Annotated in this window: 51 protein-coding genes, 2 tRNA genes and 1 other RNA gene (1 of these 54 running past the window's edge); 21 read left to right on the top strand and 33 right to left on the bottom strand. The window is 62.8% G+C overall.

Annotated features, from left to right (window positions below; translation table 11 throughout):
- The 5 genes in view from KY459_07100 to KY459_07080 are tightly spaced (each overlapping or abutting the next) and all read left to right on the top strand, a layout consistent with a single transcriptional unit that may run on beyond the window.
- A protein-coding gene (locus KY459_07100) for a methyltransferase domain-containing protein (GenBank protein MBW3564474.1) crosses the window boundary here: on the top strand, positions 1 to 2,204 show its 3' portion. 280 nt of this gene lie to the left of the window's left edge; 2,204 of the gene's 2,484 nt are visible here — the last part of the coding sequence; the start codon falls outside the window, past its left edge; it ends in the stop codon at positions 2,202 to 2,204.
- Positions 2,205 to 3,128 carry a substrate-binding domain-containing protein gene (locus KY459_07095; GenBank protein ID MBW3564473.1) on the top strand — a complete coding sequence of 308 codons (924 nt, stop codon included), beginning with the start codon at positions 2,205 to 2,207 and terminating at the stop codon, positions 3,126 to 3,128.
- On the top strand, positions 3,125 to 4,030 hold the full coding sequence (pstC, locus tag KY459_07090) for a phosphate ABC transporter permease subunit PstC (protein MBW3564472.1): 906 nt from the start codon (positions 3,125 to 3,127) through the stop codon (positions 4,028 to 4,030). Before KY459_07095 ends, pstC begins: the two co-directional genes overlap by 4 nt.
- Positions 4,027 to 4,878 carry an ABC transporter permease subunit gene (locus tag KY459_07085; protein MBW3564471.1) on the top strand — a complete coding sequence of 284 codons (852 nt, stop codon included), beginning with the start codon at positions 4,027 to 4,029 and terminating at the stop codon, positions 4,876 to 4,878. The genes pstC and KY459_07085 overlap by 4 nt, the downstream gene beginning before the upstream one ends.
- Complete coding sequence (locus KY459_07080) at positions 4,871 to 5,551, top strand: ATP-binding cassette domain-containing protein (protein MBW3564470.1); 681 nt, start codon at positions 4,871 to 4,873, stop codon at positions 5,549 to 5,551. Before KY459_07085 ends, KY459_07080 begins: the two co-directional genes overlap by 8 nt.
- A 17-nt stretch (positions 5,552 to 5,568) precedes the next feature.
- Here the strand turns inward: KY459_07080 and KY459_07075 are convergent, their stop codons facing one another.
- The 7 genes from KY459_07075 to KY459_07045 all read right to left on the bottom strand — a co-directional run bounded on the left by KY459_07075 (position 5,569) and on the right by KY459_07045 (position 10,707).
- Positions 5,569 to 6,018: a nucleotidyltransferase gene (locus KY459_07075; GenBank protein ID MBW3564469.1), complete on the bottom strand. Its 450-nt coding sequence runs from the start codon at positions 6,016 to 6,018 to the stop codon at positions 5,569 to 5,571.
- Between the two features lie 251 nt (positions 6,019 to 6,269).
- Positions 6,270 to 7,475: an MFS transporter gene (locus KY459_07070; GenBank protein ID MBW3564468.1), complete on the bottom strand. Its 1,206-nt coding sequence runs from the start codon at positions 7,473 to 7,475 to the stop codon at positions 6,270 to 6,272.
- A gap of 24 nt (positions 7,476 to 7,499) precedes the next feature.
- Positions 7,500 to 7,886 carry a YciI family protein gene (locus tag KY459_07065; GenBank protein MBW3564467.1) on the bottom strand — a complete coding sequence of 129 codons (387 nt, stop codon included), beginning with the start codon at positions 7,884 to 7,886 and terminating at the stop codon, positions 7,500 to 7,502.
- Between the two features lie 43 nt (positions 7,887 to 7,929).
- Positions 7,930 to 8,433: a VOC family protein gene (locus KY459_07060; protein MBW3564466.1), complete on the bottom strand. Its 504-nt coding sequence runs from the start codon at positions 8,431 to 8,433 to the stop codon at positions 7,930 to 7,932.
- 51 nt (positions 8,434 to 8,484) lie between these two features.
- Positions 8,485 to 8,904 carry a YciI family protein gene (locus KY459_07055; GenBank protein ID MBW3564465.1) on the bottom strand — a complete coding sequence of 140 codons (420 nt, stop codon included), beginning with the start codon at positions 8,902 to 8,904 and terminating at the stop codon, positions 8,485 to 8,487.
- A gap of 55 nt (positions 8,905 to 8,959) precedes the next feature.
- Positions 8,960 to 9,373 carry a YciI family protein gene (locus tag KY459_07050; protein ID MBW3564464.1) on the bottom strand — a complete coding sequence of 138 codons (414 nt, stop codon included), beginning with the start codon at positions 9,371 to 9,373 and terminating at the stop codon, positions 8,960 to 8,962.
- A gap of 86 nt (positions 9,374 to 9,459) precedes the next feature.
- Positions 9,460 to 10,707 carry an RNA polymerase sigma factor gene (locus KY459_07045; GenBank protein MBW3564463.1) on the bottom strand — a complete coding sequence of 416 codons (1,248 nt, stop codon included), beginning with the start codon at positions 10,705 to 10,707 and terminating at the stop codon, positions 9,460 to 9,462.
- Between the two features lie 615 nt (positions 10,708 to 11,322).
- Here KY459_07045 and KY459_07040 point away from each other — a divergent pair.
- Together KY459_07040 and KY459_07035 are read left to right on the top strand one after the other, a co-directional pair.
- Complete coding sequence (locus tag KY459_07040; protein ID MBW3564462.1) at positions 11,323 to 11,550, top strand: hypothetical protein; 228 nt, start codon at positions 11,323 to 11,325, stop codon at positions 11,548 to 11,550.
- Positions 11,547 to 11,726 carry a hypothetical protein gene (locus tag KY459_07035; GenBank protein ID MBW3564461.1) on the top strand — a complete coding sequence of 60 codons (180 nt, stop codon included), beginning with the start codon at positions 11,547 to 11,549 and terminating at the stop codon, positions 11,724 to 11,726. The genes KY459_07040 and KY459_07035 overlap by 4 nt, the downstream gene beginning before the upstream one ends.
- A gap of 95 nt (positions 11,727 to 11,821) precedes the next feature.
- Here the strand turns inward: KY459_07035 and KY459_07030 are convergent, their stop codons facing one another.
- Together KY459_07030 and KY459_07025 are read right to left on the bottom strand one after the other, a co-directional pair.
- Positions 11,822 to 12,310: a hypothetical protein gene (locus KY459_07030; GenBank protein ID MBW3564460.1), complete on the bottom strand. Its 489-nt coding sequence runs from the start codon at positions 12,308 to 12,310 to the stop codon at positions 11,822 to 11,824.
- Between the two features lie 40 nt (positions 12,311 to 12,350).
- Positions 12,351 to 13,325, bottom strand: a complete 975-nt coding sequence (locus KY459_07025) for a branched-chain amino acid transaminase (protein ID MBW3564459.1) — start codon at positions 13,323 to 13,325, stop codon at positions 12,351 to 12,353.
- Positions 13,326 to 13,430: 105 nt separating this feature from the next.
- Between KY459_07025 and KY459_07020 the strand changes: the two genes are divergently transcribed.
- The 3 genes from KY459_07020 to clpA all read left to right on the top strand — a co-directional run bounded on the left by KY459_07020 (position 13,431) and on the right by clpA (position 17,487).
- A complete protein-coding gene (locus tag KY459_07020; protein ID MBW3564458.1) occupies positions 13,431 to 14,738 on the top strand; it encodes an SUMF1/EgtB/PvdO family nonheme iron enzyme in 1,308 nt (435 codons plus the stop codon).
- 183 nt (positions 14,739 to 14,921) lie between these two features.
- The gene (gene clpS, locus KY459_07015; protein MBW3564457.1) at positions 14,922 to 15,236 is read left to right on the top strand and encodes an ATP-dependent Clp protease adapter ClpS; all 315 of its coding nucleotides are present in this window, start codon (positions 14,922 to 14,924) and stop codon (positions 15,234 to 15,236) included.
- Position 15,237: 1 nt separating this feature from the next.
- Positions 15,238 to 17,487, top strand: coding sequence for an ATP-dependent Clp protease ATP-binding subunit ClpA (clpA, locus tag KY459_07010; GenBank protein ID MBW3564456.1), 2,250 nt, complete (start codon positions 15,238 to 15,240; stop codon positions 17,485 to 17,487).
- Here clpA and KY459_07005 read toward each other — a convergent pair.
- Together KY459_07005 and KY459_07000 are read right to left on the bottom strand one after the other, a co-directional pair.
- Entirely contained in the window at positions 17,473 to 18,540 is a 1,068-nt protein-coding gene (locus KY459_07005; protein ID MBW3564455.1) for a glycosyltransferase family 2 protein, read from the bottom strand. The two genes, clpA and KY459_07005, sit on opposite strands and share 15 nt — an antisense overlap.
- A 102-nt stretch (positions 18,541 to 18,642) precedes the next feature.
- Positions 18,643 to 19,353 (bottom strand): tetratricopeptide repeat protein, encoded by a 711-nt coding sequence (locus KY459_07000; GenBank protein ID MBW3564454.1) that lies wholly within the window; start codon positions 19,351 to 19,353, stop codon positions 18,643 to 18,645.
- 145 nt (positions 19,354 to 19,498) lie between these two features.
- On the opposite strand from KY459_07000, the gene KY459_06995 reads away from it, so the two are divergent.
- The 4 genes from KY459_06995 to KY459_06980 all read left to right on the top strand — a co-directional run bounded on the left by KY459_06995 (position 19,499) and on the right by KY459_06980 (position 23,886).
- The gene (locus KY459_06995; protein ID MBW3564453.1) at positions 19,499 to 20,629 is read left to right on the top strand and encodes a polysaccharide deacetylase family protein; all 1,131 of its coding nucleotides are present in this window, start codon (positions 19,499 to 19,501) and stop codon (positions 20,627 to 20,629) included.
- Positions 20,630 to 20,655: 26 nt separating this feature from the next.
- Positions 20,656 to 20,928: a ribosome assembly RNA-binding protein YhbY gene (yhbY, locus tag KY459_06990; protein MBW3564452.1), complete on the top strand. Its 273-nt coding sequence runs from the start codon at positions 20,656 to 20,658 to the stop codon at positions 20,926 to 20,928.
- A gap of 352 nt (positions 20,929 to 21,280) precedes the next feature.
- Positions 21,281 to 22,567, top strand: coding sequence for a diaminopimelate decarboxylase (gene lysA / locus KY459_06985; protein ID MBW3564451.1), 1,287 nt, complete (start codon positions 21,281 to 21,283; stop codon positions 22,565 to 22,567).
- Positions 22,564 to 23,886, top strand: a complete 1,323-nt coding sequence (locus tag KY459_06980) for an APC family permease (protein MBW3564450.1) — start codon at positions 22,564 to 22,566, stop codon at positions 23,884 to 23,886. Before lysA ends, KY459_06980 begins: the two co-directional genes overlap by 4 nt.
- Here KY459_06980 and KY459_06975 read toward each other — a convergent pair.
- From KY459_06975 to KY459_06920, 12 genes are all read right to left on the bottom strand, one after another.
- A complete protein-coding gene (locus KY459_06975; GenBank protein ID MBW3564449.1) occupies positions 23,808 to 24,629 on the bottom strand; it encodes a TerC family protein in 822 nt (273 codons plus the stop codon). The two genes, KY459_06980 and KY459_06975, sit on opposite strands and share 79 nt — an antisense overlap.
- A gap of 12 nt (positions 24,630 to 24,641) precedes the next feature.
- Entirely contained in the window at positions 24,642 to 25,778 is a 1,137-nt protein-coding gene (locus KY459_06970) for a saccharopine dehydrogenase NADP-binding domain-containing protein (protein MBW3564448.1), read from the bottom strand.
- Positions 25,779 to 26,114: 336 nt separating this feature from the next.
- Positions 26,115 to 28,193 (bottom strand): ATP-dependent DNA helicase RecG, encoded by a 2,079-nt coding sequence (gene recG / locus KY459_06965; protein MBW3564447.1) that lies wholly within the window; start codon positions 28,191 to 28,193, stop codon positions 26,115 to 26,117.
- Entirely contained in the window at positions 28,190 to 28,978 is a 789-nt protein-coding gene (locus KY459_06960) for a cyclic nucleotide-binding domain-containing protein (protein MBW3564446.1), read from the bottom strand. Before KY459_06960 ends, recG begins: the two co-directional genes overlap by 4 nt.
- Positions 28,978 to 29,913 (bottom strand): LD-carboxypeptidase, encoded by a 936-nt coding sequence (locus KY459_06955; protein ID MBW3564445.1) that lies wholly within the window; start codon positions 29,911 to 29,913, stop codon positions 28,978 to 28,980. The genes KY459_06960 and KY459_06955 overlap by 1 nt, the downstream gene beginning before the upstream one ends.
- A 451-nt stretch (positions 29,914 to 30,364) precedes the next feature.
- An RNA gene (gene rnpB / locus KY459_06950) (RNase P RNA component class A) lies at positions 30,365 to 30,713 on the bottom strand.
- Between the two features lie 238 nt (positions 30,714 to 30,951).
- Entirely contained in the window at positions 30,952 to 32,568 is a 1,617-nt protein-coding gene (locus KY459_06945) for a hypothetical protein (GenBank protein MBW3564444.1), read from the bottom strand.
- A 21-nt stretch (positions 32,569 to 32,589) separates the two neighbouring features.
- The gene (uvrC, locus tag KY459_06940; protein ID MBW3564443.1) at positions 32,590 to 34,377 is read right to left on the bottom strand and encodes an excinuclease ABC subunit UvrC; all 1,788 of its coding nucleotides are present in this window, start codon (positions 34,375 to 34,377) and stop codon (positions 32,590 to 32,592) included.
- Complete coding sequence (locus KY459_06935; GenBank protein ID MBW3564442.1) at positions 34,370 to 34,594, bottom strand: hypothetical protein; 225 nt, start codon at positions 34,592 to 34,594, stop codon at positions 34,370 to 34,372. The genes uvrC and KY459_06935 overlap by 8 nt, the downstream gene beginning before the upstream one ends.
- Positions 34,595 to 34,974: 380 nt before the next feature.
- Positions 34,975 to 36,333 (bottom strand): alpha/beta hydrolase, encoded by a 1,359-nt coding sequence (locus tag KY459_06930; protein MBW3564441.1) that lies wholly within the window; start codon positions 36,331 to 36,333, stop codon positions 34,975 to 34,977.
- 183 nt (positions 36,334 to 36,516) lie between these two features.
- Complete coding sequence (locus KY459_06925) at positions 36,517 to 37,203, bottom strand: hypothetical protein (protein ID MBW3564440.1); 687 nt, start codon at positions 37,201 to 37,203, stop codon at positions 36,517 to 36,519.
- An 18-nt stretch (positions 37,204 to 37,221) separates the two neighbouring features.
- Positions 37,222 to 37,297, bottom strand: a tRNA-Glu gene (locus tag KY459_06920).
- A 191-nt stretch (positions 37,298 to 37,488) separates the two neighbouring features.
- Here KY459_06920 and KY459_06915 point away from each other — a divergent pair.
- A tRNA-Lys gene (locus KY459_06915) sits at positions 37,489 to 37,563 on the top strand.
- A 22-nt stretch (positions 37,564 to 37,585) separates the two neighbouring features.
- On the opposite strand, the gene KY459_06910 is transcribed toward KY459_06915, so the two are convergent.
- The 3 genes from KY459_06910 to KY459_06900 form a co-directional block, all read right to left on the bottom strand.
- A complete protein-coding gene (locus tag KY459_06910; protein MBW3564439.1) occupies positions 37,586 to 39,727 on the bottom strand; it encodes a serine/threonine protein kinase in 2,142 nt (713 codons plus the stop codon).
- Positions 39,728 to 39,796: 69 nt separating this feature from the next.
- Positions 39,797 to 41,221 (bottom strand): hypothetical protein, encoded by a 1,425-nt coding sequence (locus KY459_06905; GenBank protein ID MBW3564438.1) that lies wholly within the window; start codon positions 41,219 to 41,221, stop codon positions 39,797 to 39,799.
- On the bottom strand, positions 41,218 to 41,787 hold the full coding sequence (locus tag KY459_06900) for an RNA polymerase sigma factor (protein ID MBW3564437.1): 570 nt from the start codon (positions 41,785 to 41,787) through the stop codon (positions 41,218 to 41,220). Before KY459_06900 ends, KY459_06905 begins: the two co-directional genes overlap by 4 nt.
- 676 nt (positions 41,788 to 42,463) lie before the next feature.
- Here KY459_06900 and KY459_06895 point away from each other — a divergent pair.
- Entirely contained in the window at positions 42,464 to 42,976 is a 513-nt protein-coding gene (locus tag KY459_06895) for a hypothetical protein (protein MBW3564436.1), read from the top strand.
- A 297-nt stretch (positions 42,977 to 43,273) separates the two neighbouring features.
- On the opposite strand, the gene KY459_06890 is transcribed toward KY459_06895, so the two are convergent.
- Entirely contained in the window at positions 43,274 to 44,191 is a 918-nt protein-coding gene (locus tag KY459_06890) for a polyprenyl synthetase family protein (GenBank protein ID MBW3564435.1), read from the bottom strand.
- An 85-nt stretch (positions 44,192 to 44,276) separates the two neighbouring features.
- On the opposite strand from KY459_06890, the gene KY459_06885 reads away from it, so the two are divergent.
- Genes KY459_06885 through KY459_06870 form a run of 4 tightly spaced genes read left to right on the top strand, consistent with a single transcriptional unit; the run spans position 44,277 to position 49,155 of the window.
- Positions 44,277 to 47,555: a hypothetical protein gene (locus KY459_06885; protein ID MBW3564434.1), complete on the top strand. Its 3,279-nt coding sequence runs from the start codon at positions 44,277 to 44,279 to the stop codon at positions 47,553 to 47,555.
- 45 nt (positions 47,556 to 47,600) lie between these two features.
- Complete coding sequence (locus KY459_06880) at positions 47,601 to 48,200, top strand: sigma-70 family RNA polymerase sigma factor (protein MBW3564433.1); 600 nt, start codon at positions 47,601 to 47,603, stop codon at positions 48,198 to 48,200.
- Positions 48,197 to 48,706 carry a hypothetical protein gene (locus KY459_06875; protein MBW3564432.1) on the top strand — a complete coding sequence of 170 codons (510 nt, stop codon included), beginning with the start codon at positions 48,197 to 48,199 and terminating at the stop codon, positions 48,704 to 48,706. Before KY459_06880 ends, KY459_06875 begins: the two co-directional genes overlap by 4 nt.
- Positions 48,703 to 49,155, top strand: a complete 453-nt coding sequence (locus tag KY459_06870; GenBank protein MBW3564431.1) for a periplasmic heavy metal sensor — start codon at positions 48,703 to 48,705, stop codon at positions 49,153 to 49,155. The genes KY459_06875 and KY459_06870 overlap by 4 nt, the downstream gene beginning before the upstream one ends.
- Before the next feature lie 703 nt (positions 49,156 to 49,858).
- Here KY459_06870 and KY459_06865 read toward each other — a convergent pair.
- The 6 genes from KY459_06865 to KY459_06840 form a co-directional block, all read right to left on the bottom strand.
- The gene (locus tag KY459_06865) at positions 49,859 to 50,707 is read right to left on the bottom strand and encodes a 50S ribosomal protein L11 methyltransferase (protein ID MBW3564430.1); all 849 of its coding nucleotides are present in this window, start codon (positions 50,705 to 50,707) and stop codon (positions 49,859 to 49,861) included.
- A gap of 11 nt (positions 50,708 to 50,718) precedes the next feature.
- Positions 50,719 to 51,837 (bottom strand): molecular chaperone DnaJ, encoded by a 1,119-nt coding sequence (gene dnaJ, locus KY459_06860; GenBank protein ID MBW3564429.1) that lies wholly within the window; start codon positions 51,835 to 51,837, stop codon positions 50,719 to 50,721.
- A gap of 4 nt (positions 51,838 to 51,841) precedes the next feature.
- Entirely contained in the window at positions 51,842 to 53,689 is a 1,848-nt protein-coding gene (dnaK, locus tag KY459_06855; protein MBW3564428.1) for a molecular chaperone DnaK, read from the bottom strand.
- Between the two features lie 9 nt (positions 53,690 to 53,698).
- The gene (grpE, locus tag KY459_06850) at positions 53,699 to 54,370 is read right to left on the bottom strand and encodes a nucleotide exchange factor GrpE (GenBank protein ID MBW3564427.1); all 672 of its coding nucleotides are present in this window, start codon (positions 54,368 to 54,370) and stop codon (positions 53,699 to 53,701) included.
- On the bottom strand, positions 54,367 to 55,434 hold the full coding sequence (hrcA, locus tag KY459_06845) for a heat-inducible transcriptional repressor HrcA (protein MBW3564426.1): 1,068 nt from the start codon (positions 55,432 to 55,434) through the stop codon (positions 54,367 to 54,369). The genes grpE and hrcA overlap by 4 nt, the downstream gene beginning before the upstream one ends.
- A 66-nt stretch (positions 55,435 to 55,500) precedes the next feature.
- Positions 55,501 to 56,139 carry a SurA N-terminal domain-containing protein gene (locus KY459_06840; protein ID MBW3564425.1) on the bottom strand — a complete coding sequence of 213 codons (639 nt, stop codon included), beginning with the start codon at positions 56,137 to 56,139 and terminating at the stop codon, positions 55,501 to 55,503.
- Between the two features lie 774 nt (positions 56,140 to 56,913).
- On the opposite strand from KY459_06840, the gene tnpA reads away from it, so the two are divergent.
- Positions 56,914 to 57,378 carry an IS200/IS605 family transposase gene (gene tnpA, locus KY459_06835; GenBank protein MBW3564424.1) on the top strand — a complete coding sequence of 155 codons (465 nt, stop codon included), beginning with the start codon at positions 56,914 to 56,916 and terminating at the stop codon, positions 57,376 to 57,378.
- The last annotated feature ends 293 nt before the right edge of the window (positions 57,379 to 57,671 follow it).

Raw genomic sequence — 57,671 nt, 5'->3', positions numbered from 1 at the left:
TCTCGGACGCGCCCTTTGCACGCCCTCCCTATCCGGGACGTGACCAGCTCATCCAGCCTGATGGTCTTCGCGAGCTCTGGCTTCAGGTCAACAACAACTGCAACCTCACCTGTGCCCACTGTCTCGTCGATTCGGGGCCGCGAGGAATCGGCGGACTGCCGCAGGAAAAGCTGATCTCAATCATCGATGACGCGTGCTCGATGGGACTCGAACGGCTCTTCATCACGGGCGGCGAGCCATTCATGAGACGCGACCTCCCCACGATCGTCCGGCACGCGACGGAAACCCGAGATCTCGAAGTCGTGATCCTCACCAACGCAACGCTCTTTGCAGGCGCGATCCGGGAGGGTCTCGAGACTCTCGACCGCGAAAAAGTGAAGTTCCAGGTATCGATCGACGGAGCCTGCGCCGAGACCAACGACCCGATTCGCGGCAGAGGAACCTTCGAGAAAGCGCTACGAGGCGCCCGCATCCTCACCGAGCTCGGCTTCGAGACCTCGCTGACGACCGTGACCACCGAGGAGAATCTCGACGAGCTTCCGAGAATCCCGTCGATCGTGCGCGATACCGGGGCGGCCAGCCAGCACCTGATGTGGAGCCATCGACGAGGACGCGCCATCGAATCCGGCAACGGCTTTTTCCCTGAAAACGAAGCGCTCCTCTCCGCGGTGATGAAAGTCGTCGATGCGTCCCGGGCCGAGAACACCGTGCTCGACAACCTCGAAGCCGTCAAGCGACGCGTCAATGGAGTGCCCGGAGTGAAATACGACCTCGGAAATGCCGGATGGGACTCGCTCTGCGTTTACGCCGACGGCAAGGTCTACCCATCCGCTGCGCTGGCAAACGAATCGGCTCTCGCCTGCGGAGACATCCTCACCCAGTCGCTTGCCGAAGTGATCGAGACCTCCCCGATCGTCACCGCGCTGCGAGCCGCGACTCTTCAACGGAACTCCAGCGTCACGAGCGACCCGTTCCGCTTTTTCACCGGCGGCGGGGACCTCGAACATGCGTGGTGCTTCACCGGCAACTTCATGGGGCAGGATCCCTACTATCCGGTCACGCTCGGCCTGATCGAACGCGTCATGACCGATCTCGGGGAAGAGAAGCTCGCCCGGCGCAATCTGAAGTCGGGAAACTCCGCACCTCTCGTTCTCCATGCGATGGGCGCCGGCGCAATCTCCTGCGAGACTGCCGATGGCGCCCTCGCGGAGGAGCCGGTTCTGACGCTCCACTCGAATTGCGTTCTCTCGTTCGACGTCGACAAACCGCGAGCGAAGGTTCGCGAGTTCTACGGCGAAGCGGCCGAGACACCTCAGGCTGATCTCTGCTGCCCGACCAAATACGATACGTCCTCGACCGATCACATTCCGCAGGATGTCCTCGACCGCTTCTACGGCTGCGGCTCGCCGATGGCCTCTGCCGGCATTCAGGAGGGCGAGACCGTCGTCGACCTTGGGTCGGGTGCGGGAATCGACGTCTTCATCGCAGCGAAGTACGTCGGCGCCACGGGGAAGGCGATCGGCGTCGACATGACCGACCAGATGCTCTCGGTGGCGATCGAGAACAAGCCGAGAGTCGCCGAAGCGCTGGGGTTCGACTCAGTCGAGTTCCGGAAGGGCTTCCTGGAAGACATCCCCGTCGATGACAGGAGCGTCGATCTCGTCACATCCAACTGCGTTGTCAATCTCTCCCCCGACAAACCACGCGTCTTCGAGGGCATCTGGAGGATTCTGAAGGACCACGGCCGGATTCTGATCTCCGACATCGTCTCCGAGAAAAAGGTTCCGCCACATCTGATGACCAACCCGCAGCTGTGGGGAGAGTGTCTCGTGGGTGCGCTCACCGAAGAGGAGTTCCTCGCCGAGCTCGAGCGCGCCGGCTTCTACGGACTCGAGGTGCTGAAGAAGGTCTACTGGAAGGATGTCGAGGGTTATCCCTTCTACTCGATCACCGTACGCGGCTGGAAGTTCGAAAAGACCGAAGGCTGCGTTTTCAAGGGACATCACGCCGTTTATCTCGGCCCCGGCAAGGCGTTCATCGACGAGGAAGGACATCAGTTTCCCCGCAATGAGCCCTACGAGATCTGCACCGACACCGTCGCGAAGCTGTCGCGTCCTCCCTATCGGAACTTTTTCGCGATTCTGGAGCCGGGGGAAGACCGGGTCGGATATGCCTGCTGCACAGACGAAGCGGGGTGCTGCTGAATGTCGGAAGCGCGCAAAAAGCGAGCGCGCAAAGTCGCCCGGATCGCCGGAGCATTCATCCCGGCGATCATCGTCGCGGCATGCGGTGGCGACTCGAGCCCGGAAGGCTCGGCCCACAACCCTCGTAACGTTCTCCGCGTCAACGGTTCGACCACGGTCAACCCGGTCGTCACCGAGATCGCGAACATCCTCACGCGCGAGAACCAAATGATGATCACCGTCGACACACAGGGGGGTTCTTCGGGTGGAATCTCCGGGGTCGCCGACGGTTCGGCCGGGATCGGCATGTCGAGCAAGCCGCTTTCGAGATCCGACCGTGAGCGATATCCGGATGCCGATTTTCACGCATTCGTCATCGGCATCGATGCCGTGGCGCTCGCGGTCAACGAGAACGTCTGGAACGGTAGGGTCCGCCACGTCACACGCGAGCAGGTTCGCGAAATCTACGAAAAGGAAATCACCAACTGGAAGGAGATCGGCGGACCGGACTCACCGATCGTGTTTCTGGACAAGGAACCGGGGCGTGGCACCTGGGAAGTCTTCGCCGACTGGCTCTATCCCGACGGGGATGCACCGACGATCTCGCACTCCCAGGTCGGAGGCAACGAGGAGGGACGGACCAAAGCCGCGACGACGGGTGGCGCGATCACGCAACTGTCGGCATCCTGGGTCGCGGACTCTCCCGGCATCGACGCGCTCGGCATCGTTGCAGAGAACGGCGAGATCGTCGAACCGACTCACGAAGCCATCCAAAGGGACGCTTACCCCATTCGAAGGCCACTGCTGCTGATCACGAACGGACCGCCCGATCCCGAGGAACAGAAGCTGATCGATTTCGCCCTCTCCGAACGAGGGCGTGAGATCGTCGCGAAACACGGGTATCTGGCACCGTCAGAACCGGCCGGGACGGATGGCCCTCGATGAAACGCCCCCTCGATTGGATCCGGCTCTGGTCGATCGCCATGGGGCTGGTCACCCTGGCGGCGGTGCTGACTGTTGGGGGTTATCTCCTGGTGACCGGATGGCCGGTCCTCGCACGGGAAAGCTTCGCGTTTCTTACCGAAGCCGACTGGGCCTATCGCCAGGAGAGTTGGGGTGCGGCCGCGATGATCTTCGGCACTGCAGCCGTCTCGCTCATCGCCATCATCATCGCGGTTCCACTCGGGCTGACCAGCGCGCTTTTCATCTCCGAGATTGCGCACGGCCGGGTCCGTCTCCATCTGAAGGTTCTGGTCGAGCTTCTCGCGGGCGTACCGTCGGTGGTCTATGGCCTCCTCGGAATCGCATTTCTCCGGCCTCTCGTCGCCGACTCCGGGGCGAGCCTCGGTTTGAACATCGCGCAGGGCGACACGATCCTGACCGGCGGCATTCTTCTGTCGATCATGATTCTGCCGACGGTGACGACGTTCTCCGAGGATGCGCTGGCGGCGGTTCCCCGCAGGGCGAGGGAAGCTGCCAGGGGACTCGGACTGACGCGCGCTGAGACGATCGGCGCGGCGATTCTTCCGAGAGCCTTCCCGGGAATCATCGCGGCGGTTCTTCTCGCGCTGGGTCGGGCGGCGGGCGAGACGATCGCGGTTTTTCTCGTGGTCGGTCGTGCCGACAATCGCCTCCCCTCTTCCCTGTTCGATCTCAGCGTGCTGCTGCAGCCCGGCCAGACGATCACCTCGAAGCTCGGAGGCTCGGAAGTCAACATTGCGAGCGGAGATCCGGTGCACACCTCGGCGCTGATGGCGCTTGCGCTGATCCTGTTCGCAGGGGTGATCGCGCTGACGTTCCTCGCGGGCGGTGTTCGTCGCTGGCTCTTCCAGAAGGTGGCGGCGTGAGAAAGTTCCGCGACCGGATGCTGTCCGTGGTCTGCACGATCGGAATTCTTCTGACCGTCTCGACTCTCGCGTCGATCCTCATCATCGTCGCGGTGCGCGGCTGGAGCGCGCTCGGGATCGACTTCTTCACGACCGTCCTCACCGGCAGCGGCAGTTCGGGCGGGGTCGCGGGACACATCCTCGGAACGGCGATTCTCGTGGGAACGGCGATCGCGCTTGCCGTGCCAGTCGCAGCGGGAACGGGCATCCTCTCGGTCTTCTACATCCGGTCGGAGAGGGCGAAGAATCTGCTCGACGTCGCTCTTCAGTCCCTCAATGGGATTCCCTCGATCATCTTCGGGCTCGTCGGGCTGGCCCTGCTCGTTCGCGCGGGAGGGCTCGGAAAATCGTGGCTCGCCGGCGGGATCGTACTGGCCGTCATGATTCTCCCGACCCTGACCGTTGCGTTCATCGAGAAGCTGAAGACGATCTCCGTGACCACGATCGAAGCCGCACACGGGCTCGGACTGAGAAAGAGCGAAGTCGTCCGGGATGTCCTGATCCCGCGTGCGGCGGGGGGTCTCGTCTCAGGCACACTTCTCGGACTCGCGCGAGCAGCCGGGGAGACCGCGCCGATCATGTTCACCGCCGCGATCTTTTCGGGTCCCGCGATTCCCCACGGCATCAGGGAGAGTCCGGTCCTCGCACTCCCGTACCACATTTTCGTCCTCGCGCAGGACAGCTTCGACCAGGCCGCTTCGGTCAGCATGTGGGGTGCGGCGAGCGTGCTGCTTCTGATGGTCATGACCGCATCACTGATGTCGCTTCCACTTCGCGTACGGATTCACGAGGAGGCCCGCCGTGGCTGACGAGCGGCTGAACGCATCGGTGGAGATTCTCGGGCTGTCGGTCAGCGACCGCACCGGCCGACCGATCCTGACCGACCTCGATGCGACGTTCGAGAAGCATCGGATCACATGCGTTCTCGGTCCCTCCGGAGTCGGTAAGACGACGCTTCTCCGCTGCATCAATCGCCTGATCGACCTGACCCCGGATCTTCGCGTCTCGGGCGAGGTCCGGGTCTGTGGCGAGAACGTGCGGGGCCGGGGCGTCGACGTCGACGATCTGCGCCGCCGAGTCGGCATCGTCTTCCAGCAGCCGGTCACTTTTCCGGGATCGATCGCGAAGAACGTCGTCTTCGCCGCGAAGCGCCTCGGAATCGTTCCCCGTCACGACGGCGCCGGAACGGTCGAGGACTGTCTCCGAGCCGCGCATCTGTGGAACGAGGTGCACGATCGCCTGAAAGCCGATGCCTCCGAGCTCTCGGTTGGCCAGCAGCAACGGCTCGCGGTGGCCCGGACGCTCGCCGGACAGCCCGAGATTCTGCTGATGGACGAACCGACCTCCGCGCTCGATGCCGTCTCGACCGAACGCATCGAGAACACGATTCTCTCGTGTCGTGGCAAACGAACGGTCATTCTGGTGACACACGACGAAGCGCAGGCATCCCGCCTCGCCGATGCCGTTCTTCGGCTGTCCTGATCAGAAACCGTCCAGGTTCACTGGCGGCTCTCGAGCTTCTCCACATCGGCGAGATCCTGAAGCCGGCCCGATGCTTTCTTGTTTCGAATCAGATCAGTCCTGGAGATGATCGGCACCTCGAGACCGAAGAGGCTCACGGTGGTCCTGGCCGGCCAGGCCGCCTCGAACTCGACACCGTCAATGGAGGTGATGATATCGATTCGAATCGGATCGACACCGATTTGAAAGACGATGCCTGGTGTCACGAGATCGTCGTCGGAAAGATCCTGAAGCGGGGCACCGAAGTCTCTCAGCGAATCGATGATTCTCGCTGCATTGGAAGACTCGGCACGGATCCAGATATCGAGATCCTTCGTGGCCCTGACGTGCCCGTAGGCGGCGAGAGCGTGAGCACCGACGACCAGATACTCAACTTTCCGGTCGTTGAATGCTGACAACAGATCTCTGAAGTCTCGGCTCATCGCCATCCTCCACCCAGCCGTAGCAGATGCGCGTCAGCAGCCATACGGCATTGACGCGTTCCGACATGCTCTTGTCCGCCCAATCGTCCGCCGGAGGATCGTCGCCGGGGCGAATCACACGTGTCCAGACCGAATCGGATTGCATACTTGGATTTTACCGCAACACCTCTTCATGAACGATCTCGCACTTCGACCAGTTCCTCGCGGCGAGCGGCGGCGAGTAGCTTCACCACTCATCGAGCTAACCGAGATGAGCGTCAGCCCCGCCCACCTGCGAGTTGCCGGGCCTCCGGCAGGCGTCGCAGCCGCAGCATCGAGATCGTGCCGAGGAGCGGACCCGGCATCAGGAACGCGAACGCCCATCGCCACCCGACGAGATCGACCAGCACCGGGACCAGCGCAATCGAGATCGTCGTCAGGAGAAACCCGATGCACGTCTGCAGCGTCAGCGCGGTTCCGATGTAACGCGGGTCTCCGAGCTCGGTCACGCACGCCGAGAACTGCGCCGAATCCGCGACGATGGTCGCTCCCCAGATCGTCGCAAGGATGAGCAGAAGCACCGGCGAGCCACCGAAGAGGAACCCGACGATCAGACAGCACGCACCGCTGATCACCATCGCAACCGACGTCACGACGGTCCGTCCCACCCGGTCGGCGATCAGGCCCGCGACAACGCATCCGGCCGCACCGCTGCCGATCACGAGAAACGATCCGATCTCGGCCAGCGACCTCGGCGATCCGCTCCGCTCGAAGCTCTCCCGCAGCATCACCGGCAGCCACGTCCACATCGCGTAGAGCTCCCACATGTGACCGAAGTAACCGAAGTTCGCGAGCCGCACTCCCCTGTTCCGGAGAATCGTGACGAACTGTTTCGGATCGAACGGTGCCGTACCGACCGAGAGCGGCCCTTCACGAACGAGTCCCAGAATCACGAGCGCCCCCACGACCGACGAAACCGACGCCGCGATGACCGTGGTGCGCCACTCGGCACCGATCGCATTCACCAGATAGGGCGAAGCCTTTCCCAGCGTCAGCGCGCCGACGAGGACACCGAGCGCGAGACCTCGTCCGCTCCGGAACCAAGTCGCCATCAGCTTCATCCCCGGCGGATAGATTCCGGCAAGGAACATCCCGGTCAGAAACCGAAGCGTCAGCGCGATCGACGGTTCCGCCGGCCCGAGCGCGAACAAGGCATTCGTGACCGCCCCGAGGATGGCCGAAGACCAGAGAAGGCGTCGGGTCGAGATGACGTCGGAAAGGCTGAGAATCGCGCTGAGGAGCGTTCCCGCGACGAATCCGAGCTGAACGGCGATCGTCAGCCACGACACCACGGCGTCGCTGAAGCCGAGCTCCGCGCGAAGTGCGGGAGTCACCGAGGAGACGCCGAACCAGAGCGACATGCACGCCAGCTCGACGAAAGCGATCAGCGCAAGCGCGCGCCAGCGTCCGGAGTGCTCCGTCACGCCGCAGATTTTAAGCCATCGACCTCATTCGTCAGGCGGGCGATCGCGCGACCGTTGCATCCCCGGAAGCCCGGACAGTTCCACGGGCGGACGAATCTCGACCGTTCCGACCGAGGCGCCCGGGATCCGTTCCGCGATGGCGATCGCCTCGTCGAGGTCTGCCGCTTCGACCAGATAGAAGCCACCGAGCTGCTCGGTCGTCTCGGCGAACGGTCCGTCGGTGACGAGACGCCTTCCCTCCCGGATTCGCACGCTCGTGGCCGTACTCACAGACTGGAGCGGAGACGCGGCGAGAAATCGGCCCGCGGCGTCGAGCTCATGGCACAGATCTCTCGACTCGGACATGCATTGTTCGCGCTCCTCTTCCGTCCACGCGTCTTCGGCTCCGTACACCATCAGCATGTACTTCACGATCGGTTCACCTCCGGGGCCGCCAGATCACGGCTTCTTCGCTTCAGGATACGCTTTCACCGGCTCGCTTCAGACCCTCGAGGTCCATCTTCTTCATTCGAAGCATCACATCGGTGACGCGAGCCGCCTTTTCACGATCGGGATCATCGAGCATTTCGGTGAGAAGCCGGGGAAAGACCTGCCAGGAGAGGCCGTATCGGTCCTTGAGCCACCCGCACTGTTGCGCATTCTCATCGCCTCCAGCCGACAGCTTCTCCCAGTAATAGTCGATCTCTGCCTGCGTTTCACATTCGATCTGAAACGAGATCGCCTCGTTGAACGTGAAGACAGGACCACCGTTGATCGCGCTGAAAGGCTGGCCATTCAGCTCGAACCCGACCGCCATCACGCTCCCCTCCGGCCGGCCGTGAATCTCGGTCCCCGCCGCGGTATATCTGCTGACGTTGACGATTCTCGAATTCTCGAAAATACCCGTGTAAAAATTTGCGGCTTCCTCCGCCTGGTCATCGAACCAGAGACACGGAGTGATTGATCGGATTTCTCCCATTGGTTTTCTCTCCTCGATCTCTCTTTTTCCTGGGTCGGGTATCCGCCTCCGTTACTTGTCGATCCGCATCCGCAGCTTTTCTTCCTGTTCGCGGAGCTCCGGGGTGAATTCCTCGCCGAAGTCTTCCATCTCGAAGAGGGGTCGAATCTCGATGTCGGAGTCTTCCATCATCGGATTCGGGCATCGCTTCACCCACTCGATCGCTTCCTCCATCGAGCTCACCTTCCAGAGCCAGAATCCCGCAACGAGCTCCTTCGTCTCCGGAAACGGACCGTCGGTCACCGTCCGGTTCTTTCCCGAGAATCGAACCCGAACGCCTTTGCTGCTGGGCTGCAGCCCCTCACCGGCAAGTAGAATCCCGGCGTTGGAGAGCTCTTCGTTGTAGTTTCCCATCTCCGTCAGGAGCTGCTCGCTCGGCATCTCGCCGGCTTCCGAGCTCCTCGTTGCCTTGACCATGACCATCACTCTCATTTCAGTTCTCCTTCCTTTGTTCGATACTTCTCCGGATGTTCTCTCTTTCACTGCGTCACCCTCGAGGTTGCTGCCCGTGTGAGGCACGGATCGCCTCATCGCGGACCGCGATGAGCGCATTGATCGTCTCGTCGGCCGGACGGATCTCGAACGGGCCGAACCGCACGCCCGGATGATTCGACATCAGCGCGATCGCGTGGTTGAGGTCCCGCGCCTCGAGCAGGAGGATGCCACCGAGCTGCTCCTTCGTCTCGGCGTACGGGCCATCCGTCACGTCGACCTTCCGATTGCGGAAGCGCAGTGTGACCCCCTTGCCGACCGGCTGAAGGGCCTCTCCTCCGAGGAAATGCCCCGACTTTCTCAGCTCATCGTCGTATGCGAAACACTCCTCCATCAACGCGTTCGCTTCCTCTTCAGGCATCTCGTTCCATTTCGACTCGTCCGCGTATCCCAGGCAGATGAACTTCATTTGCTTTCCTCCTCAGTTGATTTCCTCTGCTTCTACCCTGTAATCGAACGGTGCAGGACGAAATCGACATCGATTGAAAATTTTTTTCAGCGAACCTCCCGAATCCGCTTTGCCAGAAAACGGCGCTCCGGTTCCTGGACGGCCAGCGCGAGCGCACGCTCGTAGGCAACCCTCGCCTTCTCCGTCCGCCCGAGCCGCCGAAAGAGGTCTGCGCGTGCGGCGTGCGCGAGATGGTAGTCGTCGAGGTCTCCCCGGGCGAGAATGGCGTCGATCAGCTCGAGGCCGGCTTCGGGTGAGTCCCGCATCGCCACGGCCACGGCACGATTGAGCTCTCCGATCGGAGTCGGCTCGATCTCCAGCAGGAGGTCATAGAGCCCGACGATCTGTTTCCAGTCGGTCTCGCTGGCAGTTGCGGCGGCTGCGTGGACCGACGAAATTGCCGCCTGAATCGTGTAGACGCCGAAATTTCGCGAATCGAGCGCTCGACGAAGCAGCTCGTTCCCCGCGAGAATCTTCCGGCGGTCCCATCGAGAGCGGTCCTGATCCTCGAGGAGAATCAGATCCCCTGCCGCATCGACCCGGGTTTCCCGTCGAGCATCATGGAGAAGCATCAGGGCAAGGAGCCCCATCACCTCCGGATCCGGAAGCAACTCGACCAGCACCCGTCCGAGTCGAATCGCCTCAGCGGAGAGATCCTGGCGAATCGCGGAGCTTCCGGAAGACGCAGAGTACCCCTCGTTGAACACGAGATAGATCACCGACAGCACCGAGTCGAGGCGGTCCGGAAGGTCGGTCCGCGACGGAACCTGGTAGGGGATCCCCGCATCGCGGATCTTCGCCTTGCCGCGTACGATCCGCTGGGCAATCGTAGCCGGAGATGTCAGAAATGCGCTCGCCACTTCCTCGGTGGTCAACCCGCACATCTCCCGGAGCGTCATCGCCACCTGGGTCGCGGGTGGCAGCGCGGGATGACAACAGGTGAAGATGAGCCGGAGCTGGTCATCCCGGAGCTCCTTCTCGTCGAGATCTTCGGGCTCGGCTTCGAGAGCGATTGCGGCCTCGAGCTTTTCCGGAGACGACTCGAAGCGGGACATCCGCCGAAGCATGTCGATTCCCTTGAAACGACCCGTCGAAACGAGCCAGCCGAACGGGTTATCCGGAACCCCCTCCTTCGACCACTTGTCCACCGCCGCTGCGAAGGCTTCGTGAAGTGCCTCCTCGGCGAGATCGAAGTCGCCGATCAGGCGGATCAGCGTGGCGAAAATCCGGCGCGATTCCTCACGATAGATCCGATCGACGATCTCCCGGATCGCTTGGGAGTGGCTGGCAGTCACGGCGTGATTATGTCCGGAACGGTACTCCTTCGCCCGCCGCCCGGATCCGTTGCCGTCCTTCGGCGGCTGGTAATGAAACGACGACGATTTGCGTGGACTTCGACCTTTTGCAGCGCTTCGCTTGGTCTGATGTCCCAACCTGCGAGGTCCTTCGCCTGCCCGCCCGACCGCCCGCTCAGGATGACGTTGGTTTGAGTACGCGAGTTCGGTTGTTTTCTGCACTCACGGGTGTCATTTCCAAATCACCGTCGCAAGGCGTCGGTCGCTTGCTCAGACTGACGAAGGAGTGGGTTCTCGAGAGCAAACATTCGTCCATGACCATCGCGTCGCGCAACACAACACTCGTCAATCTGAGCCCGGCGCAGCGCGGGCGAAGAATCTGGAGGCGGGTCGTGAGTCACCGTTGCCGGTCACTGTCAACTTCTTTGATGAGCCCCCGCCCAGATCCTTCGCCGTCCTTCGGCGGCTCAGGATGACGATGGGGTGGAAGCGAGGGAATGTCCCATTCGTATCTCCACCGCAGACCCGGCGCTTCGCTTTGTCCGCTTCTCTCCTCCAACCTCAAACCTCCAACCTCCAACCTGACGAGGCACGACGGTTGCTCCGAGCCGTGCCATGGATACGAAGGAATTCGAGAAGTTCATGAGGGACGTTTTCGGTGAGTCGGTCGACAAGGTGAAGCATTTCCGCGATGACCAGGTGAAGAGGGTCGAGGGGAAGCTTCACGAGCTTGCGCGCGATGCTGTGGCCGATGAGATCTCGACGTTGCGAACGAAAATCGAGGCGCTCGAGCACAAGATCGCCACTCTCGAGACGAAGCTCGAGCGGATCGGCAACTCTTGAACCTGCTGATTCTCGGAGCCGTGCTCGTATTCATCACGATCGGGATCGGTCTTCTCTGCTGGGTCTGGATGAAGCGCTCACGTGCCGCGCAGGAGAGGCTCGTCGCTCAGAATGAACGGATCATCTCGCTTCTCGAAGAGCAGAACGCGATGCTTGGAAAGAAGAGTGAAGAGTGAAGAGCGAAGAGTGAAAAGCTCCGACCGGGTACGATCTACCGCCTACTCAAGCCCTGTAGGGCGACAGATTCCGCAATACTGGTACTCCTTGAAGCTCAGTTGGCGTTTTGCGCGGCGTTGGCGCGATTGGCCGCCCGGATCATCCGCCAGCGCCAACGTCGTTCGCCCCAGGAAAGATCCTGCGGCGACCACTCGTCCCCGGCGGCTCCCGCCGGCGGATAGTCCATTCCAAGGAGCGTCATCGCGTCCGGCCACTGATTCAGTGTCGGTCCCCCGCTGCCGTCGTTGAGCTCGAGCGGCATCATCAGCGGGATCCACCGGATCGCCCAGTCCTGCCAGCGCATGGTGAACGGCTCTTCGGGCGGACCGTCTTCGTCCTCCTCGGATTCGAGGAAGATCAGGGAGAGCGCTTCGCGAGAGTAGTCACCGGTCGTCCCTTCTTCGTCCTCGCCTTCGGCTTCCTCGCCGGCGACGCTTTCGTCCGCCGCGACCTCACCCGTCTCAGGATCCTCGGAACCGGACTCCTGGGCCGCAGCCGGCACGGCGAGCGTCAGGCACAGCACAAGGGCGGCGGAAGCTCTCATTGTTGGATTTACGTGCGAGATCTTCGCCTGGTTTCGGGAGTCAGGCGGTGGCCGAACCCGCGCCGACGACATCCTTCGCGGCGTCTTTCCGGCCATACACGGAGGTCATCCAGCCGTACCGGTCCTCGACGCGCCCGTTGAGGTAGTCGAAAAACGCCGTCTGAAGCTCTTCGGTGATCGGGCCTCTCGCTCCGTTACCGACCGGGATTCGATCGACACTGCGGATCGGAGTGACCTCGGCAGCCGTCCCGGTGAAAAACATCTCGTCCGCGATGTAGAGCATTTCTCGTGGGACGCGCGACTCGGTGACCTGGTAGCCACGCTCCTTCGCGAGCGTCATCAGCGAATCCCGGGTGATTCCCGGCAGCACTGATGCTCCGAGCGGCGGCGTGATGATCCGGCCGTCCCGTATGATGAAGATGTTCTCGCCCGAGCCTTCCGACACGTAGCCGTCGGTAGCCAGCGCGATTCCTTCCTCGTAACCATCGACTCCCGCCTCCATCCGGATGAGCTGGGAGTTCATGTAGTTGGCGGTCGACTTCGCCATCGCCGGGAAGGTGTTGGGCGCCATTCGGTTCCAGGACGAGACGCAGACATCCACGCCCTTCTCGATCCCATCCTCGCCGAGGTATTTGCCCCACTTCCAGACGGCAATCATCATTTCAATCGGGCATTTGCGCGGATCGACGCCGAGGGTGTTGAACCCGCGGTAGACCAGTGGCCGGATGTAGCAATCCTTCAGGTCGTTCTCGACGATCGAGTCGATGCAGGCCTGCTCGAAATCCTCGATGGAACGTTCCGGCCGCATCCGGTAAATGCGGCAACTGTCGTAGAGCCGGCGAATGTGATCGTGGAGGCGGAAGATCTCGGGTCCGCGCTCGGTGTTGTAGCACCGAATCCCCTCGAAGACACCGGAGCCATAGTGGACGACGTGGCTGAGTACGTGAACCTTCGCGTCCTCGAAGTCGACGAAGGATCCGTTCATCCAGATTTTCGAGAGTCCTTCGAATGGCATTCGCGGTCCGACCTCCTGAGAACTGGTGCAAAGAGAGTAAGAGTATATAGGATAGCTCCGAGAAGCCGCTCAAATAACGGCACGAATCCGGCTTCACTGCCGCGCATGGAACATCGCGAACGCCATCGGATTCTCGAACGGTTCGACGAGGGTCGTCAATTCTCGGAAAAGCTTTTCGAATCTGTCATTTCCGATGCATGGTACGACCGTCCCATCGCACTCAGGCAGCCCATCGTCTTCTATGAAGGTCACCTCCCCGCCTTCAACTACAACACTCTGATGAAGAAGGCGCTCGGGCGCGGTCCGCTCGACGAGGACCTCGACGATCTCTTCGAGCGGGGGATCGACCCTGAGACCGAAGAGGAAGCGCTCGAGGCGGATGCGAACTGGCCCCGTCTGGAGAGCGTGAAGGATTACTCCAACCGCGCGGATGCCGCGGTTCGCCACGCGCTCGCCGAGGAGGCGTTCTGCGAGCCGGACAACCCGCTGCTCGCCCGATGCGAGGCGATCTACACGATCCTCGAGCACGAGTTGATGCACCACGAGACGCTCAAGTACATGCTTCACCAGCTCCCGTGGGACCGGAAGAAGCCCTCGGAGGGGAAAGTCGTCCTCGAAGGTCCCGAGATCCACCATGAAATGGTCACGATTCCCGCCGGACACGCAACGCTCGGGAGGGATCGGGAGGGCGGATTCGGCTGGGACAACGAGTTCGAGCTCCACCGGGTCGACGTTCCGGCATTTCGAATCGACCGATACAACGTGACCAATCGCGACTTCCTCGAGTTCATGGAAGCAGGCGGGTACGAGAACCGGGATCTCTGGAGCGACGAAGGGTGGGACTGGGTGAGCCGCGAGAATATCGCGCACCCCCACTTCTGGATTCCTTCCGACGGAGGCTGGAGCTGGCGCGGGATGCACGAGGCGTATCCGCTGCCGGAAAGCTGGCCGGTATTCGTCACCCATGCGGAAGCCGAGGCCTATGCGAAGTGGAAGGAGTGCCGGCTTCCGACCGAGGCGGAGTTCCATCGGGCAGCCTACGGGACACCTGACGGAGAGGAGCGGGAGCACCCCTGGGGCAATCAGGAACCGGAACACCGTCATGGCAACTTCGACCACCAGTCGACCGAGCCGATGCCGGCAGGATCCTTCCCCGAGGGTGCGAGCGCCTGGGGAATCCATGATCTCGTGGGCAACGGCTGGGAGTGGACCTCGTCGAAGTTCGAGCCGTTCCCCGGATTCCGCGAAATGCCCTCGTACCCCCCTTATTCGAGCGATTTCTTCGACGACAAGCACTACGTGATCAAGGGCGCATCCCAGGCTACGTCGAAGCGCCTGATCCGGCGGAGTTTTCGGAACTGGTTCCGCGCGACCTACCCCTACATGTACGCGAGCTTCCGCGTCGCGAAATGAGAGGAAGAAGGTTGGAAGTTTGAGGTTTGGGGTTGGAGGTTTGAGGCTGCATAGTTCACGCTCCCGGTCAGCCGCATCGTTCCTCGAACCCCAAACCCCCAACCAACCTCGAACTTCGAACCTCCAACCTCCAACGCATTCCCTCCCCGGAACAGAGGCAGCCTTCCGATCGTTGAATTCGTCGTGCTGCCGCCAGTTCACGATCGAGAGAGCGAAACGCTCGAAAAAACCGAGGAAAAACTCGAGGAACCGGACATGTTCCGGGTGGTGCTCCACAACGACGACTTTACGACCATGGAGTTCGTGGTTCACGTTCTCATGAAGATCTTTCGTCACCCGGAGCAGGTCGCCATCCGGGTGATGCTCCAGGTTCACAACCAGGGCAGCGGCGTCGCCGGGACATACACGCGGGAGATCGCGACGACGAAGGTGGCCGAGACGTCCGAGCTTGCCCGCCAGTGGGAGTACCCTTTACTTTGCACGATGGAGAGACTCTGAGTTGAACCTCGAGAAGCTCGAAGCCGTCCTTCAGACCGCGCGACGCGAAGCCGAGTCGCGACGCCACGAGTACGTGACGCTCGAGCACGTTCTGCTCGCCATCACGAGCTCGAAACGCGGCTCCGAGATCATCCTCAACTCCGGCGGTGACCCCGCAAAGCTCTCGGAGCGGATCAGGGTGTTTCTCGACACGCGAATCGAGCCGGCATCCGGTTCGGATCTCACCGTGACCGAAACGATCACACTTCGCCGGCTTCTGGAGTACGTCATCGCACAGGCTCACGGATCGAGTCAGACGCGGGTCGACGAGGGAAATCTTCTCGCGGCGATCTACGAGGTGCCCGACTCCCATGCGACCTGGTTCCTGCGCCAGGAGGGAGTGGAAAAGATCGATGTCCTGAACTACGTCTCGCACGGAATCTCGAATGCCCCGGACGAGCCCCTCCCGGACGAGTTGTTCAGCGGAAGCGAGGACGAGGACGAGACCGAATCGAACAGGGATCCCCTCCAGCTCTATGCGACCGATCTCAACGCCCGTGCCGTCGCCGGCGACATCGACCCCCTGATCGGCCGCGAGCCGGAGGTCGAGCGCGTGGTCCAGATCCTGACACGCCGGCGCAAGAACAATCCGATCCTCGTCGGCGAGCCTGGTGTCGGAAAGACCGCGATCGCCGAGGGGCTGGCGCGCGCTATCGTCGAGGAGAGAGTTCCTGTGCCGATGCGGGATGCGCGCGTATTCAGCCTGGACCTCGGTTCGCTTCTCGCCGGAACCAAATACCGGGGCCAGTTCGAGCAGAGACTCAAGGGCGTCATTGCAGCGCTCCAGAATATCGAGCACGCGATCCTCTTCATCGACGAGATTCATACGATCGTCGGAGCCGGCGCGACCAGCAGCGGCACCATGGACGCCTCGAACATCCTCAAGCCGGCGCTCGCAAGCGGCAGGCTGCGCTGTATCGGCTCGACGACTTTCGCCGAGTACAAAGCCGCGTTCGACCGTGACCGCGCGCTCGCCCGCCGGTTTCAGAAGGTCGAGATTCTTCCGCCGACGCTGGAGGACACGCTGAAGATCCTCGAGGGATTGCGCTCCTCCTACGAGGAACATCACCACGTCCGGTTCGACGACGACGCGATTCAGCTGTCAGCCGAGCTCGCTGCGAAGTTCCTCCGCGACCGGCATCTTCCGGACAGCGCGATCGACGTTCTCGACGAGGCGGGGGCGCGCGTCCATCTGCTCCACCACGAAACCGACCCGGCTCCGGTCACTGCCGCGGTCATCGAGGACGTCGTCGCGCGGATGGCGAAGGTTCCTCCCGCCTCGGTCAGCGGCTCCGAGAAAGACAGGCTTCGCAGCCTCGATGTCGACCTGAAGACCAGAATCTTCGGCCAGAGCGAAGCAATCGACCGGCTCGTCGCCATGATCCGCCTCTCCCGCGCCGGCCTCGGTCTGCCGGACAAGCCCGTCGGCTCATTCCTCTTCTCCGGTCCCACGGGAGTCGGCAAGACCGAGCTCGCAAAACAGCTCGCCGAGCTCCTCGGGGTCGAGCTGATCCGGTTCGACATGTCGGAGTACGCCGAGCCTCACACCGTGTCGCGACTGATCGGCGCACCCCCCGGCTACGTCGGTTTCGACCAGGGCGGTCTTCTGACCGACGCGGTCATCAGAACACCCCACTCGGTTGTCGTGCTCGACGAGATCGAGAAGGCGCACCCGAATCTGTTCGACCTGCTGCTCCAGGTCATGGATCATGCGACCCTGACCGACAACAACGGCAAGAAAGCGGACTTCCGCAACGTGGTCCTCATCATGACGACCAACGCAGGCGCCGCCGAGATCAGCGGGCGATCACTTGGGTTCGGCAACGAGCGCGGCCGCGGCGCGGCGCACGGCGCAATCGAGCGGACGTTCAGTCCGGAGTTTCGCAATCGCCTCGACGCCTGGATCGCCTTCGCCCCGCTCGCAAAAGATGCCGTCCTGAAGATCGTCGACAAGTTCACCGACGAGATCCGATCGCAGCTCGCACCGAAAGGCATCACGCTCGCGCTCACCCCCGAAGCCCGCGAATGGCTCGCCGTACGTGGGTTCGATTCGCTGCTGGGAGCGCGGCCCATGCGGCGGCTGATGCAGAAGCAGATCAAGGAGAGGCTCGTCGGCGAGATTCTGTTCGGGCCGTTCGAGGACACCGGAGGACATGTGATCGTCGACATCAACGGCGACGAGCTGGCCATCCGGACTTCAGCCGAGGCCTGAGCGGGCGGCTCCGGCGTCGAAGCTCCGCCCACGCCACTCGAGCTTCCGGCGCACGCCGTTCATCCATGCTGACCGGAGCGCGATCCAGGCGAAGACCACGGTCATCAAAGGATGGCCGAACAGAGCGTTGTCCATCCGGTAGCCGAGCGATCGAAACGCCACGACTCGCACGGCCGTCAGGAGAACGAGTGCTGCGCATCCCGCACTCACCCAGCTCGGAACCGCCAATCCGTTCGACACCGCGTACACCATCGCCACCGCCGCGACATACGGAAGCACGTGAAAGACCATGCTCGCGGAAGCGAGCGCGAACACCGACCATCGCCCGCCGAACGCGTACCAGGCGTTTTTCGTGAATCCGCGAACGATCTCTCCGAGGCCGTGGTACATCCGGATCGAGGCGAGGTGGCTCGCCCGGAAAATCTGCACGCGCCCGCCGCTGAGCCGCACCCGGCGCATCAGGCCGACGTCATCGACGACCGCGTTCTTCAACGCCTCGTGTGTCCCGGCACGCATCCATGCTTCCCGGGTCACGACGTTCCCCACGCCGCTGCCGACGGTCATCGTGGTGAATTGATTCCGGTTGAAGAGCCACAGCGGCAGATAGGCGACCAGAGCGAGCGGCAGATTCCCCATCAGGACGTGCTCCCAGAACCCCTTCATGACGAGTCTCGGGAAAATCGTCAGTCCGTCGAGGTTCTCCGATAGCAGTGTCGTGACCGCCGCCGCGACAGCCTGAGGCTCCCATCGGACGTCGGCGTCACAAAAGATCAGGACGTCGCCGCGCGCCCGGCTCGCTCCCTGCTGAAGCGCCCACGGCTTTCCCAGCCAGCCTTCGGGGGTCGCCGTCCCCTCGACGACGATCAGTCGGGACGACGAGATGCCGGCCAGAATCCGCGGCGTTGCGTCGCTGGAGCGGTCGTCGACCACGACGATCTCGAGATCCTGCCACGTCTGATTCAGAAAGCCCTGAACGGTCGCCTCGATCGCCCGCTCTTCGTTGCGGGCGGGGATGATGACCGAGACCGGAGGTACGGAATCGATGGCACGCACTTCAATCCGTCGAAAGGCCCGGAGATTCGCGGCCAGGTTGCCGCAGGCAGCGAGCCAGAAAGCCGCCGTCAGGACCGCCAGAGTGAGCGTGGCCCCCTCCGATCAGCTCGAGACGAGCTTGCGGTTCGCCTCGAGGCTGTACGGCGAATCGTTGTACTCCTCGGCGATTCGCTTCCAGTAGGCTTTCGCGGCATCGTCGTCGCCATGCATCTCATGAGCTCGCGCGAGAAGCGCGAGCAGAGCGGGCGTCGGAAGCGCGTCGGGCTCCGAATCATCGAGCTGCGACTGAAGCTCCGCGATGACCTCTTCCGCATCGCCGCTGGCGAGACGGTTGTTGTAAAGCGACCATGCCGCCGCTCCCGCAAGATACTCTCCCCGATGTTCGTCGACGAACTGCTGAAGCTCGGCACGAGCCTGCTCTTCCCGTCCCTCGCGCAGGTCCATCCCGGCGAGGTAGAGGCGGGCGACATCGGCGGCGTCGCTGTAGCCGTATTGCTCAACGACTTCTTCGAAGATCGGTCGCGCGGCCGCCTGCTGCTCCTCGATGGTCTCGTATGCGGGATCATCCGGGCTCGCGGGCGCCGTCCCCGGCGATGCCGACATGATCCGGATTCCGTCGGCCAGCCTGGTCTGTGCCTCATCCTCCTGGGCGCTCCGGTACATGACGAATCCCGCAGCCGCCGCGGCGATCACGGCGATCACAACCGTCGCGAGAATCAGTTTCGACCGGTTCTCCGCCGCAAACGTGTAGGCGTTGCTGATCTCATCGAGGAACTTGTCGTGCTTGATGTCGTGTCTCGTCTGGCGATCCATAGGAAATCGTCTCCCGTTGAACTTTGTCTTACTGAGTGTGACCTTTTATACTCGAGCCGTCGGTGGAGTGCGCCGGTCAGCGGCACTGAGATTGCAAAAGTGCCGCATGATTAGTCGATCGTTCCATACGAGGAGGCTTTCGAACATGAACCGACGCGGCTTTTTCGCCGCCCTGCTGCTCGTCGTCCCCCTGCTGACCGTACCGGTGCAAGCCGAGGCTGAGAACCGGGAGCCCGCGGCGACTATTCTCTGCTATCACGTGGTGGAATCTCCGTCCGACACGCGCTTCGGAATCACCCGTGAGACGTTCAACCAGCATCTCGACTATCTCGACGACGCCGGCTATAACGTCGTCTATCTCGCAGATCTCTACGACTACCTTTCCGGCAAGCGCGAATCTCTTCCGGAAAACCCCGTCGTCATCACGTTCGACGACGGCTGGGCCTGCACCTACGACATCGTCTACCAGGAGATGCAGCGGCGGGGCATGCCGTTCACCGCCTTCATCTACCCGAAGTTCATCAACGGGAGCCGTTTCGCGCTGACCTGGGAAGAGATCCGGGAGATGTCGGACAACGGAGTCGATATTCAGAGCCACACGCTCTCGCACGGTTTCCTGACCCGAAGGATGCAAACGGAACGGGACGATTACGGGCGCTGGCTTCAGGACGAGCTGCTTCGGAGTAAGAAGATTCTGGAAGAGAAAACCGGCAAGCCGGTCCGCTTCCTCGCCTACCCCTACGGAGAGTACGACACCCCCGTGACGCGGGCGACCGAGAGGGCTGGTTACGATGCCGCTCTTACCTGCAACTTCGGCCGGAACGAACGCGGAATTGACCCATTCCGGCTGCGGCGGGTCGTGATCGACCAGACGACGACCTTCGACCAGTTCCGCCAGTATCTCGGCGCCGGTAAGCTCGCGGTGGAAAACGTGACGCCGCGGCAGGGGCGTGGGGCCAATCCCTCGTATCCGGTCGTTGGTGCGCGAATCGTCGAGCCGGAGCAGATCGAGAGCGACAGCGTCCGGCTGGCAGTCATGGGCCACGCCGACCTCCCGTTCTTTTACGACGAGCGCGACGGTTCGGTCTCGCTCGTCCTGAACAACCCGATCGGAGAGGGGAAGCCGCTCGACGTCGTCCTCTGGGCGACCTCGAAGGAAACCGGCGAGCGGCTCGAAGCGTCGTGGCAGGTCCGCTTCCCCACACGTCCGGCCGTCGCCGAGGGGAAAGGATCCGTCAACCCGGCTGCCGGGCGTCAGGGCTCGAAACGCCGGTGACCGGCGAACCGGTCGACCAGCCTCCGCTGCTCACGGCGAAGGACCGGAAGCGCCTCAAGAGCGAAGCCCATCATCTCGAGCCCGTCGTTCGCATCGGGAAGAACGTCCTCACGGAGGGCCTGGTCGACGAAACGAATCGCACTCTGGAAGCACACGAGTTGATCAAGATTCGAATCGACTCGGATGACCGGGAGACCCGTAGGTCGCTCGCCGCGGAACTGGCGGAACGATGCGGAGCCGCGCTGGTCGATAGCATCGGCAAGATCTCGATTCTCTACCGGCCCAACGAAGAGGAGTAGGCCGGCGCTGACGGGCGCGCTTTTGCCATCAGGGCCTCACCCGGTGGCGATACCCGCGGCTCGTTCATTCGAAGATCACGTCGGAATCGAGCCGGTCCCATTCCCTTTTCCCCACCGGTCGTCCCGAGCGGGCGGCGCGCTTGCGGTGTCCTTTCGTTTCAGCGTAATCAGCGGGCGGGATGACCGGGGCGGTCGGGAGACTGGCGAAAAGGTTTGATCACGGCGTCTGGAATCAGGCGATGCGTTCTTCGACCATCATGTCGACGCCTGAATTGAGCCGGTCCGACCCGTCCGACCTGTCCGCCAGGGTTCGATCCCTCTCGAGCGCCTTGTTCTGTATGATTCCGCGGCAATGGAATACCACGGTTCTGTACTTTCGATCGGCGGAGTATCCATCGAAGAGCTCACGGCGAGCCACGGGACGCCGCTGTACGTCTACGACGCGAGCGTCATCCGCGCGCAGATCCGCCGGGTCGAACGCGCATTCGCCGGTCGCTCCATCCGTCCCTTCTATGCGATGAAGGCCAACTCCAACGTCAGCATCCTCTCGATGTTCGCCGAAGCCGGCTTCGGTTGTGACGCCGTCTCCCCGGGGGAGATTCTCCTCGCCCGGGCGGCCGGTTTCGAAGGATCCGACATCTGGTTCACCTGCTCGAACGTCTCCGACGAGGACCTCCGCTTCGTCGCCGTCGAGCCGAGAGTCATCATCAATCTCAACTCGTTCTCCGAGCTCGAGAGAGTCGTGAGTCTCGGCATCCGGAACAAGATCTCGCTTCGCGTCAACACGGAAGTCGGAGCCGGTCATCACAAGGACGTCGTGACCGGCGGGTTCGGTGTGAAGTTCGGATTCGAGATCGAGGACCTGCCCGTCGCACGACGGGAGGCCGCGGATGCCGGCTTGAAGATCACCGGGCTCCACGCTCATATCGGTTCCGGCATCGAGTCGATCGATCCGCTCCTCGAGTCAGCCAGACGCCTGATCGAGCTCTCGGGGGACTTTCCCCATCTGGAAGTGCTGAACTTCGGTGGCGGTCTGTCGGTGCCCTATCGCCCCGGCGAACAGGAGTTCCCTATCGACGAGTACGGGGCGGCACTCACCGGTCTGATGCGCGAGGTTCTCCGGGACCGCGGAATCTCGGGAATCATCGAGCCGGGACGATACCTCGTGGCCGCCAGCGGTTCGCTGATCACGCGGGTCACGGCGCGCCGCCTCAGCCATGAATACACCTGGATCGGATGCGACACCGGATTCAACCACCTCGTCAGGCCATCGCGCTACGGCGCGTACCACCACATCCTCAACGGTTCACGCGGATCGGACGACTGGCTCCGGACGAAAGTCTCCGAGGAATGGGACCCGCGGCACGGGGTCCTCGTGGCCGGCAATCTTTGCGAGTCAGGCGATCTCTTCACGCGCGAAGGCGACGAGCTCCGCCCGCGACCGATGCCCGAGACCGCGGTCGGCGATCTGCTGGTCTTCTGCGATACCGGCGCCTACGGGTTTTCGATGGGATCGCATTACAACTCGCGACCGATGCCGGCCGAGATCCTGATCGACGACGGCAAGGCCGAGGTGATCCGTTCGAGGCAACCGCTCGAAGCACTTCTCGAAGACCAGCCGCACGAGGAGAAGCGGTGAAGGAGCGCGTCGGGCTCATCCGTGCGGTCGGGGTCTGGGGTCTGGTCGCGTTCTGCATCAACGCCGTCGTCGGAAGCGGTGTCTATCTGCTGCCGGGGGAGACGTTCCGGCTGCTCGGCCCCTTCTCTCTCTGGGCTCCTCTCCTCTTCGCGATTCCGGTGTTCATCCTCGCCCTCTGTTTCGCGGAGGCGGCGAGCCACTTCGACGAGCCGGGCGGTGCCTATCTCTACACGCGTGAGGCGTTCGGCGACTTCATCGGTTTCGAGACCGGCTGGATGAACACGATCGCCAGGGTCACATCACTCGCATCGCTCGCCAACGGATTCGTGCTGTCGCTCGCCCGCCTCTTCCCTGCGACGGGCGAAGGCGTACCGAGAACGCTGCTCATCGCGTTCTCGCTGATCCTGTTCGGCGTTCTGCACGCGATCGGCATCCGGCTCGGCGCTCGGACAATCTATCTCTTTACCTGGGGAAAGCTGATTCCCCTGATCATCTTTGTGATCGTGGCGATTGCCGCCTTCCGCATCAATCCGATTCCGATCTCGTTCTCGCTGCCCCAGGGCGACGTCAACTGGGGGAACGCGGCGCTGTTTCTCCTCTTCGCCTACGCCGGATTCGAGAACGTCGGCATCCCCGCGGGTGAGTACCGCAACCCGAAAAAAGATCTGCCGATCGCGCTCCTGATGGGAATGCTGGCAATCGCCGCCGTCTACTCGCTCGTCCAGCTGGCGGCGATGAGTGCCATGGGAGATCTGTCGACCTCACCGACCCCGATCGCGGATGCCGCTGCGGTCGTGATGGGGCCGGTCGGGGTGACGTTGATCACGATCGGGGCAATCATCTCGATTCTCGGAACGAACATGGGAACGACGCTCGAGGCCTCCCGGATGATTTTCGCGCTGACCCGCGACCGGAAGCCGTTTCGCTTTCTCGGATACGTTCATCCGTCGACGCACACGCCGGTCTGGTCGATTTTCCTTCTGGTCGCCCTCGCCGTCCCGGTCGCAGTCGCGGGAACGTTCGCAACGCTCGCTCTGCTGAGCGCGGGCGCCCGGCTGACGACGTATCTCTTTACGGCGGCAGCGGTGCCTCGCCTCAGGCGGCTCGGAACAGGCTTCGTCACGCCGGGAGGACTCCTCGTCCCGATCCTCGGGGTGCTCGTCTCGCTCTATCTGATGACGCGGCTCGAGACGAAGCAGCTGATCGCCCTCGGAATTGCGCTTCTGGTGGGCGCGGCGGTCTACGGAGTTTCGGTACTCGCCGGAGGTCGTGTCGGCGCTCCACCCGCAGCGCCACCCCCCGCCGATCCGGCTCCCTGAGTTTCCTCAGCGTACCTCTCGTGGAGATTGACCGGATCGTGAACCTTCCGGACCCTCATGTTCAGCATCTCCACCAATACCGAGAAGCCCATGGCGAAGTAAATGTAACCCTTCGGAATGTGTTGATCGAGTGACTCCGCGACCAGCGCCATTCCGATGAGCAGGAGAAAGCTCAGCGCGAGAATCTTGACTGTCGGATGCCGTTCGACGAAATTCGAAATTGCCGTAGCCGAAACCATCATGACTCCCACGGCAATCATGACTGCGGCGACCATGACCGAAATGTGATCCGCCATCCCCACAGCGGTGATGACTGAATCGAGCGAGAAGACGACGTCGAGAAGCATGATCTGAAAGATGACCGATCCGAACGTCGCGGCGGTTTTCTTGCTCGCCTCCCCTTCTTTTCCCTCGAGCTTGTCGTGAATCTCGAAGGTCGCCTTCGCCAGCAGAAAGAGTCCGCCACCCATCAGAATGAGGTCTCGTCCCGAGAGCTCCTGCCCGAGGACGCTGAAGAGCGGATTCTCGAGCTTGATGACCCACGCGATCGAAAAGAGGAGGAGAATTCGAGCGATCATCGCCGCGGCGAGGCCGAGCTGCCGCGCTTTGGCCTGCTGCTCCAGCGGGAGTTTCCCCGCCAGGATCGAGATGAAGATGATGTTGTCGATTCCGAGAACGATCTCGAGCGCCGTCAGCGTCACGAGCGCAAGCCAGATCTGGGGATCAGTCAGCATTTCGACCATCGGTTCCTCCGCTCAGCAGACGAGCGTCTGCTCTTCGAATAGCACTCCCCGGGCATGAAGCCCGCTGATGATTCGCTCCCACAACTCCGGGTCGGAACCGAGCATTTCCAGGGGCAAAACTCCCTCGAGTTCGATCTCTTTCCGGCCCAGCATCCCGGCGATGATCGCGCAGGGAAACCCGGTCGTCCTCGCCATCGACGAGTCGCCCGTCGCATCGTCGGTCTCATCGTAGAGCTCATACCTCAGCTCTTTTCGATGGCCATCCCTGGTTCCAGCCACATCCACACGGAGATAGGTCATCTCCCGCTCTCCGTCAGGACGCTCCCACGCGTCGAACAACAGCCGTTCGCTCAGCGACCTGGGTCGAACACGAACGCCTTCGATCTCGACGGCTTCGTCGGAGAAAAAACCGGCCTCCCGCAGCATTCGCATCCTTTCGGCGTGTCCCGGATACCGAAGCGTCTTTTCCTTCATGTTCGTCGCCTCGATCGTGTGCATGATCGTCCGGAGCCCGTCTGTGTTGAATGCCTCGAGCGTTCCGACCTGCGGAAAATCGATCAGCTCGACTTCCGACAGCGCCGGCTTCGTGACCACGATCCCATTCTCGACCAGCCGGGCCGGACGGAGATACTCCTCGATCACGTCCGTCGGCGAAAAAACGCTCCGGTACTCCCATGGCCAGAACCGGGTCAGCGGCAGGCCGCCCACGTAAATCGTGACCTCTTCGACCTCGTCCATCCCCGCCGCCGCACGTCCCACCGCGAGATTCGAAAGCCCAGGCGATACGCCCGCGTCGATCACGGCCGCCACACCGCGCCGCTTCGCCTGCCCGTCGAGATCGAGCGCATTCTCGGGCGCGAATGAAATGTCGGAGATCGGTTTGCCCGCTTCGACGACCGTCCGAAGCATCTCGTAGCCGAAGTGCCCCGGCACCGCACCGACAACCGCGTCGCTGTCGCGGATCACCCGCACGATCTCCGACGAGTCGCTCAGATCCACACGCTCCGTCGTGATTCGCGGGATGTCATTCAGCGAATCGAGCCGCTCCTCCGAGACATCCACCGCGAGCACTTCCACCCCCTGGCCGGCCGCCAGATCCTTTGCGATCAACCCCCCGACGAGCCCGCAACCAAGAACGGTGATTTTCATGGCCGCGGAATCATACACGGAGAGAGACAGGGATTAGGGACGAGAAGCGAGCGACGAGCGACGAGGGGCGAGGGCAAGGAGGCTCACTTCGCTCGCCATGATTGGAAGAGAAACCCCTATGAACTTCGGTGACGGATCTCAACAAGAGCTTCCTTCGCAATCGCGAGCAGCGCGAGCGCAGCATCGCTCGTCCCGCGCCCCTCGCCCCGCCTCCGGTCTCTCTAAGCCGATCGCGAGCGACGCGAGCGCACCACCCCTCGCCGCTCGTCGCTCGCCTCTCGTCGCTCAGAGCACCACTTTCAAGATATGAAGCGATCATTACATCTAACGAACCGTTCAATCTTTGCCATGAATTGTCGTCACCTGCTGCCGCAATACCTCACACAGCATCTTAGCTTTGGCGAGTCCCTCCGTTTCGAGCGCCTTCCGCGCGACCGCGCGCGCTCGCTCCATCAGCTCCGGCTGCGCCAGCGGATCGCCGTACCGGAAAAGATTCGCGCCCGATTGCCGCACCCCGAAGAGATGTCCGAAGCCGCGCTGCTCGAGATCGATCCGGGCGAGCTCGAAGCCATCCGGGGTCGAGGCGAACAGACGGAGTCGCCGCTTCCCCTCCTCCGATGCGCGCTCGTCACGGACGGCGACGCACCACGACTGGCGGGAGCCGCGTCCGACGCGCCCGCGCAGCTGATGCAGCTGGGACAGCCCGAACCGGTCGGCGTCGTGGATCACCATGACGGTCGCATCGGCAACGTCGATCCCGACCTCGACGATCGTCGTCGCCACGAGGATCTTCGTTTCCCCTCTCGCGAATCGTCGCATCACGGCGTCCTTCTCCTCTGAGCTCATCTGGCCGTGCAGCGGCTCCATCCGCACGCCCGGAAATCTCCGCCGAAGATTTTCGATCTCTTTCCGGATCGCCGCATGAGCGGACTCTTCGCTTTCGTCGATGAGGGGGAAAACGAAGTAGGCCTGGGCCCCGGATTCGATTTCTTCCCGTACGAACCGATAGATCTTTTCGAACTGAGCGCTCCCCCGCGTCACGGTTCTGATCCCGGGCCGTCCCGGCGGGAGCTCGTCGATGACCGAAAGATCGAGGTCGGCGAATGCCGCGATCGCCATCGAACGGGGAATCGGCGTCGCGCTCATGACGAGAACATCCGGCACGACTCCCTTGCGGATCAGGTCACGCCTCTGCTTCACACCGAAGCGGTGCATCTCGTCGACGATCGCGAGCCCGAGGTTACCAAACTCGACTCCCTCCTGGATCAGCGCATGAGTTCCGACGACGAGATCCGTTTCTGCGGAAGCGATTCTCCTGAGGACGGCCCTCCGTTGCTCCCCCTTCACCGACGCCGTGAGGATGTCGGTCCGGACTCCCTCTGCGTCGAGCATTCCCCGGATTCGTTCGAAGTGCTGCTCCGCGAGGATCTCGGTCGGCACCATGAAGGCGACCTGGCGGCGATTGCGGATCACGATGACCGCGGCGATGAGCCCGACGATCGTTTTCCCGCTGGCGACGTCTCCCTGGAGCAGGCGGTACATCGGCCGGTCGGACTCGAGATCCGCGACGATTTCCCGCACCGCACGCTTCTGTGCCCCGGTGAGTCTGAACGGAAGCATCCTCCCGATCCGACCCTTCAGCTCTTCCCCGACCTCGAGCGGCGGGCGGGATCGCCCTGCTTCCTCCTCCATCCGCGACACCGCGAGCATGAGCTGAAAGGCGAAAAACTCCTCGACGGCGAGTCTCGTGCGGGCATTGCGCACGCATTGCGTGAGAGCCTCGTCGATCTCCGCCGGGAAGTGGACCGGCACGAGCGTTTCCGCGAGCGAGCCCACACCGAGCGCTTCGGCGAGCTCCCGCGTCAGAGGATCCTCAGGGGCTCCGAGAACCTCGAAGGCGCCGTGCACCAGCTTCCGGGTGGCGGCCGGCGTCATCCCCGCCAGCACCGGGTAGACCGGGATCACGGAATCCTCCGCGGCGTCTTCCGCGGAAGCGAGGGACCAGTCCGGATTTTCGATCTGGAGCCGCTTTTTCGAGTTGACGCGAGGCTGTCCCCAGATGGTGATGATCATGTCGCGGGCGATCTTCTCCTTCAGCCACGCCTGATTGAACCAGACCACCGAGACCCTCCCCGTCCCATCGTCGAGGACCGCCTCGAAGATCCCGAGCCTCCGGACGGGGCTCCGCTTCGCATGGGCCGAGACGATTTTTCCGGTGAGCTTGACCGGCGTGCCGATGAAGGATGCGAGATCGGCGACATCGGAGCGGAGGCGGCGGTCCTCGTATCTCGAGGGGAGGTGGCGCACGAGGTCGCCGAGCGTCCGGACTCCTGCAGCGTTGAGAAGCGAAGCGCGCTTCTCAGCGACGCCGGGGATCACCGTGACCGGGCTGTCGAGAGCCGGAGCGGTCGTCACTCGTCGTAGACGACCTTCATCTGGACGAGTCCGATGCGGACGCGGTCGCCCCCCTTGATCGGATGGGGAACTCCCGTCTGAATTTTCTCGTCATTGACGAAGGTCCCATTGAGGGTACCGACCTCTTCCAGCATCGCCCAACCGTCGTCGTGCCGGATGATCTTGGCATGCCGCCGGGATACCGAGCGGTCGTCATCGACCTCGGTGAGGTCGATGTCGGGCCGGATTCCCGTGACGGGATCTGCCCGTCCGATCAGGGTCTCCGCCCCCTGGGCGAACGCATAGGCCGTCCCGGACCCGAGCTCGACGAGCCTCCGGGTCACGCTTCCCGCCGGCGCTGGTGTGTGGGTCGTGTCGAGGTCGACGTTTTCCGGATGCACATGCGTTCGCGACATCATCTCGAGAAGCCGGTTTGCCTCCCTCAGCCGTCGCGAATACTTCCTGATGATGCGGATTGCGATCTCGGGGTTCTTCCGCAGCATCTCGTTGAAGCGGGTGCCGTTGATGACGAGCAGGGTCACGTCGGTGGCGGCGACGGCGTCGGCACTCCGAGGCTGGCTCTCGATGACCGACATTTCGCCGAAGAAGTCGCCTTTCTCGAGAACCGAAAGCGTCCGCATCTCATCCCCGAGCCGCTTCCGGATGTGGACCTCCCCCTCCTGGACGATGAACATCTCGGTCCCGAGCTCCCCTTCGATGAAAATCGAGTCCCCTTTGCCGAAACTGACGGTGTACTCTTTGCGGGGATCCTTCTGCCCGGCGCCGGTGCTCTTGAAGACGGCCATCACCGGGCCTCCGGGATGGCGGTCGCGGGGTCGGGAAAAACGATCGAGCAGCTTTCGGTATCCACGGTCACCCTCGCTCCGAACGGGATGAGGACGTTGTTCCCGTGATGTCCGAAGGGGAGGTCACAGACGACCGGAATGCCCAGGGGTATGAAGAAATCACGAAGGAGACTGTGCGCGGCCCGCTCATCACTTCCACAATTTTTCAGACGCCCGATCAGCACGGCACGGAGTGAGCGCAATCTACCAGACAGACGGAGGTGGGTCAACATACGATCGATGCGATAGAGATCTTCGCCGACGTCCTCGAAGAAGAGAATTCCGTCGTCGATCCAGAAGTCCCACGGTGTCCCTGCCATCGCGACGATCAGCGAGAGGCATCCGCCGAACAGCGTCCCCTCCGCCTCCCCCTCGGCGAGCACCGCCTCCCGCTCGAAGTCGAGCTTCATCGGGGAGGCGCCGGCAAGCATCTTCCACAACCACTTCTCCACCGGCTCGCTGAGCCCTTCGAAGAGATCGAAATCGAGCATCGGCCCATGAAAGGAACCGAAGCCGGTCTCGCGTGCGAGCGCCATGTGCAACGCCGTCACGTCGCTGTAGCCGACCACCGCTCTGGGGTCGTTGCGAAACGCCTCGTAGTCGATCTGATCGAGGATTCGCATCGCCCCGTAGCCTCCCCGCGTAAAGAAGATCGCATCGATCGATGCGTCCCGGAGAAGAGCGTTGAACTGGTCGACCCTCTCCGAATCGGGGCCCGCGAGGTAGGTTCGGTCCCGCTCCCGCTCGAACGCATTTGACGCGAGTGTCACACGGAATCCTCGGGTTTCCAGCGCCCGCACTGCAGCTCCCGTGGACTCCCGTCCCGCCGTCGATGAGAGGGCGGCGACACCGATGTGGCCTCCTGGGAGGAGCGGTCTGGGTGGTCGGAGTGTCAAGCCGCGAAAGTATAGAGGATGTAAGGATCTGAGGATTTGAGAAAAGGATATGAGGATCTGAGGATTTGAGGATTTGAGATGAGGATATGAGGATTTGAGGAAATCCCCATGTCCTTACATCCTCATATCCTTCTGAAAAATGTCTGCATGCCGACATTGACGATAAATCGCACGAAAATCAGAGGTTATCCGCATGAATTGTTGACAAATCGGCCGCCAGGCCTGGCGGCTTTGTTTGCTTCATCCGTTCAATCGAACATGGCGATTTGGTCGCATTCGATTCTGTTGCGGGCTCGACCTCGAGAGTCGCCTCATTTCTTTCCCCCGGCTGAAGCCGGGGCTAATCTCTGACGCCGCCTTTGGCGCCTTTGTCGGTCAACCTCACAGCCTCATTCCTGAACTCTGGATCCTGAATCCTGAATCCTGGATCCTAATATCCTCATATCCTAAAAAAAGGAGTGGGCCTGTAAGCCGAATTCTGTCCCCGAAGGGGAGGATCATTCATCTGGCCTCGATGTTACCACCGAGACTCGAGCGACCTACCCGGAAGCTCGAATGGAGACGGGCGGCTCCGTCGCTTCCCTATTTGGTCTTGCTCCGCAGGGGGTTTGCCTTGCCGCCGACACTCGCGTGCGGCGCGGTGCGCTCTTACCGCACCGTTTCACCCTTACCTCCGAAGAGGCGGTCTGTTCTCTGTTGCACTTTCCGTCGCGTTACCACGCCTGGACGTTATCCAGCCTGCTGCCCGTGGGAGTTCGGACTTTCCTCGATCCTGCGATCGCGATCCTCCGGCCCACTCCGGATACAGGAACCGATTCGGCACTCGATGCATTCTCGGAAGAGAGGAGACTGGATCCAGGAATCAGGAGCACCGTCCGGCGGCCGAGGATTCGAGAGTAGCGTGGCTGCCACCACGAGCCGAACGGACGGAAGAATCGTGCGGAACGCCAGCGATGGTTTTATCCCACTGAGACGGGCAGGCAGGGCCTCGAGGTCTCGGATTCCGGCTCCTGTCTCCTGATTCCTGTCTCCTGATCCCTATTCTCCGAACACCCGCGCCACGTCGATCACCACCGGCGTTCCCCCATCCCGAAGACGCTCCGGAATTTCCCCGCTCCCCTCCTCCGCCTCCGCCCTCGTCTCATACCGCCCCCAGAAAACCCTGTAACAGGGCTCCCCACGAAACGAGATCGGCACCCACCACACCATTGCCCCCCCCACCTCCTCGGCGAGATTCACCGACGCTGTCTGACACACGATCTCGAACTGGACCGTGTACGGAACCGTCGCGAGCTCCCGCCGGTACTCCGCTGCCATCCGGTCGTGCCGCGCACGATCCGCCGAGACCTCCTCCGAAACCGCAGCCGCCGGCGGCGCCACCGGAGTCGGATCGCCAGCCTCAGAAACCTCAGGTATTACTTGAGGTTCTGGAGGGGCGGCTTCTTGTTGGTCAGCAGCGCCCCCGCCAGCTTCCCCCGGATCCGTTGGACTCCCGATCCCTCCGGTTCCGGTCGCCGGAACGGCCAACTCGTCCCTGTCGATCGGGGCCGCTGGCGACCTCGCCTCGACGACTCGCTCATCCCCCACCATCCGAGGCCTCAGCAGGAACCACCAGCCGGCCGCGAGCACGACCAGCAGAAACAGCAGCGCGATCAGCGGCCACTTCGCGCTTCGACGCGTCCCTTTCACCGGCGGTTCCACGGGCTCCAGATAATCCGGCGCTGGTGCATCGTCATAGCCGGGAATCGGAACGTACTCCGGCTCCTCCCCCTCTCCATAGTGCCATCCGGGCGGCGCTTCCCCCTCGGGGTCACCGAGCGGCGCCGGATCCGGGGAGTCGACCAGCGACTGCGTGCCGAAGTCATCCGGCGAGGTCGAATCCGGCACATCGTCGTCAATCGAGGGAAAGAGCGGAGCCTGGCTGATCGCGCTGCCGGAGAGGTCCTTCGCCACCGGGACGACCAGACCGAGGGTGGCGAGGCCATGAAGAAGTTTGAGCGCGAGAAACGAGTCAGAGCCTGACTCCGCGGCGATCTCGTCCCCCGAGCGCTTCCCGTCGATCAGCGAGACGATCCTGTCGGCAGCGTCGTTCAAACCGAGGAGTTTGTAGCGGTCGTCGAAATCGGAGGGAAGGCGGAAGACGCGGGATCCGACCCCGGTCTCGCTCTCGAACCGGGCGCGGTCGCGCACTCCGAGAATTGCCTCGAGGATGATCTGCCGGACGGTGAATACGCTCCCCTCGCTTCGCGTCGAGACGTAGTCGGGTATCAGCGTATAGGATCCGTCGTTCCACTCCTCGAGCTCGTTGATCACGCGGACCAGTTGTGCACGGCGCGCCTGCCGAAGCTCCTTCTGCGCTACGAAGCCGAGCCGGAGAAGCGCCTCGCCGATCGATTCGGTTCCCTGCCGCTTCGCGAACGCCTGATCGACGTGATCCCGTGAGATCCGGCCGGCCTCGATCAGGACAGTCTCGATCGACTGATCGTCGCGGCTGGTTCCGGCGGAGAGGAGGTTTCCGTCCTGAAAATAGAGGATCCGTAGCTCGCCATCGCGCTCGAACCGGACAGCGCCCGTGAACTCGTCATCGGCGAGCGACATCAGGGCCGGCTGCAGCGTGATCTCTTCGATCGCCCCTTCCGTCTTGAACCGTGTCATCTCTCCCCTCTCGTGAAACTCTCAGCCGTGAAGCTGATCGTACACTGCCCCGCCGACCTTCGGCCCGAGCACCTTGGTCAGATCACGTCTCGAAGCCTGCTTCACAGCAGAGAGGCTGCCAAAGTGCTCGAGCAGCAATCGCTGGCGCTTCACTCCGACGCCGGAAAGCTCCGCGAGCTCGCTTCTCAGCGTTCGTTTCGATCGCCGCCTCCGGTGCGAAGTAACGGAGAATCGGTGCGTCTCGTCGCGGATCAGCTGGAGGAGCTGAAGCGCCGGATCATGCCGCTCGAGCCGGATCGATTCCGCGGCGCCCGGGAGGAAGAGCTCCTCTTCTCTCTTTGCGAGGCCGATCACGAAGACGTCCTCGATCTCGAGGCTTGAGAGCGCCGCCACCGCCGCGGCGAGCTGGCCCTTTCCACCGTCGATCAGGATGAGATCCGGCAGGTCCCGCTGCTCGGCGAGCACCCGCTTGTACCGTCGGGCCACTGCTTCACCGATCGAGCGGAAGTCGTCCGCACCTTCGACGCTCCGGATATTGAACAGCCGGTACTCCTTCCTCCTGAGCGCCCCGTCGTCGAAAACCACCATCCCCGCGACCGAGTCACTCCCCTGTATGTTGGAGATGTCGAACGATTCGATCCGCTCGATCGGCTTTTCGGTCTCGAGGATGGCGGCGAGCCGCGACGCGGCTTCGCGCCTCCGGTCGCTCGTGCTCTTCCTGAATCGCGAGTGATGTGCGAGCACGGCATTCTTCTGCGCCATCGCGAGCCGCTCGACGCCGCCGCCACGCTTCGGCACACGGATCGAGACTTTCGCTCCGCGACGATCCGCCATCCATTCCTCGATGAGCTTCCGGTCGTCCGGATCCACCGGCACCAGAACCTCCGGCGGAATGAACAGGTTGTCGTTGTAATACCGCTGCACCGCCTCGGAGAGAAAGTGCGCAGCATCGACCTCTCCCTCCTTCTCCCAGAAGAGCTCTCTCCGGTCGACGAGGTTGCCATCGCGAAGAATGAAGATCTGGACGGCGACGTCGCCCCCCTCTTCGTGGAATCCCCAGACATCGACCGATCCGCCCGCCGCCGAGGCGACGTTCTGTTGCGACTGGATCTTCTCGACGGTCCGGATCAGATCGCGGTAGTGCGTGGCGACCTCGAAATTCTGGCTTTCGGACGCCGTGTACATCCGGTTCCTCAGCCGTTCGAGGAGCTCGCGGCTCCGTCCTCCGAGGAAGAGAGCGACGTCGTCTGCGAGAGCGAGGTAGTCGTCGCGGCTGACGAGCCCGGTGACGCACGGGCCGGGGCAACGCTTCATGTCGTAATAGAGGCAGGGGCGCGGCAGAGCGCTCTCCCCTTCGGTGATGTCGAGATCGCAGCTTCGCAACTGGAACTGATCCTGGATGAGCTTGAGAATCTTCCGCGCGGTGCCGGCGAAGAACGGTCCGAAGTAGAGGTCACCCTTGGTCCGGCCGACTTTCCGTGTGAAGACGGCGCGCGGAAAGTCTTCCGACATCGTCAGCTTGACGTAAGGGTATGTCTTGTCGTCGCGGAGAAGGACGTTGTAGCGGGGCTGGTGGTTCTTGATGAGGTTGTTCTCGAGGAGGATCGCCTCGAGCTCGTTGCTCGTCGTGACCGTGTCGATCGAATCGATCTCGTTGACGAGCGCCATCGTGCGTGAGTCGCGGGCGCCCTTGCCGACCAGGTACGAATTCACCCGGTTCCTCAGGTTGCGCGCTTTCCCGACGTAGATCACTTCGCCGGAGCGGCTCTTGTGCATGTAGACGCCCGGCCGTTCGGGGAGCTCACGCACTATGCGGCGGAGCGATTCGAATCTTTCGGCGTCGGTGGACATGCCGTTTCACGGAACGTCTGGTGGAAGGACACCATTTCTGAGGAAGAGTGAAGAGTGAAGAGTGAAGAGTGAAATGGCCTGCCGCCACGATCTCGCGCGATGCCTCCCATCCCGGGAGGGCGAGGCGCCTGCCGAGCCGCACCGTAACGACCTCGCGCAATTGATCACTCGTCATTCTGAGCCATTTGAACGGCACAATGCGCCGGTGAACCGGAAATGACACCTGTGAGTGCAGAAACAACCGCACTCGCATACTCAAACCGACGTCATCCTGAGCGGGCGGTCGGGCGGGCAGGCGAAGGACCTCGCAGGTTGGGACATCAGACCAAGCGAAGCGCTGCAAAGGATCGAAGTCCAACAGTTTCGTCGTCGTTTCATTCTGAGCCCGCCGAAGGACGGGCGAAGAATCGGGGCGTGGGCTCGTGCCAGAATGTCAGCGCCAACCCGCGCTTCTTTCGATCGGGCCTATCACGCCAGATCGTCAGGGTGCGGCTCGACAGGCGCCTCGCCCCTGGAGAGCAACGCCAACCTCAAACCTCCAACCTCCAACCCGCTTCACCCGAACCAGAGAATGTCGTACCGCTTCCGGCGTACGTTGTAGACCGGATCGCGGTCGATACGGATGTCGACGAGCGTCGTCGTGAACGGATGAAACAGCGTGAAGTCGGGACGCGGTTTGCCCGGCCTTCGCAGATACGGCGTCAGGTCGATCGTGCCGATCCACGGATCCTTCCGCACGGCGAGACCTTCGTCGCGCCACGCCTCGTACTGCACGAGCGCCGTTCCGGTCGACGCGGCGATCGACATCCAGAGCGTCTCGAGGCGTTCCGGCTGCAGATCGCTGAGATTGACGTGGAACGACCGGTAACTCGCGTCGCGCGAGTAGACGTGCACATCGGTGTCGAATTCTTCGAGCTGGTGCTCGGCGCTTCCCGTCTTTCGCCGATAGAGCTGCATGTTCCAGTCGGTCACCGGGTCTCCGCGATCGTCGAGGAGGCGGACGACGAACTGCTGGAACTGCTCCATCCCCTCCCGGAGCCCCATCGCATGGCCGACGTCGGGTCGCTTCCACCACGCCTCGAACTGCGCCTTCGTGTCGACCTCGAGCGCGGCAACGACCATCTCGACGAGCTCGGAGGGTGGATCGGAGAGGATCGTCCCGTGGTTCACGCCCCCAACCGGAACCATCTCCATTCGTGCGTTCACCCACTCGCTGACATCGATCCGTTTCGCGCTGGTCGTCACGCGATCGCGCCGCGTGAGATCGATCGTGATCTTCCGCGCGTCGAGCGAGCATCCCGCCCACAGCACCGTGCCGTCGGTGCCCGGCTCGTTCACCAGCTGGCGGATCCCCTTGTAGGTCTCGTTGCCGCAGAAGGTGAAGACCCAGGGCGTCCGCGCGTTCGGGCCGAAGACGGGCGGGTTTGCGAGCGCATCCTCGTGCGCGAGATCCCAGAGAAACGTGCTCGCCAGCTCGAGATCGTAGAGGACGCCGTCTCCCGCTTCGAGAAAGTCGGCGCCGAGCTCCTTTCTCCCCTTGAAGAGTGCGCCGAGAAAACTGCGCCCCTTGTGTGCGAGCGGCGAGCCGAACGAAGCGGGCGCGAGACCGATCAGATGCTGCAGCCGCTTCGGCGCCGAGGCGAACTGCGCGAGCCACGCACGAACGACGAGCATGCCGGTGGAGTGAACGATCGCGTCGAACTCCTCGTCGTCGTCGAGTCCGGCTTCCTTCTTCAGGGCGCGCTCGAACGCCTCGCCGAGGTCGCGGATCCAGATCTCGTTGGTGAGCGTCTCGTAGTGGACGAGACGGATGACTTCCGGCTTGTGACCGGCCTCGGTGAGCGCGGCCTTCCACTTCCGCAGCGACCGCGCCTTGTCGGAGTAACCGTGAAGGATGACGACGGGACGGGACATCGTGTGATCACCGTGAATTGTACGACGGCTTTCGGGTCGTCAGCTCAGTCGCCGGAGCGAGAAACCCGGGGTCGGGTCCGAACTTGGAACTTAACTCCCAGATCGCGGCACGTCCCGGACAAACTCGGAGTTAAGTTCCAGGTTCGGACCCGACCCCGCAACAACGGCTCGTCTTCGCACGAGTTACTGGCGCCGCTCCAGCTCGGGCGAGGTCCAAAGCCAGATGGCGAGAAGCCCAAACGCGGTGAGGTTGACGACGACGAAGGACCAGCGGCCCAACGGCAGTGAAATCCCAATGATCGAGGCAATAAGCAGCGCCGCCACCCGGACCCCATTGAACATGAAGATCGCGCCGACCCAGCGTGCCAGCCCCCTGCCGCGCCAGGCCGCAAGGCCGATGATGAGAAGGCCCGCAGCCCACACTACCTGCCGCATACTCCGCCAGCCGCGCTCCCAGGCGAAGAAGCGCCGAAACTCTCCTTCAATGAAAGCCGCATCTTCCGCGCCGGCGACATAGCTTCGCGCGTAGTCCAATGAGAACGTGAAATAGTCGATCGAACGCGGAACGATCTCTAACACCTGCCACATCACCAGCCAAGCACCGGCGAGTATCGTCAGGCCTGGCGCTACCGGAAAAACCTTTACGGCAAGGACCACCAGTGCAATGAACATCGCCAGCACCTGAAGGAGGATCGTAAGGGACTGCGCCTGGAATGTCGGATCAGCGTAGGCCCGGATGATGCCGCCGATCCCGGGCTCCGGAGCGCCGGGAGCAAGGATTACCTGCGCCACAACGATACCGACGACAGCGGCCAGCGAGGCAGCGGCACCGAATCGGAAGAAGCTGGCATCAGGCGATGCAGTCATCATGGCGATCTTCTAAGGAGGTGGCGTCCCCAACGGGATTCGAACCCGTGTTGCCGCCGTGAAAGGGCGGTGTCCTAGGCCTCTAGACGATGGGGACTTCAGCTCAACGGGGGGGAATCGATGATCCGCCGCTTCCCGCGATCCGTGACTGCCAAACTGCGAACCGGCCGTCCGCATTCCTCAGCCACGGAATGACTTCACCGAACAAGGCGTTGCCTCGAAAGTTCGCGTTGACACTCGCGTTTGCACACGACTAATCTGCGCGAGCGCTCCGCATCACCGAAACCCGGGCCGGTAGCTCAGTGGTAGAGCAGTTGGCTTTTAACCAATTGGTCGTAGGTTCGATCCCTACCCGGCTCACCATCCTCACCATCCGAACGGCGTCTCAGCGCGAGAACGAAACGAGATGCCACCCGTCGGACGCACGCCGGAGCTCGTAGGTCAGCGTCTGCACCGCCGGCGGGATGTTCCGGTCCGAAAACGTATCGGTTCTCCGCACGCTCGCCGTCGCCCGGTCCGCCCCCTTAAGGTCGATCGAAAGCACCTCTATCCTCACATTCGTCGACGGGGCGTTCCGGATCGCTCTCCCGATCGTCTCGTTGTATCCATCGTAGCGTCGCTCGAAAAACGATCCGTCCCGACTGCTGTACGCGCCGGCGATGTCGCCGATGAATGACCGCGCCTCGGCCTCGAGCTGCGCGGGAGTCGGTCCCGCCGGCGCGACCGGAGGCGGGGCCGGCCTTACGACCTCACGCACGGGCTCCGGGTCGGGCTGCCGCCCGACCGGCTCGGTCCGCGTCGGCGTCGTCTCGCGCGGAGGCGTGGGGCGGGCGCGCGCTTCCCTCGCCGCCGCAGCACGCTCCTCCTCCCGCGCCTTCCGTTCGCCATATGCCTGAGACACACTCTCGAAACCCGATGCGGCCTCCGCCATGTAAGTGACCCCCGCTCTGGCGTTCCCCTGATCGAACTCCTCGAGCGCCAGCCGCGACAGCCGTTCCGCTTCGTTGAACCGAGCGCGCTCCGAGGTGTTGAGCGAGCCCTCGGAAATCTCGCTGCGGAAGGTCTCCGCGAGATTTCTTTGTGTCTCCCACGCGATCAGCTCGCTCAGATCCTCCTGCTGCGGCTCGGCGCGGTCGAGTTCGTCGACTTCCATCCCCGGTGGAGCGGCGTCGGGACCCGTAGTGTCGACTACCGCAGGCACGGGCTCACCGGTCTCTTCGCCCGAAAAGACCGACATTCCGATTCCGAGGGCCGCCGCGGCCAGCACGGCAACCACGAGCGTGATCACGATCGCACGAGCTCGCGAAGAGGAGGAGCCGCTCGCAATCGTCGGATCGACTCCCGGCAGCCTCGATTCGACTACGGTCGGGGCGACGTCACGGTTGGCGCGTGTCGGCTCCGTGTCGCGGTTGACGACGGTCGCTTCGGCGGCCGGATTCACCACGGTGCCATCGGAGGTGTTGGTGGCACTGATCCTCGTCGGGTCGTCCGGACCGATGACCGTCTCGCCATCGTGAACCGCTCCGAGGGCGGTCTTAGCATCGGTGTCGAAGGTAAGGCCCGACGTGGAGCCAGGACGACGCGTCCGGCCGCTGGTTCGCCGGACCCGCGAATCCGAGCTACGGCCGCTGTGGGACATCGCTTCTTCCCAGTCCTCCAGCGACTGACGGAACTGCGTACTGCGATCGTCCGATTGCAGAAATGCCTGGAAGGATGGACTGCGCACCAGTGCCTCGAGGTCGAGCGCGAAGTCGCCGGCCGTCTGGTACCGGTCCGTCTTCTCCCGCGCCATGCAGCGCATGATGATTGCGTCGAGCTCGTCGGGCGCCTCGATGATCGTCGAGGGGAGCGGCGGGCTCGTCGAGAGAATCTTGAACATCACTTCGGGTGGTGCCGAACCGCTGAACGCGCGCTCGTAGGTGAGAAGCTCCCACGAGAGTGTCCCGAGCGCGAAGATGTCATCGCTCTCCCCCGACTCCCCGTTGATGCGCTCGGGCGACATGTAGGCAATCGTTCCGCTCATGAAGCCGGTCTTGGTGAGCCGCGTCGTGTCGAACCGCGCGAGACCGAAGTCGATGATCTTCGCGGTTCCGTCCTTCGTCAGGCGGACGTTGGCCGGCTTCATGTCGCGATGAACGACTCCCATCCGATGCGCGTAATCGAGACCGCTGGCAATCTGGACGATGACGTCGATTTTCTGCGGGAGCGACAGCGGAAGCTTCTTGTCGATGACCTGTGAGAGGTCGCCCCCTTCCGCGTACTCGAGAACGATGAAACTGAGGTTGTCCTGCTTTCCGAAATCGAAGATCGTGCAGATATTCGGATGATGGAGCTTGCCCGCGGATTTCGCCTCCATCGCGAGCCGCGCGCCGAGATCTTCTTCCTCCATCTCCTCGGTCAGCCGGATGGTCTTGATCGCGACGATCCGGTCGATGAACGGGTCCCGCGCCTTGTAAACGACGCCCATCCCGCCCTTGCCGAGAACCGAGACGATCTCGTATTTGCCTATTTTCTCGGGATCCGCCATCAGTGCCTTCGCCTGATTCTAGCAAGCTCCGGGATCGTATGCTTGCGAATCACCCGCGCGGCTCCTGCCTCACCGGACCTGCTCGACGGCGAGGCGGACGAGCTCGAGGAGATCGTCGGCCGAAGGATCATCGGCTTCCGCCGCCACGTCGCTCGCCCGGGCAAGGAGAATCTCGAGCGATGCCTCATCGCGCGACCCCCCGCCAGCCAGGAGCGCAACGACCTCGCGCACGACCGCACCGATCCGTGCCGGACGCTCCGCTTCGCTCCAGGAGGGCGCCGGATCGAGCGCGATCCGTTCCCCCTCCGATTTCGCCGCCAGTTGCGCCGTCCGCCGGTCGGCAACCGCCGATCGCATCGCCTGCGGGCGAGATTCGAAACGGACGTCGACGATCTTCGCCTTCGTTTCGGGGCCGAAGCGAACCTCGAATGAATCTCCTCTCTTCGAGTGCGTTTCTCCGAGCTCGGTGAACTCCGATTCGCGGCCGCTCTCGTTTTCCAACACGACGCTGCTCACCCCAGCCGCGACCGCGACCGAGATCGCCTCCTCGAGCTCGTTCGCAGGCGCGTCAGTGGTGTCGGAATCCTTGTTCGAGAGTTCGGTCGCTTTCACGACGAGAACAGCGAGCTGCCGATCCTTCCGAACTGCGAGTTCCGGCAGAGTGAATGCCTGGAACTCCGAACGCGGCTCCGGCAGTACGTTTCGAAGAAGCTCGTCGGCCAGCGCCTGCGAGTCGAGCTCGTGCGGCATCGCGCCCCGGCGCAGCGATTGGATGGCCCGCTCGACTGCGGATCGGGATTCGACTCCTCCCTCAGCTCGGGAGCGACCGGCCGGCGCAACCTCGGGCCTCTCCAGAGCGACGGGTCGCTGTCCCGGCGCCGCGATCCGGCCGCTCTCCTCGCGCGCGGGCGGAATCACCGGGGCGGGTTGAGGAGGCGGAGGCGCCGCCGCCGTCGCGGCGCTGCGCATCTCATCTGCAGTCCGCGATCGGACCTTCGACTCTCCGCCCGCTTCCTCCTCGAAGGCCGATTGCGGTTCGGGAGCCGCGAGCTCGCGAGCCGTGCGGGCCTGCGAACGGCGGTCGGTCACCGCGTCGAGCGTCGTCTGCTGCGAATCCGCAGCTCCGCCGACCGCACCCACTTCCTGCGTCCGGTCCGGCTCTGATTCGATGGCGACGACCTCGGCGGAATCCTCGCGTTCGGTGGCCGCAGGCGAAACAGCTTCGTTCGATCGTGCAGCGGCATCGACGGCCACCGGCGCTTCCATCGGAACGGGAGGATTCTCTTCGATGACCCGCCACGAGACGATGCCGGCCCCGATCAATGTGACGACGAGCGCGGCCACGGGAAGCAGCCGGAAGCGGGAGCGCTCGCCTGCGGAGCCGCGCAATTCCGTGGGAATCTCGTCCCTGAGGCGATCGAGGAGTCCCGGCGGCATCTCTGGTCTCCCCTCCCCCTTCAGTGCCCGTTCGATCTCGTCTCGAGACGGTTTCATGTCGACTCCTCGATTACGTCCTGGATCATCCGGAGCGCCTTGGCGAGCCTTTTCCGGACGGCAACAGTCGTGATCCCTTCCTCGTGGGCGATGTCTGCGATCGGCACCTCTCCCCAGTAATGGGCCGTCACGAGGTACTGTAGTTTTTCGGGAAGCGCGAGGACGGCGAGCCTCAGCTTTTCTCCCTCGATGTTTGCGAACGCCCTCCCGTCGGTACCCGGACCGGGATCGGAGATTGCGCTCGCCCGCTCCTCATCGAGGCTCTCGACGATTCTCGGGCGACGCACATGGTTCAGGAAGGTCGTGTATGCGATGCGATACAGCCAGGTGCCAACCTTCGACTCACCTCGAAAGCCGTGGAGTGACTGCCAGGCCCTCTGGTAGGTGTCCTGGGTCAGATCGGCCGCGAGATCAGCGTCGCCGCCGCACAACCGGAAAAGCGATGCGTAAACGAGCTCCGAGGTAATCTCGACGAGGCGCTCTGCAGCGTCGCGATCCCCCTGCTGCGCGAGGCGGACGAGCTCGGCATCATCCGGCTCGACGAATCCTTCGTCGCGCTTCAGCACGCGGCTCCAGCGTTGGTGAAGAACATTCACATCCATTGGACACGAGATGCGGCGAAAAGAAAACCGGTTGCCGGTGGCCGGGGGCCGGTTGCCAGTTGCCGGTTGCCAGTTGTCGGTAGCCGGATTGACGAGGTCGCATTGCGAGTGCGTGGAGCGGTGATTCACGAGCCGCCGCCCAGATCCTTCGCCGTCCTTCGGCGGCTCAGGATGACGAGTGCTGTGTTTGTCGCGAAGCGACGATCATGGACGAATGTTTGTTCTCGCGAAACTCACCTCCTCGTCATCCTGAGCAAGTGACCGGCGCCTTGCGCCCGGTGAAACGGAAATGACACCCGTGAGTGCAGAAACAACCGCACTCGCGTACTCAAACCGACGTCATCCTGAGCGGGCGGTCGGGCGGGCAGGCGAAGGACCTCGCAGGTTGGGACATCAGACCAAGCAAAGCGCTGCAAAGGGTCGAAGTCCAACAATTTCATGGTCGTTTCATTTTAGGAGCCGCCGAAGGACGGCGAAGGATCTGGTGGCCGGCTCGTGAGCGAATGGGCCGAGCAGGTAAGACGTTGATTCGCCATTCCCTCCGGCAACCGGAGACCGGCAACCTCCAACTTCAAACCTCCAACCTCCAACCGGCACCAGGCGTATCCTTCGCAGGAGGACTGATGTTCGGAGGGATCTGATGAGACTACGATCGATGATCATCGCCGTGGCAATCGCGGCAACCCCGGCTTTCACCGTGGCAGCGCAGGACGACGAGCTGACGCGCGTTCTGATCCAGGAGATCCGGCTGCTTCGGGAGGAGCTGCAGAGCATCGCCGCCTCGAACCTCCGAAGCGAGCTGCTTCTGGAGCGAGTCCGGATGCAGTCGACCATCGTCCAGAATCTTTCGCGCGAGCTCGAGGATCGACGAAACCAGCGCCGCTATCAGGCGATGGAGGAGGAGTCGTTCAACTATCAGGAACAGTTCGAGGAAGAGATGCAGGCGCGGCTCCGGACCGTGACCGATCCCAACGAGCGGAGACAGATCGAGCGGGAGATCGAGATGTTCCAGACGCGAATCGAGATTCAGGCGCGGCAACGTCTCGAGGAAGAGGCGCGGACGATCGAGCTCCAGCAGCGACTCGACCAGGCGCAGGCGAATCTCGATGAGTACTTCGAAGCGATCGATCAGCTCATCCGCGAGCTCGAATAGGGTCAGGCCGGGACCCGATCGACCCTGTCGCCCGCTGAAGCGGGCTCGATACAATTTTGAGGATCAGTCTCTCTCCCCCGGCTGAAGCCGGGGGCTGAGATCTGTGCCCGCTGAAGCGGACTGATCGGAAGATGACCCCTTTCGCGCCCGCGACCGCCTTTTGCTTTCCACAGCTCCTGCCGCCGCCTCAGGGTGGTAACAATCAACCTAGACAAGAGTGGTAACCATCAACCTAGTTGCACACCGGCAACCGGCAACCGGCAACTGGCAACCGACAACCGGCAACCGCCTCTACGCTCAGCTCGACCGATCCCGCACCATCGAGGCGAGCTGAATCAGACGCTTGCCCGCTGCGCCGAACGGAGTGACCGCCTCGATCGCCGTCTCGATCAGCTCGCCGGCCAGCTGCCTCGCGCCGTCGATTCCAGCGAGCCTGACGAACGTCAGCCGCTCGGCATCCTGGCCGACGTCCTTTCCGAGCTCGTCCACGGTGCTGGTGACGTCGAGGATGTCGTCGGTGATCTGGAAGGCGAGCCCGAGGTTCCTTGCATAGCTCTCGACTGCGGCGAGCGATGGGCGGGAGCCGTTCGCCAGCATGCACCCGATCGCGGCGGATGCGACGAAGAGCGCGCCGGTCTTTCGAGAGTGGATGTACTCGAGGGTCTCGAAGTCGAGAGGACGGCTGCTGCTGTGGAGGTCGACCGCTTCTCCACCGATCGAGCCGTCCCACCCGACCGCGCTCGAGATCCGCTCGATCAACTCCGTCGCCGGATACCGGCGAGGCGAAGCCGCGGCATGCGCCTCGGCGACCAGCGCATAGGCATGATTGAGAAGCGCCACCGCCGTCAGAATCGCCCGGTCCTCGCCGAAGCTGCGATGGAATGCGGGGTTGCCCCGGCGAAGCTCCGCATCGTCCATCGCGGGAAGATCGTCGAGTATCAGTGAGCAGGTGTGGATCATCTCGACGGCTGCCGCCGCCGTGACGATCGGATCGGTTCGTGCGGCTCGGGACGCCTCCGCAGCCGCGATCGTCAGCAGTCCACGAATTCGCTTTCCGGGGGAGCGAAGCGCCGTCTCGATCGGTTCCTTCATCACGGAGGGAATCGTCGCACCCTCCAGAATGGCTTCGAGTCGCCCGTCGATCAGCGACTTACGGCTGATCAGATAGTCCTCCAGCCCCACCTCGCCTGCGTCGCTTTTCGAAACTCGGACCACGAGTTCGTTATGGTAGCATCGCACCGCCGGGCGGACGGGTTTGAAGGAACCCGATGCTCATACTGCGTCAGGGGGAACGGGTACGATGGAATGGGAACGGACAAACCGGCTGGCCTGGATTCTCGCAGCCTGCTCGGTGATCTTTTTCGCCCTCTTCTCCCTTTTCATCCCCCTCCCTCGTGACGTCCGACTCCTGCTGATTGGCTGTGCGGCGCTCGCCTCGTTCGGCTCCGCCATCGTCATCTCGATTATCGAGAGCGTCAGACGATCGGCCGCCGTCGACGAGCTGATTCTGACCACCGACGTCAATCTCGACATCGATCTCGAGGGGGCACCCGGGGAGACAATCCGTCGCAGTTTCGGACGAAAAGAAAAACTGACGCCCCTTCTCGGGAAGCTCGCGCGCGGCCGTCTCGACATCACCGGCGACGAGATCGCCCAGGCAACCGACTCGACCGAGACCTCCGCGGCCATCCGCGCGCTCGTCCTCCGGCTCGAACGGACGATCAACCGCTTCACCCGACTCTCGGACGACGTCCAGGGGGTGAGCGCCCAGGTCGTCGACCGGGCGCGATACCTCTCGCGCAACGTCGAGGCTCAGACCCAATCGACCGGCGAGACCGCACAATCGGTCAACGAGATCGACCAGTCGATCAACTCGGTCCAGCACAGCATGGAGAACCTCGCGGAGTCCGCGGAGGAAACCTCGACCTCGGTGCTCGAGATGTCGGCAAGCATTGAGGAGGTCCGCCGGATCTCCGATAAGTTGGCTGATTTCGTCTCCGAAACGGCGTCTGCGATCGATGAAATGGCGGTTTCGATCGATAACGTGGCAACCAACACCGAGACGTTCTCCTCTTTCGCCACGCAGACAGCGAGCTCCATGGTCGAGATGAACGCGACGACCGAATCGATCGCCACCTCCGCTCGCCAGTCCTCCGATCTCGCCGAGAGCGTCATGAAGGCGGCGCGCGAAGGAAGCAACGCGGTAGACGGTACGGTCCAGGGGATGCGCGCGATTGAGAAAACGGTCACCGAGGCGAAGGATGCGCTGGAAGACCTCGGGTCGCGCTCGGAGGAGATCGGCGAGATCGTCCGGGTGATCGACGAGATCGCGCGCCAGACGAATCTGCTCGCGCTCAACGCTGCGATCATCGCTGCGCAGGCCGGCGATCAGGGACGCGGATTCGCCGTGGTCGCGGACGAGATCCGGGACCTCTCGGAGAGGACCTCCCGCTCGACCGACGAGATTCGAAACCTCATTCACAACGTGCAGCGGGGAGTGACGCGCGCGGTGGCTCAGATGACCCAAAGCTCCGATCGGGTGAGCCGTGGGGTCAAGCTCACCGAGCAGGCGGAGCGCGTTCTGGCCAGGATTCAGGAGCTCACGACCGAATCGACGTCATCGATCCAGGCGATTGCGAAGGCGACGGAAGAGCAGATACGAGGAAGCCAGGCGACGACCGAAGCGATCGAGGAAGTCACCAAGATGGTCCAGCAGACGGCCGTCGCTACCCAGCAGCAGGCCCACACTTCACAGAAGGTCGGCGAGCAGGCGTCGGTGGTGCTCGATCACATGAAGCATCTGCAGCGCGCGCTGGTGGAGCAGGAGAGCGGAAGCCGGGCCATCGGTGAAGCAATGGAGAGCATCATGTCGGCGGTGTCGTCCGTGAGGGATGCGACGACGACGCTGACGACCGAGAGCGCCCGGATCGTCGACGGGATGAGCTTCGTTGAGGAGGGAGCCCGGGAGAACAGCTTCGCGGTCGGCGACCTCTTCCGGCTCGCGAACACGCTTCGGCACGAGGCGAATCTGCTCGGCGGCGAGCTGGGCGCCTTCATCCTGCCGGAGCCGGAGCCGGGCGGAAAAATCACGACGGCCTCGATTCTCCCGCACCGCCTCACCCTCGATCCGATCCGCTGCCAGTTCATGGCGCTGAACTACCCGCAGAAGGCGATTCACGAGACGCTCGTGATGTTCGGCGAGGGGGCGGAGATCGTTCCGGGCATCGCCGAAAGCTGGGACATCCTGGAGCAGGGACGCGTCTATCGTTTCCAGCTCCGGAAGGATGCGCGGTTCCACAACGGCCGTACCGTGACAGCGGAAGATTTCCGGAAGTCGCTGCTCCGTCTGATGAATCCCCGGAGTGAATCGCTCGGAGCGTGGATCACCGCGACCATTCAGGGAGCCGACGAAGTGATGAGCGGGAAGTCGAACGACGCGCACGGAATCCGGGTACTCGACACCTATCTGCTGGAGATTCACCTCACCGAGCCGCTCGCGTTCTTCATTCACCTGATGTCGATGCCGGAGACGGCCGCGCTTCCGATCGACGATCTGGACGAAGAGAAGGTGCGGCTCAATCCGATCGGGGCCGGGCCGTTCTCGGTTGCCGAGTCGGTCGAGGGCGAGTTCATCCGTCTCTCGAGGTTCGACCAGTACTGGAAGAAGCAGATCCCCTACCTGGAGGAAGTGCTCATCCGGCTCGACCTCAGCAGCTCGCAGGAGCTCGTCGATGCGTTCATGAAGGGGGAGCTCGACATCGCCCATGGCATCCCCGCGAAGATCGTCAAGGAGATTCGTGACGATCCCGAGTTCGCCCCCTACCTGCTGGCCGCGACGACGCTTCACACCTCGTACCTCGCCTACGACAACGCCAGCCCGCCGTTCAACCGCGTGGAGGTCCGGCAGGCAGTCGCGCACGCGATTAACAAGCATCGTCTCAACGAGCGCATCTTCTCCGGACTCGGCGTCGTCGCGAAGTCGCTCCTTCCGCCGGGGCTGCTCGGCTACGAAGACGACATCGAAGAGCTGCGCTACGACGTGGAGCGGGCGCGCGAGCTGCTGCGCAAGGCGGGCCACGGCGACGGCTTCGAGATCGATTACTGGGCATTCGACACGGACGAGTTCAACAATTCCGGCCTCCTCGACCTGATCATCGAAGATCTCGGGGACATCGGCATCCGCGTCAACAAAAAGATGACATCCCGGGAAGAAGCGCGAGACAAGCACACCGGCATCGGGCACAACACGATCTTTGTGGCGAACTGGTACGCCGATTTCCCCGACTCGGACAACTTCTTCTTCATGTTCTTCCACTCGAGCGCGAAGGCGATTCCGGGGTTGAACTATCAGTCGGAGAGGATGGATGAAGCGATCGAGGAGGCGCGCCGTACGCTCGACACCGAGCGGCGCGCTCAGATCTACGCGCTGCTGAATCGGAAAGCGGTCGTCGAAGCGCCCGTCACTTATCTTTTCCACGACCGGCTCTTCGTGCTCCACCGCCCCAAGGTACGAGGGCTCCGGCTCCACATGGCTCCGCCTCCGGTGCGCTATCACGAGCTCTGGATCGAGGGCGTGTAAACGATTCCCCGGGGTCTCCGTCCAATGGACGTGAATGCTGCCGTCATGACCACAGCTGCGCCAGAACAGGAGCGCAACGAGGAACGCGAGCTGATCCGGCGCGTCGCCCGGGGCGATTCCGATGCGTTCAACAGGATCGTCACCGACTACCAGAAGGCCATTTACCGGACCGCGCTCGCGATCATGCGGAACGAGACCGACGCCGACACGATCACCCAGGAAACCTTCGTGCAGGCATGGCGGAAGATCAGCAGGTTCGAAGGACGCTCCTCGCTCGAAACCTGGCTGACGCGGATCGCGGTCAACAAGGCCCGAGACGAACTGCGCCGGCAGCGCCGCTTCGCCTCGAAATCGTCACACCCGGACGGCAACACTTCACGGCTCGATGCGCTGCGCGACGAGCGTCCCGATGCTGAGCGCCAGCTTCTGTCGCTCGAGCTTTCGAGACTCGTCGAGGAAGCTCTCGTGTCGCTTCCCCCGAAGCAGCGGACGATCTTCGCTCTCCGCCACTTCGAACAGCGCCGCCTCGACGAGATCGCCACGATTCTCGGCATCGAGCCTTCGACGACGCGAGTCCATCTTCACCGCGCCACCAGAAAGATTCGAGAGATACTCGACGCATACCGAAAGGGCTCCCGCTCGTGAACGAGTCACATCCGAACGACGTCGATCTGATGGAAGCCTTCTGGCTCGACGAAGCGACTTACGACGAGCATCTCGAGTCGTGCGAAGAGTGCTCCGCTCGCTTTGCCGCCCTTCGTCTGAGCGCGGCCGGCGACGCGGAGAGCGTGTCTGCCCGCGCAGCCTCGAAACCGGACGCATTCTGGGAACGGCAGCGCACCGAGATCAACGCACGACTGCTCTCCGGCTCGCGACCGGGTACCCGTTCGGCGTTTGTTCGCGGTTTTGCGATCGCGCTCGTTCTCGTCATGAGCCTCGCCACTGGAGCACTTCTTCTCCGCCCCGCCGACACGATCGATGCGAGCGGTACGGCGACGACGAAACCGCCCGCCGAAGCGAACCTCTTCGAAGAGGATCTGCAGCTGTACGACCCCTGGGGCTCGGAGAACATTCAGGCGTTTCATCAGGTCGTCGACTGGGAGGACTGGCTCACCGACGAACAAGTCGAGGCCGGTGAAAACGGCTCATGAAACGACACGCACTACTCGCCTTCACACTGCTGATTCTGACGGGATCGCTTTACGCGCAGTCGTTCGGGCTTCCGCCCGGAAAATGGTGGTCCAACCCTCGTACCGCCGCGAAGCTCGGCCTCTCTGCCGAACAGCAGGAGGAGCTGGACGGGATTTTTCATCGCTCGGCCGCAGAGCTGATCGACCGGAAGGCGGATCTCGAAAAAGCCACCGTCGTTTTGCGTGGTCTGCTCGACAGCGATCATCTCGATCGGAGCGCGATTCTAGAGGCAGCGGCCGAGGTCAGCGAGGCCCGCGCCGCTCTCTTCGAGCGGGAACTGGCCCTGCTGGTGGACTTCCGCACGGTACTCACGACGGAACAGTGGCGCCGGATCAGGACCGCGATTCACGAGCGAATGGAGCATCGGGAAGATCCCCGGCATCGGCGCCGCTCTCGACGACCGCACTGAGAAGCGGGTTGCCGGTTGTCAGTTGCCGGTTGCCGGTTGCAGGTTCGATGCTCGTGCCCCATCGTGGCGGCGGCGAGCTTGCGACGCCCAGGAAGCTCGCCGACTGTCTGTCACCCGCCGAAGCGGGCTCGACATCCTTTTCGCGCTACTTCTGTCCCCCGGCTGAAGCCGGGGGCTAAGACCTGTCGCCCGCTCGCGCGGGCTGATCTGACGAGATAGCATCGCGCTTAGATATATCGTGTCTGAAATGGCTCAGATTCTGTCGCCCTCTGGAGTTGCTGCCCGAATGGGATCATCGCGCGAAAGGCTCTGAATTGGAGGAGAGCGTCGCGCGATGCTTCCCGACTCCGGCTGTCGCTAAGTTTTCTTCTCAAGCCCGCCGAGCGGGCGACAGAAAAAACGCGACCGAGCGATTTCGCCAGGATCGAAGTAATCGACGAAGCTGACAAAGCCGCCGAAGGCGGCGTCAGACCTTAGCCCCCGGCTTCAGCCGGGGGACAGAAACGCGATGCCCTTCTCCGTGAAGCCCGCTTCAGCGGGCGACAGGAAAAACGCGACCGAGCGATTTCCCAAGGATCGAAGGAACCGACGAAGCTGATGAAGCCGCCGAAGACGGCGTCAGGCCTTGGCCCCCGGCTTCAGCCGGGGGACAGAAACGCGATGCCCTTCTCTGTGAAGCCCGCTTCAGCGGGCGACAGAATGATCACCGGTTACCGGTAGCCGGCCACCCTCCGTACCGCCCCGCCCACCACTCCCCCTCGCGGCGCTGATCGATCAGCAGGAGACCCGCCCCGGTCGCCGCGGTCGTGACCGCCGCGATCTCGCTCTCGATCACCCCGGAAAGGACGACCGCGCCGCCCGGTCGAAGGCGGGAGACGAGCGCGGGAAGCATCGGGATGATGACGTGAGGCAGGATGTTCATGACCACGACGTCGAATCGGGTGCTTCGCGAAAGGGCGTCGAGTCCACCGACGAACGGAAACGTTCTCGATGCTTCGTTGACCGCGATGTTCCCCTTCATCGGTCCGAGAGCTTCCGGATCGAGGTCGAAGGCGACGACGCAGGCTGCGCGCAGCCGGTCGAGCGCGATCGCCAGAATCGCGCTCCCCGTTCCGACGTCGAGACAGTTCCTGTCGCGTACGTCGATCTCCTCGATCATCTGCAGGCAGAGCGCCGTCGTTGCATGGGACCCGGTTCCGAAGGCTCGTTCCTGAGGAATGACGAGGATCTCGCGATCGGTCGGCGGGGCGAGGCCGGCGCGCGGCACGACGATCCAGCGGCGGCCGATCGCGATCGGCTCGAGCGACTGTTCGTAGAGGTCGAGCCAGTCGACCTCGGCTTCCTCGAGATTCTCGATCGTCAGCTCGCTCCGTTTCCGAAGAAGCCGGATCGCCTCCGAACGCGCGGCTTCCGTGTCGAAGTACATCCGAACGATCGTCGTCGTTTCCGATCCGGAGATCGAGGAGCCACGGCACTCGCTCAGAAAGAGGACTGATTCCACCGCGGTATCGCTTCCAGGTGCCGGAGTGTAGGTGATCCGGGCGACGAACATTGCGCCGCCGCTCAGAGAAGCAGATTGCGCAGGCGGTCGAGAAAGCTTTCCCTCGGGGGAGGAACTTCGCCTTCGACCGAAGCGAGCCTTTCGAGAGCGGCCCGCTGCTCGCTGCTGAGATTCGTCGGGACGTAGATCTGGACGTGAGCCCAGTGATCCCCGGTGTTGCGGCCGTTCACGTGCGGGACGCCCTTGTCGCGGAGGCGAAAGCGTTTGCCGGGCTGCGTCCCCGGAGGGATCCGGATCTTCTCCTCGCCGTGTACCGTCGGAACAACGATCTCCGCCCCGAGAACTGCCTGCGTGTAGGAAAGCCGGACCTCGGAGTGGATGTCGTAATCCTTCCGGATGAACGAATCGTGCGGGCGAACGTGGAGAAAGACGTAGAGATCGCCGGGAGGTCCGCCGGAGCTCCCGGCATCGCCCGCGCCGGCGATGCGCAGCCGGGTTCCGGTGTCGACACCTGCCGGGATTCGGACCGAGATCGTGTCGGCTCGCCGGATTCTTCCCGCGCCGTCGCAATCGTTGCACGGATCCTCGATGACTCTCCCTGCGCCGCCGCAGTTAGGGCATGGCCGGGCCATTGCGAAAAACCCCTGGGTATAGCGGATCTGTCCCGATCCCCCACAGCCACGGCACACGATGGGATCGGTTCCGGGTCTCGAGCCGGAACCTTCGCAGGTTTCGCAGTTCGCGCTTCGGACGATGTCGATCGATTCTTCCTTGCCGAACACCGCCTCCTCGAACGAGATCTCGAGATCGAATCGAAGGTCGGCTCCCTTCCGTGTTCTTCCTCCGCGGCCGCGGCCACCGCCGAAGATGTCGCCAAAGCCGAACAGGTCGCCGAGGATGTCGGCGAAGTCGGTGAACTGCGAGGGATCGAAGTTGACGCCCGCTCCATCGACGCCCTGGTGTCCGAAGCGGTCGTAGCGGGATCGTTTGTCCGAATCCGAGAGGACGGAGTACGCTTCGGAGGCTTCCTTGAACGCCTCCTCCGCGTGCGGGTTATCAGGGTTCTTGTCGGGATGAAGCTCGAGCGCGAGCTTTCTGTAGGCCTTCTTGATCTCCGCCTGCGAAGCGTCGCGGGTGACCCTCAGGACTTCGTAATAATCTCTCTTTGCAGTCGTCGGCATCGTCTCAGGATTCTTCTTCTTTGGTGTCTGAAGCGGTGAAGCCCTTCGAGGGGTTGTAGAGCATCACCTCGGTCAGGATTCGGGATGCACTCTGCAGTTCGAACATCGCGTCGTTCATCTTCTGGCGCGACTCGCTGGCGACGCGCGTCCTGGCCGCGGCGATGACCTTCTCGACCTTCTCCCGGTCTTCCTTGGAGAGAAGCTTTCCGAACTCGCGAAAGACCTTCTCATTGGTGTAGATCATTCCTTCGAGTTTGTTCTGCAACTGCCTCAATTCACGACGAGAAGCATCATCGCGCGAGTATTGTTCCGCCTCGCCTACGATTTTCTCGATCTCGTCCTCGCTGAGTCCGCCGGCCGGATTGATCTGGACACCCGTTTCCTGACCGGTGGCCTGGTCTCTGGCGGTGACGTTGACCATGCCGTTCGAGTCGATGGCGAAGGTCACTTCGATCTGCGGAACTCCTCGCGGCGCCGGAGGGACACCGATCAGATCGAACTTGCCGAGCGACTTGTTCTCCTTCGAGAACTCACGCTCGCCCTGAAGAACGTGGATCTGCACCTTGTTCTGGTTGTCGCTGACGGTCGTGAAGACGAGTGAGTTCTTCGTGGGGATCGTCGAGTTTCTCTCGATGATTCTCGTGAAGAGCCCGCCCTGAGTCTCGATGCCGAGCGACAGCGGCGTAACGTCGAGCAGCACCATGTCGGTGACTTCGCCGGCGAGAATGCCTCCCTGGACGGCCGCTCCGATGGCGACGACCTCGTCGGGGTTGATCGAGCGGTTCGGCTCGCGGCCGAATACCTCCTCGACGAGTCGCATGACGCGCGGCATCCGCGTTTGACCCCCGACGAGAATCACTTCGTCGATCGCGGATTTATCGATGCCGGCCTGCTTGAGGGCGTCCTCGCTCGGCTTGACGGTCCGCTGCACGAGAGGTTCGACCAGCTCCTCGAGCGTTTCCCGTGTGAGAACCCGATTGAGATGCTTGGGACCTCCCTCGTCGGCGGAAATGAACGGGAGGGTGATCCTCGACTCCTCCGTCGACGAGAGCTCGGCTTTCGCCTTCTCCGAAGCTTCCTTGAGGCGCTGAAGTGCCATGCGATCTTCGCGCAGATCGACTCCCGTCTCCTCTTTGAAGCCGGCCACGAGCCAGTCGATGATTGCTCTGTCGAAGTCCTCGCCGCCGAGATAGGTATCACCCGAGGTGGCAAGAACCTCGAAGAGCCCGCCGGAGATCCGGAGAATCGAGATGTCGAAGGTGCCGCCTCCGAGGTCGTAAACGGCGATGGTCTGATCACTGCGGTTCTCCAGCCCGTAGGCCAGCGCAGCGGCGGTCGGCTCGTTGATGATTCGAAGGACGTCGAGACCGGCGATGCGGCCGGCGTCACGAGTGGCCTGTCGCTGCGAGTCGTCGAAGTAGGCGGGGACGGTGATGATCGCCTCGCTGATCTCCTCACCGAGGGTCTCCTCCGCCGAATCCTTGATCTCCTTCAGAACGAACGAAGAGATTTCCTCGGCCGAGTACTCTCTGTTCCTGATCCGCACCTTGACGTCGCCGTTGGGAGCGCTGACGATCTGGTAGGGCATCATCTCGATGGCGTGCCTGGTCTCGTCGGAGTCGAACTTCCGGCCGATCAGCCGTTTGATCGCGAAGACGGTATTGAACGGATTCGTGATGGCCTGACGCTTCGCGATCTGGCCCACGAGCCGGTCACCGTCTTCGATGAAGCCGACGACCGACGGAGTGGTTCTGCTCCCCTCGCGGTTCGCGATCACCTGCGGCTCGGTAACGCTGATGGTCGCCACACACGAGTTCGTCGTGCCGAGGTCGATTCCGATGATCTTCGCCATCCCGGCGCCCTAGGGCTGATCCTTGCTTTCGTCGGAATCGCGATCGGCTCCGACCGCAACCCTCACCATCGCCGGACGAACGAGTCTGCCACGAAGCTTGTAGCCCTTTTGAATGACGTCGACGATCTGATGTGGAGCAACATCGTCGCGCGCCTCCCTGGCAATCGCTTCATGAAGCTCCGGATCGAAACTCTCTCCGAGCGGGTCGACGGACTCGACACCGAGCGAGAGAAGAATCTCGTCGAGCTGAAACCGGATCATCTCGATCCCCTCCAGGAGGGCTCCAGCCGCATCGTGCTGGCGGGCGCTGTCGAGCGCGCGGTCGAGATTGTCCACGACCGGAAGAAAGGTCCGGACCGTGGCGATCACGGCCTGATCGTAGCTATCCCGCTTGTCGCGCTCGGCACGCTTGCGGTAATTGTCGAAGTCCGCGCGGGTGCGGAGCCAACGATCGTGGAGCTCGGCTCGTTCCGCGGCGAGCTGATCGACTTCGAGCGGCGGCTTCGGTGCCTCGTCGATCGGCTGGACTCCCGATTCGCCTTCCGACTCGGCCTCTCCCCCACGGTCCTCGAGCTCTCGCAGAATGTCGTCGTAGCTCGTACCCTCCGGCTCCTCGAGCACGTGGACGTCGTCATCGTCGTCCGGATCATCGCCGTCGGGACGCCGAGTGTCATCCGTCAAACCAGCACCTCCACACTTCGTTCCTTCATCTTCCGACTCAGTGATTCGCCCAGGTATTCGATCAGCGGCGTGACTTTCGCGTACGGCATTCTGACAGGCCCGATGACCCCCAGAAGCCCCATCGGAACGTGATCATACCCGTACCGGGCCGCCACCAGACCGAAGTTGTGGTCTCCAGTGTACGAACTTTCCGACCCGAGAACAGCCTTTCGGTCGGCCTCATCGAGAAACGCGTTGAGAATCTCGACGAGTTTTTCCTTCTCCTCCAGGGCCCCGAGAGCCTTTCTCATCGATTCCGCATCGGAGAACTCCGGCTTGTTCACGATCGACGCGGTCCCCTCGATCCAGAGCGCGTCGGCCGCCGGAGCGGCATCCTCGATGACCTCGATCCCGAGCGCGGCCATCCGCCGGACTTCGAAGTCATATCGAGTCTTCTCGTGCTCGAGAAGCCTTTCGAGATTCGTCCGGACATCGGCGAGTGTGAACCCACTGTACTCCTGCGTGATCCGGTTCGAGATTCTCCTGAGCTCATCCCTGTTCCCGTCGAAGGAAACATCGACGACACGATGAAGAACCAGGCCATTGAGCCCTACGATCACGCACATCACCTTCTGGCGGCCGACCGGGATCAGGTCAACCGACCGGATCGCTAGTTTCATCAACCCCGGCATGAACACTACGCCGACCTGATCGGTGAGGCGGGTCAGAAGCCGCGAGACCACTCGAAGCATCTCATCGAGATCGCTCGTGCCCTCGAGCTCCCCTTCGATCGTACGGCGGTCCCGGTCGCTGATCTCGCGGGAGCGCATCAGGTGATCGATGAAGTAGCGATATCCGCTCTCGGAGGGGACCCTCCCTCCCGAGGTGTGCCGATGTGCCAGAAACCCGAGCTCCTCGAGATCCGCCATCGCGTTCCTCAGAGTCGCAGCCGAAAGGTCGAACCGTCCCGATCGGGCGAGCGCTCGCGACGAGACCGGCTCACCGGTGGTCACGTGCGTGAGGATCAGCTGCCGGAGGACCTCCCGGTGCCTGTCATCGAGGTTGCTGTCTGGCCTGGTTCCCATTTTCCTGCTGTCTTCGACTCGCGTTCGGAAAACAACCGCGGCTCGCCCTGCGATTCCGTCGCAAAACTAGAGGTAAACGTCGATATCGGCACGCCCGCGGAGCTCCGTGGTCCAGCGACCGACCTCTTCGTCGAGTCTGGTGGATTTGAGGATCGCTCGAATCTCCTCGCGAACCGTTCCCAGCGGAAGAATCTCGGCACCGCGCTCGATCCGATCGTCGATCCAGACATCCTGATAGTACCGCTCGATATCCTCGAGCGAAACGAAGATCATCGGCGAAAAGCGCTCGGCGATGAACGCCTCCACCTGCAGATTCCGGCGGACGACCGCCTCGAGCTGCGGCATCGTCATCTCTGCCTCGGCGAGTGCAGCCTCCAGCCCTTCGGGACTCGAAAAGCGGCTCCGGATCTCCGCGATCTCGTTCGCGATGTCCTCGGTCGACACCTCCGCGGAGCCGAACCGGTTGACGTCCCGAGCCCTCAGGATCTGGGCGATCATGTAGTCGAGGATCCGACGGCGATACTCGTCTTCCCCTTCCCCTTCGCGCCGCTCGATGATCCGGACGATGGCGAACTGGTCGATCTCGCTCGTCGTGATCGGTTGATCGTCGACCGTCGCGGCAATCCTGTCGATGATCACCCCGGAAGCCGGCACGGCCGTCAGACCGAGCGCCCATGCAACGATCGCCAAACGTGCGAGTCTCATGGGGATATTGTACCGGCAATGCCGCGGGACCAGGGGTTGGAGGTTTGGTGTCGACTCCATTCACGTCGGGCAAGAATCTCATTCATTCGAGCGGACGCGAAGAAGAGCTGATCGCTCTTCTCGAGGCAAACGGCGTCGAATTCAATGCTGAATTTCCGAAACGTAATTCTGTCGCCCGCGAGGCGCGGGCTCGACATTTCCTGGGAATCTCCATCTGTCCCCCGGCTGAAGCCGGGGGCTTTGTCGCCGCCTTCGGCGGCTCTGTCAGCTGCGGCTGAGATGCAGGAGCCTGAAACGGTGAAGTCCTCTTGTCGGATTCTGGCGCCCGCTGAAGCGGGCTCCAAAAGATCAACCCTGAATTTTTCTCAAGCCCGCGTTTGCGGGCGACAGAACGCCGAAGTAATCCAGCGGCCGTTGAAGCCAGCGAGATCTCGATCTCCATTCAGCCCGCGCAAGCGGGCGACAGACCTTAGCCCCCGGCTTCAGCCGGGGGACAGAGAGACGTCGCAGACTATGTCGAGCCCGCTTAGGCGGGCGACAGAACGTCGAAAGAATCCAGCAGCGTTGAAGGCAGCGAGATCTTGATCTCTGTTCAGCCCGCGCAAGCGGGTGAAAGGTCTTAGCCCCCGGCTTCAGCCGGGGGACAGAGAGCCGTCGCAGAGGATGTCGAGCCCGCGCCTCGCGGGCGACAGAACGTCGGTATTTACGCGAGTCACCATCCGAGGTATCTTTAGAACGTCCACGCCACCCGCGCGATTTGTCCGGCGACAAATCATGAGGCACAGTTACAGCGCGATCTTTCATCACATCGTTTTTTCCACCAAACGACGTCAGGCTGCGCTCGAACCCGAGCTCGAGCTGCGCCTGTTTCCCTACCTCGGGGGCATCTGCAGGACACTCGACGCAAGGCTACTCGCGGTCAATGGAGGATGCGATCACGTTCATTTGCTCGTCCTCCTGCCGACGACCCTGGCGACTGCAGAGCTCGTCGAAAAGCTGAAGGGCAACTCGTCGAAATGGCTCCGTCGCTATCGCGGAAGCCTGTGGCCCGGCTGGCAGCGTGGATTTGCTGCGTTCAGCGTGAGCCGGTCCCGCACTGCGGAGGTCGAACGATACATTCGGCAGCAGAAGGAACATCACAAGAGGAAAACCTTCGAAGAAGAGCTGACCGCTCTTCTCGAGGCAAACGGCGTCGAATTCAATGCTGAATTTCTGAAACGTGATTCTGTCGCCCGCTGAAGCGGGCTCAGACATTTCCTGGGGCCCGGCCTCTGTCCCCCGGCTGAAGCCGGGGGCTGAGAACTGTCGCCGTCTTCGGCGGCTTTGTCCGCTGCGTCCGATTTGCGCAAGTCTGACACGGTGAGGTCCTCTTGTCTGATTCTGTCGCCCGCGAGGCGCGGGCTCGACATTTCCTGGGAATCTCCATCTGTCCCCCGGCTGAAGCCGGGGGCAGCTTCGTCTCGGCGGCATAGGCGGGGTTGTCCGCTGCGTCCGAGGTGCGGAAGGCTGTCACGGTGAGGTCGTCGTGTCTG

The organism is Acidobacteriota bacterium (genome assembly GCA_019347945.1).
Classification (GTDB): Bacteria; Acidobacteriota; Thermoanaerobaculia; order Gp7-AA8; family JAHWKK01; genus JAHWKK01.
Note: the sequence above shows the minus strand (reverse complement) of the source record. Positions and strands in the feature narration are given on the sequence as shown.

Coding starts and splice junctions, on each gene's coding strand:
- KY459_07095 (MBW3564473.1), top strand. CDS start 2,205: ATGTCGGAAGCGCGCAAAAAGCGAGCGCGCAAAGTCGCCCGGATCGCC.
- pstC (MBW3564472.1), top strand. CDS start 3,125: ATGAAACGCCCCCTCGATTGGATCCGGCTCTGGTCGATCGCCATGGGG.
- KY459_07075 (MBW3564469.1), bottom strand. CDS start 6,018: ATGGCGATGAGCCGAGACTTCAGAGATCTGTTGTCAGCATTCAACGAC.
- KY459_07060 (MBW3564466.1), bottom strand. CDS start 8,433: ATGGGAGAAATCCGATCAATCACTCCGTGTCTCTGGTTCGATGACCAG.
- KY459_07055 (MBW3564465.1), bottom strand. CDS start 8,904: ATGAGAGTGATGGTCATGGTCAAGGCAACGAGGAGCTCGGAAGCCGGC.
- KY459_07050 (MBW3564464.1), bottom strand. CDS start 9,373: ATGAAGTTCATCTGCCTGGGATACGCGGACGAGTCGAAATGGAACGAG.
- KY459_07040 (MBW3564462.1), top strand. CDS start 11,323: ATGGATACGAAGGAATTCGAGAAGTTCATGAGGGACGTTTTCGGTGAG.
- KY459_07030 (MBW3564460.1), bottom strand. CDS start 12,310: ATGAGAGCTTCCGCCGCCCTTGTGCTGTGCCTGACGCTCGCCGTGCCG.
- KY459_07025 (MBW3564459.1), bottom strand. CDS start 13,325: ATGCCATTCGAAGGACTCTCGAAAATCTGGATGAACGGATCCTTCGTC.
- KY459_07020 (MBW3564458.1), top strand. CDS start 13,431: ATGGAACATCGCGAACGCCATCGGATTCTCGAACGGTTCGACGAGGGT.
- KY459_07000 (MBW3564454.1), bottom strand. CDS start 19,353: ATGGATCGCCAGACGAGACACGACATCAAGCACGACAAGTTCCTCGAT.
- KY459_06995 (MBW3564453.1), top strand. CDS start 19,499: ATGAACCGACGCGGCTTTTTCGCCGCCCTGCTGCTCGTCGTCCCCCTG.
- lysA (MBW3564451.1), top strand. CDS start 21,281: ATGGAATACCACGGTTCTGTACTTTCGATCGGCGGAGTATCCATCGAA.
- KY459_06975 (MBW3564449.1), bottom strand. CDS start 24,629: ATGGTCGAAATGCTGACTGATCCCCAGATCTGGCTTGCGCTCGTGACG.
- KY459_06970 (MBW3564448.1), bottom strand. CDS start 25,778: ATGAAAATCACCGTTCTTGGTTGCGGGCTCGTCGGGGGGTTGATCGCA.
- KY459_06960 (MBW3564446.1), bottom strand. CDS start 28,978: ATGGCCGTCTTCAAGAGCACCGGCGCCGGGCAGAAGGATCCCCGCAAA.
- KY459_06945 (MBW3564444.1), bottom strand. CDS start 32,568: ATGACACGGTTCAAGACGGAAGGGGCGATCGAAGAGATCACGCTGCAG.
- KY459_06935 (MBW3564442.1), bottom strand. CDS start 34,594: ATGACGAGTGATCAATTGCGCGAGGTCGTTACGGTGCGGCTCGGCAGG.
- KY459_06930 (MBW3564441.1), bottom strand. CDS start 36,333: ATGTCCCGTCCCGTCGTCATCCTTCACGGTTACTCCGACAAGGCGCGG.
- KY459_06925 (MBW3564440.1), bottom strand. CDS start 37,203: ATGATGACTGCATCGCCTGATGCCAGCTTCTTCCGATTCGGTGCCGCT.
- KY459_06910 (MBW3564439.1), bottom strand. CDS start 39,727: ATGGCGGATCCCGAGAAAATAGGCAAATACGAGATCGTCTCGGTTCTC.
- KY459_06905 (MBW3564438.1), bottom strand. CDS start 41,221: ATGAAACCGTCTCGAGACGAGATCGAACGGGCACTGAAGGGGGAGGGG.
- KY459_06895 (MBW3564436.1), top strand. CDS start 42,464: ATGAGACTACGATCGATGATCATCGCCGTGGCAATCGCGGCAACCCCG.
- KY459_06885 (MBW3564434.1), top strand. CDS start 44,277: ATGGAATGGGAACGGACAAACCGGCTGGCCTGGATTCTCGCAGCCTGC.
- KY459_06880 (MBW3564433.1), top strand. CDS start 47,601: ATGACCACAGCTGCGCCAGAACAGGAGCGCAACGAGGAACGCGAGCTG.
- KY459_06870 (MBW3564431.1), top strand. CDS start 48,703: ATGAAACGACACGCACTACTCGCCTTCACACTGCTGATTCTGACGGGA.
- KY459_06865 (MBW3564430.1), bottom strand. CDS start 50,707: ATGTTCGTCGCCCGGATCACCTACACTCCGGCACCTGGAAGCGATACC.
- dnaJ (MBW3564429.1), bottom strand. CDS start 51,837: ATGCCGACGACTGCAAAGAGAGATTATTACGAAGTCCTGAGGGTCACC.
- dnaK (MBW3564428.1), bottom strand. CDS start 53,689: ATGGCGAAGATCATCGGAATCGACCTCGGCACGACGAACTCGTGTGTG.
- hrcA (MBW3564426.1), bottom strand. CDS start 55,434: ATGGGAACCAGGCCAGACAGCAACCTCGATGACAGGCACCGGGAGGTC.
- KY459_06840 (MBW3564425.1), bottom strand. CDS start 56,139: ATGAGACTCGCACGTTTGGCGATCGTTGCATGGGCGCTCGGTCTGACG.
- tnpA (MBW3564424.1), top strand. CDS start 56,914: ATGAGGCACAGTTACAGCGCGATCTTTCATCACATCGTTTTTTCCACC.